The 56,448-nt window shown below is 70.8% G+C and carries 52 protein-coding genes and 2 pseudogenes (2 of these 54 only partly in view); 16 read left to right on the top strand and 38 right to left on the bottom strand.

The genetic code is table 11. The annotated features are described in order from the left end of the window. The 16 genes from ispG to ABT254_RS14645 all read right to left on the bottom strand — a co-directional run. On the bottom strand, positions 1–1,045 hold the 5' portion of the coding sequence (gene ispG, locus ABT254_RS14720; RefSeq protein ID WP_351468713.1) for a flavodoxin-dependent (E)-4-hydroxy-3-methylbut-2-enyl-diphosphate synthase. Its footprint begins 110 nt before the window's first position; the window shows 1,045 of its 1,155 coding nt (coding positions 1–1,045); the start codon lies at positions 1,043–1,045; its stop codon lies off the left edge, out of view. Positions 1,046–1,049: 4 nt separating this feature from the next. Then, a complete protein-coding gene (gene hpnH, locus ABT254_RS14715; RefSeq protein WP_351468710.1) occupies positions 1,050–2,072 on the bottom strand; it encodes an adenosyl-hopene transferase HpnH in 1,023 nt (340 codons plus the stop codon). A gap of 5 nt (positions 2,073–2,077) precedes the next feature. Continuing rightward, positions 2,078–2,719: a 5'-methylthioadenosine/S-adenosylhomocysteine nucleosidase family protein gene (locus ABT254_RS14710; RefSeq protein ID WP_351468707.1), complete on the bottom strand. Its 642-nt coding sequence runs from the start codon at positions 2,717–2,719 to the stop codon at positions 2,078–2,080. After that, positions 2,719–4,725, bottom strand: coding sequence for a squalene--hopene cyclase (gene shc / locus ABT254_RS14705; RefSeq protein ID WP_351468704.1), 2,007 nt, complete (start codon positions 4,723–4,725; stop codon positions 2,719–2,721). Before shc ends, ABT254_RS14710 begins: the two co-directional genes overlap by 1 nt. A 116-nt stretch (positions 4,726–4,841) precedes the next feature. Beyond that, positions 4,842–5,906: a polyprenyl synthetase family protein gene (locus ABT254_RS14700; protein WP_351469142.1), complete on the bottom strand. Its 1,065-nt coding sequence runs from the start codon at positions 5,904–5,906 to the stop codon at positions 4,842–4,844. Between the two features lie 68 nt (positions 5,907–5,974). Continuing rightward, a complete protein-coding gene (gene hpnE / locus ABT254_RS14695; RefSeq protein ID WP_351468701.1) occupies positions 5,975–7,405 on the bottom strand; it encodes a hydroxysqualene dehydroxylase HpnE in 1,431 nt (476 codons plus the stop codon). Beyond that, positions 7,402–7,539, bottom strand: coding sequence for a DUF6380 family protein (locus ABT254_RS14690; RefSeq protein ID WP_351468698.1), 138 nt, complete (start codon positions 7,537–7,539; stop codon positions 7,402–7,404). Before ABT254_RS14690 ends, hpnE begins: the two co-directional genes overlap by 4 nt. Then, positions 7,539–8,489: a presqualene diphosphate synthase HpnD gene (gene hpnD, locus ABT254_RS14685; protein ID WP_351468695.1), complete on the bottom strand. Its 951-nt coding sequence runs from the start codon at positions 8,487–8,489 to the stop codon at positions 7,539–7,541. The genes ABT254_RS14690 and hpnD overlap by 1 nt, the downstream gene beginning before the upstream one ends. Further along, on the bottom strand, positions 8,486–9,373 hold the full coding sequence (hpnC, locus tag ABT254_RS14680; RefSeq protein WP_450749429.1) for a squalene synthase HpnC: 888 nt from the start codon (positions 9,371–9,373) through the stop codon (positions 8,486–8,488). The genes hpnD and hpnC overlap by 4 nt, the downstream gene beginning before the upstream one ends. A 401-nt stretch (positions 9,374–9,774) precedes the next feature. Beyond that, positions 9,775–10,563 (bottom strand): ABC transporter ATP-binding protein, encoded by a 789-nt coding sequence (locus ABT254_RS14675; protein WP_351468689.1) that lies wholly within the window; start codon positions 10,561–10,563, stop codon positions 9,775–9,777. Continuing rightward, on the bottom strand, positions 10,556–11,485 hold the full coding sequence (locus tag ABT254_RS14670; protein WP_351468687.1) for an ABC transporter permease: 930 nt from the start codon (positions 11,483–11,485) through the stop codon (positions 10,556–10,558). The genes ABT254_RS14675 and ABT254_RS14670 overlap by 8 nt, the downstream gene beginning before the upstream one ends. Positions 11,486–11,581: 96 nt before the next feature. After that, a complete protein-coding gene (locus ABT254_RS14665; protein WP_351469140.1) occupies positions 11,582–12,454 on the bottom strand; it encodes a glycosyltransferase family 2 protein in 873 nt (290 codons plus the stop codon). 5 nt (positions 12,455–12,459) lie between these two features. Then, positions 12,460–13,239 (bottom strand): CDP-alcohol phosphatidyltransferase family protein, encoded by a 780-nt coding sequence (locus tag ABT254_RS14660; RefSeq protein ID WP_351468684.1) that lies wholly within the window; start codon positions 13,237–13,239, stop codon positions 12,460–12,462. Further along, a complete protein-coding gene (locus tag ABT254_RS14655; protein WP_351468681.1) occupies positions 13,217–14,278 on the bottom strand; it encodes an iron-containing alcohol dehydrogenase family protein in 1,062 nt (353 codons plus the stop codon). Before ABT254_RS14655 ends, ABT254_RS14660 begins: the two co-directional genes overlap by 23 nt. Continuing rightward, positions 14,266–15,018 (bottom strand): phosphocholine cytidylyltransferase family protein, encoded by a 753-nt coding sequence (locus ABT254_RS14650; RefSeq protein WP_351468678.1) that lies wholly within the window; start codon positions 15,016–15,018, stop codon positions 14,266–14,268. Before ABT254_RS14650 ends, ABT254_RS14655 begins: the two co-directional genes overlap by 13 nt. Further along, entirely contained in the window at positions 15,015–16,802 is a 1,788-nt protein-coding gene (locus ABT254_RS14645; protein WP_351468676.1) for a DUF5941 domain-containing protein, read from the bottom strand. Before ABT254_RS14645 ends, ABT254_RS14650 begins: the two co-directional genes overlap by 4 nt. A gap of 276 nt (positions 16,803–17,078) precedes the next feature. Here ABT254_RS14645 and galE point away from each other — a divergent pair, with 276 nt between their 5' ends. From galE to idi, 3 genes are all read left to right on the top strand, one after another. After that, positions 17,079–18,044: a UDP-glucose 4-epimerase GalE gene (gene galE, locus ABT254_RS14640; RefSeq protein WP_351468673.1), complete on the top strand. Its 966-nt coding sequence runs from the start codon at positions 17,079–17,081 to the stop codon at positions 18,042–18,044. Positions 18,045–18,193: 149 nt separating this feature from the next. Continuing rightward, a complete protein-coding gene (locus ABT254_RS14635; protein ID WP_351468670.1) occupies positions 18,194–19,135 on the top strand; it encodes a cation diffusion facilitator family transporter in 942 nt (313 codons plus the stop codon). A 255-nt stretch (positions 19,136–19,390) separates the two neighbouring features. Beyond that, a complete protein-coding gene (gene idi / locus ABT254_RS14630) occupies positions 19,391–19,984 on the top strand; it encodes an isopentenyl-diphosphate Delta-isomerase (protein ID WP_351468667.1) in 594 nt (197 codons plus the stop codon). 6 nt (positions 19,985–19,990) lie between these two features. On the opposite strand, the gene ABT254_RS14625 is transcribed toward idi, so the two are convergent. Beyond that, positions 19,991–20,503, bottom strand: a complete 513-nt coding sequence (locus ABT254_RS14625; protein WP_351469137.1) for an ATP-binding protein — start codon at positions 20,501–20,503, stop codon at positions 19,991–19,993. A gap of 245 nt (positions 20,504–20,748) precedes the next feature. Between ABT254_RS14625 and ABT254_RS14620 the strand changes: the two genes are divergently transcribed. Then, entirely contained in the window at positions 20,749–21,498 is a 750-nt protein-coding gene (locus ABT254_RS14620) for an enoyl-CoA hydratase/isomerase family protein (protein WP_351468664.1), read from the top strand. Here ABT254_RS14620 and ABT254_RS14615 read toward each other — a convergent pair. Both ABT254_RS14615 and ABT254_RS14610 read right to left on the bottom strand, forming a co-directional pair. Next, positions 21,485–22,120: a DJ-1/PfpI family protein gene (locus ABT254_RS14615; protein ID WP_351468661.1), complete on the bottom strand. Its 636-nt coding sequence runs from the start codon at positions 22,118–22,120 to the stop codon at positions 21,485–21,487. The genes ABT254_RS14620 and ABT254_RS14615 overlap by 14 nt on opposite strands. Before the next feature lie 10 nt (positions 22,121–22,130). After that, the gene (locus tag ABT254_RS14610) at positions 22,131–23,096 is read right to left on the bottom strand and encodes a GlxA family transcriptional regulator (RefSeq protein ID WP_351468658.1); all 966 of its coding nucleotides are present in this window, start codon (positions 23,094–23,096) and stop codon (positions 22,131–22,133) included. Between the two features lie 113 nt (positions 23,097–23,209). On the opposite strand from ABT254_RS14610, the gene ABT254_RS14605 reads away from it, so the two are divergent. From ABT254_RS14605 to ABT254_RS14595, 3 genes are all read left to right on the top strand, one after another. Then, positions 23,210–24,079 (top strand): SCO6745 family protein, encoded by an 870-nt coding sequence (locus ABT254_RS14605; RefSeq protein ID WP_351468655.1) that lies wholly within the window; start codon positions 23,210–23,212, stop codon positions 24,077–24,079. A gap of 500 nt (positions 24,080–24,579) precedes the next feature. Continuing rightward, positions 24,580–24,711, top strand: coding sequence for an LPFR motif small protein (locus tag ABT254_RS14600; protein ID WP_344400315.1), 132 nt, complete (start codon positions 24,580–24,582; stop codon positions 24,709–24,711). A 100-nt stretch (positions 24,712–24,811) separates the two neighbouring features. Next, positions 24,812–27,217: a Tex family protein gene (locus ABT254_RS14595; RefSeq protein WP_351468652.1), complete on the top strand. Its 2,406-nt coding sequence runs from the start codon at positions 24,812–24,814 to the stop codon at positions 27,215–27,217. A 276-nt stretch (positions 27,218–27,493) separates the two neighbouring features. On the opposite strand, the gene ABT254_RS14590 is transcribed toward ABT254_RS14595, so the two are convergent. Next, positions 27,494–28,072 (bottom strand): TIGR03086 family metal-binding protein, encoded by a 579-nt coding sequence (locus tag ABT254_RS14590; RefSeq protein WP_351468650.1) that lies wholly within the window; start codon positions 28,070–28,072, stop codon positions 27,494–27,496. Positions 28,073–28,302: 230 nt separating this feature from the next. On the opposite strand from ABT254_RS14590, the gene ABT254_RS14585 reads away from it, so the two are divergent. Together ABT254_RS14585 and ABT254_RS14580 are read left to right on the top strand one after the other, a co-directional pair. Then, positions 28,303–28,626 carry an ArsR/SmtB family transcription factor gene (locus tag ABT254_RS14585; RefSeq protein ID WP_351468648.1) on the top strand — a complete coding sequence of 108 codons (324 nt, stop codon included), beginning with the start codon at positions 28,303–28,305 and terminating at the stop codon, positions 28,624–28,626. Further along, complete coding sequence (locus ABT254_RS14580) at positions 28,623–29,060, top strand: SRPBCC family protein (RefSeq protein ID WP_351468646.1); 438 nt, start codon at positions 28,623–28,625, stop codon at positions 29,058–29,060. Before ABT254_RS14585 ends, ABT254_RS14580 begins: the two co-directional genes overlap by 4 nt. 10 nt (positions 29,061–29,070) lie before the next feature. On the opposite strand, the gene ABT254_RS14575 is transcribed toward ABT254_RS14580, so the two are convergent. The 3 genes from ABT254_RS14575 to ABT254_RS14565 form a co-directional block, all read right to left on the bottom strand. After that, entirely contained in the window at positions 29,071–29,547 is a 477-nt protein-coding gene (locus ABT254_RS14575; RefSeq protein ID WP_351468645.1) for a DUF1003 domain-containing protein, read from the bottom strand. 93 nt (positions 29,548–29,640) lie between these two features. Continuing rightward, positions 29,641–31,281 carry an ABC-F family ATP-binding cassette domain-containing protein gene (locus ABT254_RS14570; RefSeq protein WP_351468642.1) on the bottom strand — a complete coding sequence of 547 codons (1,641 nt, stop codon included), beginning with the start codon at positions 31,279–31,281 and terminating at the stop codon, positions 29,641–29,643. A 196-nt stretch (positions 31,282–31,477) separates the two neighbouring features. Next, positions 31,478–32,500: an oxidoreductase gene (locus tag ABT254_RS14565; RefSeq protein ID WP_351468640.1), complete on the bottom strand. Its 1,023-nt coding sequence runs from the start codon at positions 32,498–32,500 to the stop codon at positions 31,478–31,480. Between the two features lie 114 nt (positions 32,501–32,614). Between ABT254_RS14565 and ABT254_RS14560 the strand changes: the two genes are divergently transcribed. Then, entirely contained in the window at positions 32,615–33,523 is a 909-nt protein-coding gene (locus ABT254_RS14560; RefSeq protein WP_502971985.1) for an FAD-dependent oxidoreductase, read from the top strand. A gap of 52 nt (positions 33,524–33,575) precedes the next feature. Here ABT254_RS14560 and ABT254_RS14555 read toward each other — a convergent pair whose 3' ends face one another. After that, the gene (locus ABT254_RS14555) at positions 33,576–35,525 is read right to left on the bottom strand and encodes a Xaa-Pro dipeptidyl-peptidase (protein WP_351468634.1); all 1,950 of its coding nucleotides are present in this window, start codon (positions 35,523–35,525) and stop codon (positions 33,576–33,578) included. A gap of 196 nt (positions 35,526–35,721) precedes the next feature. On the opposite strand from ABT254_RS14555, the gene ABT254_RS14550 reads away from it, so the two are divergent. Next, a complete protein-coding gene (locus tag ABT254_RS14550; RefSeq protein ID WP_351468631.1) occupies positions 35,722–37,209 on the top strand; it encodes a M1 family metallopeptidase in 1,488 nt (495 codons plus the stop codon). A 93-nt stretch (positions 37,210–37,302) separates the two neighbouring features. On the opposite strand, the gene ABT254_RS14545 is transcribed toward ABT254_RS14550, so the two are convergent. From ABT254_RS14545 to ABT254_RS14535, 3 genes and pseudogenes are all read right to left on the bottom strand, one after another. After that, the gene (locus tag ABT254_RS14545) at positions 37,303–38,211 is read right to left on the bottom strand and encodes a PfkB family carbohydrate kinase (RefSeq protein ID WP_351468629.1); all 909 of its coding nucleotides are present in this window, start codon (positions 38,209–38,211) and stop codon (positions 37,303–37,305) included. Continuing rightward, positions 38,208–38,291 (bottom strand): annotated as a pseudogene (locus ABT254_RS14540) (Appr-1-p processing protein); the annotation flags it as partial. The gene ABT254_RS14545 and the pseudogene ABT254_RS14540, both read right to left, overlap by 4 nt. 291 nt (positions 38,292–38,582) lie before the next feature. Continuing rightward, complete coding sequence (locus ABT254_RS14535) at positions 38,583–40,049, bottom strand: amino acid permease (RefSeq protein WP_351468626.1); 1,467 nt, start codon at positions 40,047–40,049, stop codon at positions 38,583–38,585. 216 nt (positions 40,050–40,265) lie between these two features. On the opposite strand from ABT254_RS14535, the gene ABT254_RS14530 reads away from it, so the two are divergent. Continuing rightward, positions 40,266–41,039 (top strand): MerR family transcriptional regulator, encoded by a 774-nt coding sequence (locus tag ABT254_RS14530; protein WP_351468624.1) that lies wholly within the window; start codon positions 40,266–40,268, stop codon positions 41,037–41,039. A gap of 267 nt (positions 41,040–41,306) precedes the next feature. Here ABT254_RS14530 and ABT254_RS14525 read toward each other — a convergent pair whose 3' ends face one another. From ABT254_RS14525 to ABT254_RS14505, 5 genes are all read right to left on the bottom strand, one after another. Further along, on the bottom strand, positions 41,307–43,481 hold the full coding sequence (locus ABT254_RS14525) for a 3-hydroxyacyl-CoA dehydrogenase NAD-binding domain-containing protein (RefSeq protein ID WP_351468622.1): 2,175 nt from the start codon (positions 43,479–43,481) through the stop codon (positions 41,307–41,309). Between the two features lie 50 nt (positions 43,482–43,531). Next, positions 43,532–44,746 carry an acetyl-CoA C-acetyltransferase gene (locus ABT254_RS14520; RefSeq protein ID WP_351468619.1) on the bottom strand — a complete coding sequence of 405 codons (1,215 nt, stop codon included), beginning with the start codon at positions 44,744–44,746 and terminating at the stop codon, positions 43,532–43,534. A 41-nt stretch (positions 44,747–44,787) separates the two neighbouring features. Beyond that, the gene (locus tag ABT254_RS14515; RefSeq protein WP_351468616.1) at positions 44,788–45,930 is read right to left on the bottom strand and encodes an acyl-CoA dehydrogenase family protein; all 1,143 of its coding nucleotides are present in this window, start codon (positions 45,928–45,930) and stop codon (positions 44,788–44,790) included. Beyond that, a complete protein-coding gene (locus tag ABT254_RS14510; protein WP_351468613.1) occupies positions 45,927–47,063 on the bottom strand; it encodes a CaiB/BaiF CoA transferase family protein in 1,137 nt (378 codons plus the stop codon). Before ABT254_RS14510 ends, ABT254_RS14515 begins: the two co-directional genes overlap by 4 nt. A 122-nt stretch (positions 47,064–47,185) precedes the next feature. Next, complete coding sequence (locus tag ABT254_RS14505) at positions 47,186–47,566, bottom strand: MmcQ/YjbR family DNA-binding protein (protein WP_351468611.1); 381 nt, start codon at positions 47,564–47,566, stop codon at positions 47,186–47,188. A gap of 90 nt (positions 47,567–47,656) precedes the next feature. Between ABT254_RS14505 and ABT254_RS14500 the strand changes: the two genes are divergently transcribed. Beyond that, positions 47,657–48,835 carry a saccharopine dehydrogenase family protein gene (locus ABT254_RS14500; RefSeq protein ID WP_351468608.1) on the top strand — a complete coding sequence of 393 codons (1,179 nt, stop codon included), beginning with the start codon at positions 47,657–47,659 and terminating at the stop codon, positions 48,833–48,835. A gap of 112 nt (positions 48,836–48,947) precedes the next feature. On the opposite strand, the gene ABT254_RS14495 is transcribed toward ABT254_RS14500, so the two are convergent. Beyond that, the gene (locus ABT254_RS14495) at positions 48,948–49,820 is read right to left on the bottom strand and encodes a YhjD/YihY/BrkB family envelope integrity protein (protein ID WP_351468605.1); all 873 of its coding nucleotides are present in this window, start codon (positions 49,818–49,820) and stop codon (positions 48,948–48,950) included. A 189-nt stretch (positions 49,821–50,009) separates the two neighbouring features. On the opposite strand from ABT254_RS14495, the gene ABT254_RS14490 reads away from it, so the two are divergent. Then, positions 50,010–50,690, top strand: a complete 681-nt coding sequence (locus tag ABT254_RS14490; protein ID WP_351468602.1) for a GAP family protein — start codon at positions 50,010–50,012, stop codon at positions 50,688–50,690. A gap of 83 nt (positions 50,691–50,773) precedes the next feature. On the opposite strand, the gene mmpA is transcribed toward ABT254_RS14490, so the two are convergent. The 4 genes and pseudogenes from mmpA to ABT254_RS14470 form a co-directional block, all read right to left on the bottom strand. After that, complete coding sequence (gene mmpA / locus ABT254_RS14485) at positions 50,774–50,917, bottom strand: morphogenic membrane protein MmpA (RefSeq protein WP_351468599.1); 144 nt, start codon at positions 50,915–50,917, stop codon at positions 50,774–50,776. Between the two features lie 529 nt (positions 50,918–51,446). Further along, a pseudogene (locus tag ABT254_RS14480) lies at positions 51,447–52,130 on the bottom strand (endonuclease V); the annotation flags it as partial. 107 nt (positions 52,131–52,237) lie between these two features. Then, positions 52,238–52,570: a plasmid stabilization protein gene (locus tag ABT254_RS14475; protein ID WP_344400296.1), complete on the bottom strand. Its 333-nt coding sequence runs from the start codon at positions 52,568–52,570 to the stop codon at positions 52,238–52,240. 54 nt (positions 52,571–52,624) lie between these two features. Next, positions 52,625–53,701 (bottom strand): WD40/YVTN/BNR-like repeat-containing protein, encoded by a 1,077-nt coding sequence (locus ABT254_RS14470; RefSeq protein ID WP_351468597.1) that lies wholly within the window; start codon positions 53,699–53,701, stop codon positions 52,625–52,627. A gap of 250 nt (positions 53,702–53,951) precedes the next feature. On the opposite strand from ABT254_RS14470, the gene ssgD reads away from it, so the two are divergent. Next, positions 53,952–54,368 carry a spore wall synthesis regulator SsgD gene (gene ssgD / locus ABT254_RS14465; protein ID WP_351468595.1) on the top strand — a complete coding sequence of 139 codons (417 nt, stop codon included), beginning with the start codon at positions 53,952–53,954 and terminating at the stop codon, positions 54,366–54,368. 117 nt (positions 54,369–54,485) lie between these two features. Here ssgD and ABT254_RS14460 read toward each other — a convergent pair whose 3' ends face one another. After that, complete coding sequence (locus ABT254_RS14460) at positions 54,486–55,157, bottom strand: GOLPH3/VPS74 family protein (protein ID WP_351468592.1); 672 nt, start codon at positions 55,155–55,157, stop codon at positions 54,486–54,488. Between the two features lie 298 nt (positions 55,158–55,455). On the opposite strand from ABT254_RS14460, the gene ABT254_RS14455 reads away from it, so the two are divergent. After that, on the top strand, positions 55,456–56,448 hold the 5' portion of the coding sequence (locus ABT254_RS14455) for an ABC-F family ATP-binding cassette domain-containing protein (protein ID WP_351468590.1). Its footprint extends 621 nt past the window's final position; only the first 993 of its 1,614 coding nucleotides appear in the window; it begins with the start codon at positions 55,456–55,458; the stop codon falls past the right edge of the window.

The following is a 56,448-nucleotide window of genomic DNA, read 5'->3' as shown; positions in this document are numbered from 1 at the left end:
TCTTGATGACCTCGCCCTTGACGAAGATCTGCCCCTTGCCGTTGCCGGAGGCGACCCCGAGGTCCGCCTCCCGCGCCTCACCCGGGCCGTTGACCACACAACCCATCACGGCTACCCGCAACGGGACTTCCATGCCCGTAAGTCCGGCCGTGACTTCGTCGGCCAGTTTGTAGACGTCGACCTGCGCGCGGCCGCAGGACGGACAGGAGACGATCTCCAGCCGGCGCTGCTTGAGGTTCAGCGCCTCCAGGATCTGCAGGCCGACCTTGACCTCCTCGGCGGGCGGGGCGCTGAGCGAGACCCTGATGGTGTCGCCGATGCCCTGCGAGAGCAGCGCCCCGAAGGCGACCGCCGACTTGATCGTGCCCTGGAAGGCGGGGCCGGCTTCCGTCACGCCGAGGTGGAGCGGGTAGTCGCACTGCGCGGCGAGCTGCTTGTACGCCTCGATCATCACGACCGGGTCGTTGTGCTTGACCGAGATCTTGATGTCCCGGAAGCCGTGCTCCTCGAAGAGGGACGCCTCCCACAGCGCACTCTCGACGAGCGCCTCCGGAGTGGCCCTGCCGTACTTCTGCAGCAGCCGCTTGTCCAGCGACCCGGCGTTGACCCCGATCCTGATCGGCGTGCCGTGGTCCTTCGCGGCCCGCGCGATCTCCTTCACCTGGTCGTCGAACTTCTTGATGTTGCCGGGGTTCACCCGCACCGCGGCACACCCGGCCTCGATGGCGGCGAACACGTACTTCGGCTGGAAGTGGATGTCCGCGATCACCGGGATCTGCGACTTGCGGGCGATGGTCGCGAGCGCGTCCGCGTCGTCCTGGGTGGGACAGGCGACACGGACGATCTGGCAGCCGGACGCGGTGAGCTCGGCGATCTGCTGGAGCGTGGCGCCGATGTCCGAGGTACGGGTCGTCGTCATCGACTGCACCGACACCGGGGCCCCGCCCCCGACCGCCACCGGCCCGACATGGATCTGCCGCGACACGCGCCGCTCGGCGATCGGCCGGGCCGGTACCTCGGGGACGCCCAAGGAGATGGCGGTCATCGCGTCACTCCCGGTTTCCGGAGACCGTCTCGCGCATCGCGCGCAGGGACTCCTTCAGGGAGCCCATGGTGGCGAGGACGGCGGTGGGCTCGTAGCCGCAGTGCGCCATGCAGTTGGCGCAGCGCGGGTCCTTGCCGCGGCCGTACTTGTCCCAGTCGGTCTCCTCGATGAGTTCGCGGTACGTCGGCACATACCCGTCGCTCATCAGGTAGCAGGGACGCTGCCAGCCGAAGAGCGAGTAGTTCGGAATCGCCCAGGCGGTGCAGGGGAAGTCGACCTTGCCCTCGAGGAAGTCGAGGAACAGCGGCGAGTGGTTCAGCCGCCACTTCCTGCGGTTGCCGCCCGCGAAGGCCTTCTTGAACAGCTCACGGGTCTGCTCCACGCCCAGGAAGTGCTCCTGGTCGGGCGCCTTCTCGTAGGCGTAGGCGGGCGAGATCATCATCTCGTCGACCTTGAGGTCGTCGTTGAGGAAGTTGAGCACCTCGATGACGGTCTGCGGGGTGTCCGTGTTGAAGAAGGTCGAGTTGGTGGTGACCCGGAAGCCGCGCCGCTTGGCCTCCTTGATCGCCTCCACGGCCTCGTCGAACACACCCTCCTTGGCCACCGACTCGTCGTGCCGCTCGCGCAGCCCGTCGATGTGCACGGCGAAGGCGAAATAGGGAGAGGGCTTGAACTTGTCCATCTTCTTGCGCAGCAGCATCGCGTTGGTGCAGAGGAAGACGTACTTCTTCCTCGCCACCAGCTGCCGCACGATCTCATCGATCTGAGGGTGCATCAGGGGCTCGCCGCCCGCGATCGACACCATGGGGGCACCGGATTCGAGCACCGCCCCGACGGCCTGCGCGACCGGCATGCGCTGCTTGAGCACACCCGCCGGATGCTGGATCTTGCCGCAGCCCTCGCACTTCAGATTGCACGCGAAGAGCGGTTCCAGCTCCACGATCAGCGGAAACTTGTCCCGCTTGCGGAGCTTCTGTTCAGCCAAGTACGTAGCGACCTTGATGGACTGACGCAGCGGCATGGCCATCTGGCTCACCTCCTGGGGAGCAGCAAAGAACGGTGCCATTCGAAGAAAGCTGGAAGTACGGCACGAAGGACACGGAAAGCTGATATTCCACCGCGGACCGTGCCGATTCGAACAAGTTCATGTTCAGGAGCGTCCACGACCACCCGCACGGCCGCAACCGGGCGCGCGCCGGTGCGCACGGCGCTCAGAAGCGTCGCCGCGGACTCCATGTCGACCGCGATCGCGCCGGTCGCGAGCAGATCCGACCGCTCGGGACCGCGTACGACATGATCGGAGCCGGTGACGGGACCGGTGTGGACGGTGCGCCCGGGCACGGCGCGCCCGAGCTCCTTGACGAGCAGGTCGGTCCCCACGCACGGAACGGTTCCGTCCGGGTCCCGGGTCTCCTCGGCGACGACCAGGTCCCCGGGGTGCATGCCGGGGGCGAGCCCCGCGCAGAAACCGGTGGCCAGCACGGCCGCCCCGCTCCAGGCCGGGTCTGCGAGCATCCGGGTGACGGAGCGCTCGGCCGCCTTGGGCCCCATGCCCGTACGGAGCAGGGTGACGGGCCCGCCGGCCCCGCCCCGGTCGCCGGCGCGCAGGGCGAGGTGCTCGATGCCGAGCGCGCAGGCGATCAGCAGCGGGGCCGGGGCGGGCAGGGTGCTCATCAGCCCCCCTCGGCCTCGGCGAGAGGCTTCTTGGAGAAGGGCTCGCCATGGACGTAGCGGCCGAGTGCGGTCAGCGGGAAGACCTGCCGGTAGAGGTGGTAGTTGATCGAGAAGTCCCAGGGGAAGCCGGTCCCGGTGAAGTACGGCTCGTCCCAGGAACCGTCCTCCCGCTGGGTGGCCGCGAGCCATTCGACGCCGCGCTCGACGGCCTTGGAGTCCTTCTCCCCCGCGGCCAGCAGGGCCATCAGCGCCCACGCCGTCTGCGAGGCGGTGGAGGCACCCCTGCCCCTCCACTCCTCGACGTACTTGTAGGAGCGCAGGTCCTCGCCCCAGCCGCCGTCGTCGTTCTGCACCGACTCCAGCCAGGCCACGGCCCGCCGGATCGCCGGGTGCGAGCCGGGGAAGCCCGCCGCGACGAGGGCGGGTACGACCGATCCGGTGCCGTAGACGTAGTTGACGCCCCAGCGCCCGAACCACGAGCCGTCCGGCTCCTGCTCGGCGAGCAGCCACTCGATGCCGCGGCGGGTGCGAGGGTCGTGCGAGAGGCCCTCGACGGCCAGCATCTCCACCACGTGGGCGGTCACGTCGGCGGACGGCGGGTCGATGACCTCGCCGAAGTCGCAGAACGGCAGCCGGTTCGGGAACGGGCTGGTGTTGTCGACGTCGAAGGCGCCCCACGCCCCGTTCTTCGACTGCATCCCGAGGTTCCAGCGCACCCCGCGCCCGATCGCCTTCTCCACCCGCTCCGGGTCGTGGTGCTTGACCCGGCGCAGCGCGAGGACGACCTCGGCGGTGTCGTCGATGTCGGGGTAGTTGTCGTTGTGGAACTCGAACGCCCAGCCGCCGGGCGGCAGTTGGGGTCTCCTGACGGCCCAGTCGCCGGGCCGGACGATCTCCTCGCCGAGCATCCAGTCGGCGGCCTTGACGAGCTGTGGATCGTCGGCGGGCACCCCCGCGTCGACGAGCGCGATGGTGGCCAGGCAGGTGTCCCACACGGGCGACTGACAGGCCTCGATCATCCGGGCGCCGTCCTCGCGCCACACGGCGAAACGGTCCAGCGACGCCAGGCCCTCGCGCAGCACGGGATGTTCGAGGTCGTAGCCCAGCAGATACAGGGCGATCACCGAGTACACGGCCGGCGGCTGGATGCCGCCCCAGCAGCCGTCGTTCTCCTGCCGCTCGATGATCCAGCGGGCCGCGGAGTTCATGGCCGCCTTGCGCAGTCTGCGCGGGATGACCTTGCGCGCCTGGTGCAGCACCTTGTCCAGGCGCTGGAAGGCGCCGTCCCAACTAGCCGCCGGCGCAAGGGGCTTGGGGGGGTTCGGGTTGGCCGGGTCGATGTGCAGCTCGTCGAGCGCAAAGGGCGCGGGCCGCACCGGCCGCTTGGCGGAGACGACCGTCAGCGGGACGATCGTCTGCCGCGCCCAGCACCCGAAGTCGTAGATGTTGAGCGGTACCCACTTGGGGAAGTAGATGAGCTCCGGCGGAAGTTCGGGCAGGTCCTCCCACTTCCACCAGCCGAACAGGGCGAGCCAGATCCGGGTGAAGACCCGGGCCGCGGCGATGCCGCCCTGCTCGCGGATCCAGGCGGAGGCCCGCGCCATGTGCGGAGCGCCGGGCGTGTCGCCCGCCAGACGCAGGGCGACGTATGCCTCGATGGTGGTGGAGAGTTCGCCCGGTCCGCCGTAGAAGGTGGCCCAGGTGCCGTCCTCGCGCTGCTCGCCGCGGATGAACAGGGCGGCGGCGCGCGCGGTGTCCTCGTCCAGGATGCCCAGGAACTGCCGAAGGAGCAGGTCCTCGGCGTCCATGGTCACGTTGGTCTCGAGGTCGCCCTTCCACCAGCCCTCGGGGTCCTGCCGGGACAGCAGGAACTCGGTGGAGCGCTGGACGGCGCGTACGGCGGCATCGCGCACCCCCGCCGCCACGGGGCTCGTGCTGTCGGTTTCGCTGGCCGAGGCTGCCCGGGGCGGCAATGCCCCGGTGCTTCCGTCGGTCGTCGCTGTCATGGCTTCCCCTTCGTGCAGTCGTACACATCGTGCTGCTGTGGGTCCGCCGTCGGCCGGTGCTCGTGTTCCCGCGACACCGGCCGGCGACTACGCGAGGGCTATTCGACCGATAGCGATCATCTCTTTCGTACGACGACGAAGTCGGCGAGCGCCGTGAACCGGTCCCGCACCGGGTCGGGCATGTCGATGGCGTGCAGCGCCTGGATGGCGGTGTTGTGCTGACGGCGGGCCTCTTCGGCGGTCCACTCGCGGCCGCCCGCCTCCTCGATGAGGGCGGCGCGGGAGGCGAACTCCTCCTCGGAGAAGTTCTCGAAGTCGCTGCTCTTGGCGTCGGCCGCGAGGATCTCGCCGAGCCGCTCGGAGGCCGAGCCGCCCGCCGCGAGCGCGGCCACGACCGGCAGCGACTTCTTGCGCTGGCGCAGATCGCTCCAGGTCTGCTTGCCGGTGGAGACAGGGTCGCCCCAGATGCCGAGCAGGTCGTCGACGGCCTGGAAGGCGAGGCCCAGGTGGTAGCCGTACTTCTCCAGGGTGTCGGCGGTGCGGTCGTCCGCGCCGCCGAGCACCGCGCCGATGGAGGAGGCGCAGGCGAGCAGGGCGCCGGTCTTGTTGCCCTCCATCTCCAGGCACTCCTCGACGCTGACGCGGTCGCGGTGCTCGTAGGAGATGTCCTGCGCCTGGCCGTCGATCAGGGCGCGGGTGGCGGTGGTCAGACGTCGGGTGGCGCGACCGGCCTCGACGGTGCCGAGCTCCAGCAGGATCTCGTTGGCGAGGGCGAACAGGGCGTCACCGACGAGGATCGCCTGGGCGGGGCCGTGCACCTTCCAGACGGTGTCGCGGTGGCGGCGCTGCTCGTCGCCGTCCATCAGGTCGTCGTGCAGCAGCGAGAAGTTGTGGACGAGTTCGACGGCCACGGCGCCGGGGATGCCGACCTCGGGTGCGGCGCCGGTGACCTCGGCGGACAGGACCGCGAGGGCGGGGCGCACGGCCTTGCCGCCGTCGCCTTCGGCGGGGTTGCCCTCGGCGTCGATCCAGCCGAAGTGGTAGGCGGAAACGGTGTCCATGGGAGGGGCCAGGCGGTCGACGGCCGCCCGCAGTACCGGTGTGGCAAGGGTCCGGCCGCGCTCCAGGAGCGCGGTCACGTCCACTGCGGTCGCTCGATCGGCCGTCTCGGCCGGGGGCACAGTGGGCACAGTCTCTCCTCTTGTTGCGGTACCGGGGGTGCGGGGGCCTGCCGCGTGCTGATCGAGCATCACGCCGCCTCCTCGACGTCGAAGAGGTGACTCGGGCGGGGCCGGCCCAGGGTGGCGAGGGCGGCGTCCGCCGCACTCACTCCACTGCGGACCGCACTCTCCATGGTCGCGGGCCACCCTGTGGCGGTCCACGCTCCGGCCAGGTAGAGGCCGGGGGCTTTGGTACGGGCGCCGGGCCGCAGCCGTCCGACGCCGGGGGTGGGGGCGAACGTCGCCGTGCGCTCCCTGGTCACGAAGAAGTCCTTCACCTGCGCACCGCGCGCACCCGGAAGCAGCCGTTCCAGCTCGGGCAGGTAGCGCTCGCGCAGCACGGCGACCGGCTCGTCGATCTCGTCCTCGGCGGCCGACTGGGACAGGGCGAGGTACTGGCCCTCGCGCAGCCCGGAGGCCTCGGTGCGGTCGAAGACCCACTGCACGGGGGTGCCCAGGGCCGCGAAGAACGGCTTGTGCAGCACCTTGCGGTCGTAGACGACATGGACGTTGAGGATCGGCGCGGTGCCGATCCGAAGAAGATTTTCCGGGGCGTCCAGCGCGCCCTGAGGCAGCAGGTGGTGGGCCTCGCGCTGGGGTACGGCGAGCACGACGGCGTCGGCGGTGAGGCTCTCGCCGGGAACCTGAACGCTCCAGCGCCCGTTTTCGTCAGTGAGGACGGAGGTGACGCGTGTACGGACCTCGGTACGGACGCCCGCGGAGTCGAGCGCCTTGCGGGCGAGCCGGTCGTGCAGTTCGCCCAGCGGGACGTGCGCCCATCCGATGTCGGCCGCGCCCGGGTCGGACAGCAGACCGGTCTTGAACACCATCGCGGCGAGCCCCAGCGAGGCGTCGCCCGCGACCGCGTTGAGGGTGGCGACCCCGACCAGGTCCCACAGGGCCTCGACGGCACGCGCCGACTGACCGTGCGCGGTCAGCCAGCTGCCGAAGTCCTGTGTGTCCAGGTCCGGATCGGCGAGGTCGAGCCCCTTGAGCGCGAGCGCGGCACGGCCCACCTTGGCCCGCTCGGCGAGCGAGAGATGCGGATACGTGGCGAGGCTGCGCCCCAGATGCAGGGGCACCGGCAGCGCATCGCGCCGCAGTCTGCCCAGTCGCCGTCCCTCGGGCTTGTCGACGTCGAGTACGGGCACGTCGAGACGATCCTGCAGCGGTGCCAGCGCCGTTCCCTCGATGCGGTCGAGGAACCAGCGGTAGGCGGTGCAGCAGCGCAGGTAGACATGCTGTCCGTTGTCGACGGTCAGTTCGCCGCGCTGGAAGGAGAAGGCCAGACCGCCCAGTCTCGGCCTGCCCTCGACCAGGGTGACGCGGACTCCCGCGTCGGCGAGTGCGAGTGCGGCGGTGATGCCGGCCAGCCCGCCGCCGACCACGACGGCGTCCCTCGCGGAACGCCCCGCCGGATCCGCGAGCGGCTCGTCGGCCCGCGTGCCGTCGTCGCTCATCGTGCGCCCTCCCCTGCGCGACCGCCGTGGTTGAACGGTGCACGGCCGACCGCTGCACTCAGGGACGCCGTCCCCAGCCGGAGGGTTGCGTGCCGCTTTTCGTCGGCGACATCACCTTGGCCCTGTTTGTCCATCAGGCGCGCCTCCTGACGGTCCTGCGCGTCACATGCCGGGCATCCAGGCCGGACAGTCCGCGCACGGCGACGTAGGCCTTCTCCCGGCCGGGCAGCGAGACCCGGCCGCGCAGCACTGCCTCGGGGTCGCGCTCGATGCGGTCGAGCAGCCGGCGGTAGATGCCGGCCATGGCGGCCACGCAGGCGCCGCTGCGCCGGTCCAGCATGGGCAGCAGCCGGTAGCCCTCGGCGAAAAGGGCGCGGGCCCGTCGCACTTCGAAGTGCACGAGGCCCGCGAAGTCGGAGCCTTCGGGGGGTGTCGGCCCGTTGAACCCGGCCGAGCACCCGAACTTCGCGAGGTCGTCGGAGGGCAGATAGGTGCGGCCGCCCTCGGCGTCCTCGCGGACGTCTCTGAGGATGTTGGTGAGCTGCAGCGCGAGGCCCAGGGTGTCGGCGTACTCCGGGGCTCGATCGGCGCCGCGCGCCCCGGGTTCCGTGCCGAACACGCCGAGCGAGAGCCGTCCGATGGCGCCCGCGACGCAGCGGCAGTAGACCTTCAGGTCGTCCCAGGTCTCGTAGGTCTCGCCGCGTACGTCCATCAGCACGCCGTCGATCAGCTCGTCCAGGCCGTCGAGCGGGATCGGGAAGGTCTCGGCGGCATGGGCGAGGGCGACGGCGACGGGGTCGATGTCGTCCTCGGCGACCGACCCCTCCCGCACCCGGGTCAGCAGCGCCCGGGTGTCCTCGAGTCTTTCCGCCTTGACCTCGCCGGCCAGTGCGCCGTCGCCGATGTCGTCGACGCGCCGGGAGAACGCGTAGAGCGCCGACATCGCGCGGCGCTTGGGCGTCGGCAGCAGCCTGATGCCGTACGCGAAGTTACGGGCCTGCTGTCCGGTGACGGCCTCGCAGTAGCTGTAGGCGGCGAGTACCGGTGCGGACACGTGTTGTTCCGACTCCACGGTCCGGATCACCCCTCTCCTCGCAGAGTCACGCCCACCTCGCGCAGCAGCTGGACCTTGCCGGGCTTGGGCGGGCCGGGAAGTACGTCGTAGTCAGCGGCGGCGATCGCCTTGACCGCCGCCCTTCCCCCCGCCACGAATCCCGCGAGCAGCAGCTTCAACCTGCCGTGGACGCTACCCACGAGGGGGGCGCCTTCATTCAGGAGATCGCGGGCGCGTTCTGCTTCGTACGCAACCAGTGCGCGCAACGATGCGCCCGCGGTGGGCGTGGCGAGATCCGCCTCTTGGACATGGAAGTGCTTCATGTCCTCGGCGGGCAGGTAGATGCGGTCGCGGCCGAGGTCCTCGGCGACGTCCTGCAGGTGTTCGACGATCTGGAGGGCGGTGCAGATCGCGTCGGAGAGGCGGATGCGTTCGGGAGTCGAGGTGCCGGTGACGGACAGGACCAGGCGGCCGACGGGATTGGCCGACAGTTCGCAGTACGCGAGCAGGTCGTCGTAGGTCTCGTAGCGGCTGACGAGCTGGTCCTGGCGGTTGGCGGCGATCAGGCCGAGGAAGGGCTCGGGGGTGAGCGAGCAGCGGCGGACCGTGTGCTGGAGGCGGCGCATCAGGGGGTGGCGCGGGGTCGAGTCGAAGACCCGGTTCAGATCGGCCTCGAAGGCGTCCAGGAGCAGCAGCCGGTCCTCGGCCTCCTCGGGCGACACGCCGAGCAGACGAGCGTCGGCGCCGCCGGGGGCCAGGTCGCCGTCGCCGATGTCGTCGACCAGACGGGCGAATCCGTACACGGCCATGAGGTCGGCGCGCCAGGCCCTGGGCAGGAAGAAAGGTGCCACGGGGAAGTTCTCGCCCGCGGCCTTGTCGAGCGTGTCGCGCTCCGGATCAACGGCATGCGACATGCCGGTTCCCGTCACCGGTGACTGCCCGGGGCGGGGACGGCACATGCTGCGTTCAGCTGGGGAGTTTCCGTAGCCATTGCCGTCACATCTCCCGTTCTACACTGCCGACCCAATGCATACTATTTCGGACACGCCGCCCGGCCGTCCGCGCGGCTGCCCCGGCTGAGGGTGTCGCGCATTATCGCCCCACTTGCCGCGTTTCGGGACCGGTACAGCTTACGTTGTACAACGCAGCGAGGTTCCCTGGGGTGTCCTGCACATCACAACAACACACCGATTGGCGTCAAGATTCCTAAGGCGAGACCGAGTTGACGTTTCCTTTGCAGACGCGGGGCCCCGCCGCAGAGGTTGCGGCGAGGCCCCGCCATCCGTCCTGGCCGGAACGTCCAGGCCCGGGTGGACTACTTGCCGGTGAACTTCTCGTACTCCTTGAGGACCTCTTCGGTCGGTCCGTCCATGCGCAGCTCGCCGCGTTCCAGCCACAGGACGCGGTCGCAGGTGTCGCGGATCGACTTGTTGTTGTGGCTGACGAGAAACACCGTGCCGGCCTCCTTGCGCAGCTCACGGATGCGTTCCTCGGAGCGCTTCTGGAACTTGCGGTCACCGGTCGCCAGCGCCTCGTCGATCATCAGGACGTCGTGGTCCTTGGCGGCGGCGATGGAGAACCGCAGTCGGGCCGCCATACCGGAGGAGTAGGTGCGCATCGGCAGGGTGATGAAGTCGCCCTTCTCGTTGATGCCCGAGAAGTCGACGATCTCCTGGTAGCGCTCCTTGATCTGCTCGCGGGACATCCCCATGGCGAGCCCGCCCAATATGACGTTCCGCTCACCGGTCAGGTCGTTCATCAGGGCCGCGTTCACGCCCAGCAGCGAGGGCTGCCCATTGGTGTAGACGCGGCCCTTCTCCGCCGGGAGCAGCCCGGCGATGGCGCGCAGCAGGGTCGACTTGCCGGAGCCGTTGGAGCCGATGAGGCCGATGGCCTCGCCGCGGTAGGCGACGAAGGAGACACCCTTGACGGCGTGCACCTTGCGCACCCCGCGCTCCTCGCCGCGCTTGATGATCCGGCTGAGGGCGGCGGTGGCGCTGCCCTTGCCGGTCTTGGCGCCGTGCACGCGGTAGACGATGTGGAGCTCGTCGGCGATGACGGTGGGGATCCGCTCGCCGCTCTGCCGGTCGGTCTGCTCAGCCACGGCCGTACCTCTCCTCCGCCTTCCAGAAGTACACGAACCCGCCGAGGGCGATCAGGGCGGCCCAGCCACCCGCGACCACCCAGACGTGGTCAGGGAGGTTCTCAGAGCCGTAGCCGTCGATGAGCGCGAAGCGCATCAGGTCCATGTAGATCGCGGCCGGGTTCCACTGCAGGACGTTCGCCAGCCACTGCGGCTTGTCGGCCAGCATGATCGGGATGGAGAACATCACGCCGGACGCGTACATCCACGTCCGCATCACGAACGGCATGAGCTGCGCGAGGTCGGGGGTCTTGGCGCCCGCGCGGGCCATGATCAGCGCGAGTCCGGTGTTGAACAGGAACTGCAGGGCCAGCACCGGGACGATCAGCAGCCAGGACAGGTCCGGGAGACTGCCGAAGCCGATCGCCACGGCGAACAGCACGATCATCGAGAACAGCAGCTGCTGGAGCTGCTGGAGCGCGAAGGAGATCGGCAGCGAGGCGCGCGGGAAGTGCAGGGCGCGGACCAGGCCGAGGTTGCCGGAGATCGCGCGGACGCCCGCCATCACCGAGCTCTGCGTGAAGGTGAACACGAACACGCCGGTGACCAGGAATGGGATGTAGACCTCGCGGGGCAGTCCGCGGTTGGCCTTGAGGATCATGCCGAAGATGAAGAAGTAGACGGCCGCGTTCAGCAGCGGCGTGGCCACCTGCCACAGCTGGCCCAACTTGGCCTGGCTGTACTGGGCGGTCAGCTTCGCCCGGGAGAAGGCGAGGATGAAGTGACGCCGGTCCCAGAGCTGGCGGACGTACTCGACAAGGGAGGGCCGGGCGCCGCTCACGGTCAGCCCGTACTTGGCGGCCAGCCGGCTCGCCGGGAGGCCCTCGTCGGGCGGCACGGCCGCGCCCAGGGCGACCGTGCCGTCGTGCGTTGTCTCACTCACTGGTGGAAACTTTCGTCTTCGGGATGCGCAGCCTGTGCGGGCATGGGCAAGAGCCTGGGGCCCGGGCGGGGCCGATTGCTCACTGGAACGAGCTTGTCAGATCACCGGAGGTCGGCCCAGCCGGGTCAGCCGCCACACCGTACGCCACTTCATCGGCCTGCGTGGCCCGCACGGAGTGGTCCAGCCTTCCCGGAACCCGCCGAACCATGCCTTCAGTGCGGGCCGCGAGGGGCGGCGGACGAGGGTGAGCAGCAGCCAGACCCCGAGGTAGACAGGGATCAGCGGGGTCGGAAGGTTGCGGCGGGCCAGCCAGACCCGGTTGCGGGCGACCATGCGGTGGTAGACCGCGTGCCGTGAGGGCGCGGTCGTCGGGTGGTACAGCACCATGTCGGACCGGTAGTCGATCATCCAGCCCGCGTCGAGGGCCCGCCATGCCAGGTCGGTTTCCTCGTGTGCGTAGAAGAATTCGTCCGGGAGCCCGCCGACCTCGGCGAAGACCTTCGTGCGGACGGCGTTGGCGCCGCCGAGGAAGGTGGTGACCCGGGAGGAGCGCATCGGGTCGGCGGCGCGCAGGCGCGGCACGTGGCGGCGCTGGGTGACCCCGCTGTCGGGGTCGGCGATGCGGAAACTGATGATGCCGAGCTCCGGGTCGGCCTCGAAGGCCTGCCGGCACAGCTCGGCGGTGTCGTGCTGGGCGAGGAGCCCGTCGTCGTCGAGGAACATCAATATGTCGACCTCGCGGCCGCTGGGGCCGAAGGCCTCGATGCCGACGTTGCGGCCGCCGGGGATGCCGAGGTTCTCGGGCAGCTCGATCGTACGGACGCCCTCGGGGACGTCCGGGACCGGCGAGCCGTTGCCGACCACGACCACCTCGACCCGGTCGCCGTCCTGCTTGGCGACCGAGTCGAGCAGGGCGCGGAGCTCGTCGGGGCGGTTGCCCATGGTGATGATCACCGCGCCGACCTTCATGCCGCTCACTTCAGCCTGCTGGAAGCGAGGATGGACACCAGGTGCAGCAGGGTCTGCAGCAGCGCGATGCCGGCGAGTACGGCGACTCCGAGGCGGGAGAAGAACAGGTCACCGCGCATCTGGTCGACGATCGCCAGGACCAGGATCAGCAGGGACGCCTCGATGCCGAGGATCAGCCGGTGGAACTTGAACGCGGCGGCGGCCCGGCGAGCCAGCGCCATCCCGGAGGAGCGCATCTCGGCGGCGGACTCCTGGACCGGCGGCTTGCCCGTTTGGTGCCGGGCGACGCCCACCAGGTCGGTCTCCGCCTTGATCAGGATGGCGCCGAGCGCGGCCAGGGTGCCGAGGAAGGCCCACAGCCAGTCGATTCGGCCGCTGCCCCACAGGTCGGCGGAGCGCAGCCCGAAGCCCACGAGAACGGCGGCGTCGGTGAGGTAGGCGCCGACCCGGTCCAGGTAGACGCCGCCCAGTGAGTACTGCTTCTTCCAGCGCGCGATCTCGCCGTCGACGCAGTCCAGCAGCAGGTACATCTGCACGCAGACCACGCCGAGCACGGCGCCCGTGATCCCCGGCACCAGCAGGGCCGGGGCCGCGAGCACGCCGAAGAGGGTCATCAGATACGTGAGCTGGTTGGGCGTGACCCTGGTGTTCACCAGGTAGCGGTCGACCCGCAGGGACACCTCACGCATGTAGAGGCGTCCCATCCAGTGCTCACCGCTGCGCCGGTCCTTGACCCCCGCGGGGTGGACGACCGGGCGGAGTTCAGCTACCGATGGCCTTGACATAGTCGGCGTAAATGTCCTTGATCTGGTCGGTTGTGAGGTCGAGGTGTTCGAGGATCGTGTAGCGGCCGGGCCGGGTCTCCGGGGCGAACTCCACGGCGCGGACGAACTCGTCCACCGTGAAGCCGATCTCCTCCGGAAGCACCGGAAGCCCGTGCCGGCGCAGCACCTCGGCCGTGTACGCCGACTCCTCGTGCGCGCCACGCAGGTACATCGCGAAGGCGGCGCCGAGGCCGCACTGCTCGCCGTGGCTGGCGGCCCGCTTGGGGTAGAGCAGGTCGAAGGCGTGGTTGATCTCGTGGCAGGAGCCGGAGGCGGGGCGCGAGTCACCGGAGATCGACATCGCGATGCCGGTGAGGACCAGCGCCTCGGCGAGCACCTGGAGGAAGTCGTTGTCGCCGATGCCGCCGGGGTGGCGGAGCACCGCCTCGCCCGCCTGGCGGGCCATGGCGGCGGCGAGGCCGTCGATCTTCTCCCCGTTGACGCGGTTGGACAGCTCCCAGTCCGCGATCGAGTTGATGTTGGAGATCGCGTCGCCGATGCCCGCGCGCACGAAGCGCGCCGGCGCCTGGCGGATGACGTCCAGGTCGATGACGGCCGCGATCGGGTTCGGCACGCCGTAGGAGCCGCGGCCCGCGTCGTTGTCGAGGGTGGCGACCGGCGAGCACAGACCGTCGTGCGCGAGGTTCGTCGGCACGGCGACCAGGGGCAGGCCGACCCGCGCCGCGGCGAACTTGGCACAGTCGATGATCTTGCCGCCGCCGAGGCCGACGACGGCGTCGTAGCGGCCGGCCTTTATGTCGCCGGCCAGCCGCACCGCGTCGTCGAGGGTGCCGCCGCCGACCTCGTACCAGGTGGCGCCGGGCAGGGCCGGGGCGATGCGCTCGCGCAGCCGGGCGCCGGAGCCGCCGCTGACGGCGACGGCGAGCCGACCCGAGGTCGAGATGCGCTCGTCGGCCAGCACGCAGGCCAGATCGTCGAGGGCACCCGGGCGGATGTCCACGACGAGCGGCGAGGGGATGAGCCGGGTCAGTACTGGCACGCGATCTCCCGTCCGCGGGCGAGATCGTCGTGGTTGTCGATCTCGACCCACTTGACGTCGCCGATCGGAGCCGCGTCGATGGTGAAGCCGACGTTGATGAGCTCCTGGTACCCGTGCTCGTAGAACTGCTGCGGGTCCCTCTCCCAGACGGTCTTCAGCGCCTCCCCGAGTTCCTCGGCGGCCGAGCCCTCGATCAGCGTGACGCCGATGTACTCACCGGTGGCCTCGGCCGGGTCCATCAGCTTGGTGATCCGCTGGACGCCCAGGTCGGGGTCCACGACGACCTTCATCTCCTCGTCGGCGAGGGGCTTCACGGTGTCCACGGCCAGGATGATCTGCTTGAACTCGTCCCGCGCGGCGAGCAGCGTCTTCTCGACGGAGACCGGGTGGACGGTGTCGCCGTTGGCGAGGATCACACCGTCCTTGAGGGCGTCACGGCCGCACCACAGGGAGTAGGCGTTGTTCCACTCCTCGGCCTTGTCGTTGTCGATGAGGGTGAGCTTCAGACCGTACTTCTGCTCCAGGGCGGCCTTGCGCTCGTACACGGCCTCCTTGCGGTAGCCGACGATGATCGCGACCTCGGTCAGACCGATCTCCGCGAAGTTGGCGAGGGTGAGGTCGAGAACCGTGGGTTCGCCCTCTATGCCCGCGGGGCCCACCGGCACCAGCGCCTTGGGCAGGCTGTCGGTGTAGGGGCGCAGACGGCGTCCGGCGCCGGCCGCCAGCACGAGGCCGATCATGCGGGTTCTCCTTCATCGTGTACGGCGGGCGCCCCTGAGGACACCCAGAAGCGGGCGCTCTCGACGAGCACCACCAAGGCGACGGTCACGGCGAGCACCGCGAGCGCGACCTTGAACTGCGAGGCGGTGAGCGCGGCGGCCAGGACGGTGACCAGCAGCGTCCGTCCTTCATGCCCCCCGATGGCGCGCACCAGCCAGGCCGGGGGCGCTCCGGCGTTGCCGCGGATGCGATACACCGTGTCGTAGTGATGGTAGGCGACGGCCGCCACCAGCCCGAAAGCCGCTGGCAGCGCTTCGTTCACGTCCCCTTTGGCCGCGAGGACCAGGACGGTGCCGTACTCGGCGAACCGGAACAGCGGGGGAACCAGCCAGTCGAGGGCACCCTTGAGGGGGCGGTACAGGGCCTGACCGGCGGTGCTCGTGTACACGACGGCACCGGCGACGGGCGCCCAGGTCACCCCGGAGAAGAGGGCCACGGCGAGGATGGCGGTACCGGCCGCGGCGACCAGCAGCGGGGCGCCGAGGCGAGCCCCTGTGGTACGCGCCACGAGGGAGGCGAGCGGCCCGTTGTCCGCGAGGTCCGCCAGGGCCTGCGCCGCCCGGTCCGTGCGCCGGGCCTTGCGGGTCAGCGAGCGGAGCACCCGGCCCGCGGTCGTGTAAGTCGCCGCGCACGCGCAGCCGATGAGCAGCACGTAGAAGGTGACGCGGGGTGTCGTGACCGCCGTCAGGACCGCGATCATCGCCCAGCGCTCACCGATCGGCAGCACGATCATGCGGCGCACCCACACCGTCCAGCCGACGCTGTCCAGCCTGCCGGAAAGGGCCGCCGTGGGGCTGGTGTTGGCGGTGGTGTCGTGGTTGGCCTCGTTGAAGGAGAAGTCGACGACGTGCCGGCAGGTCTGCAGGAGTATCGCGCCGAGCGCCAGCGCCCATACGTCGTCGCCGCCGCGGGCCGCTCCCAGCGCCAGGCCCGCGTAGTAGGCGTACTCCTTGGCCCGGTCGAAGGTGGCGTCCAGCCAGGCGCCGAGCGTGGAGTACTGCAGGGAGTAGCGGGCCAACTGGCCGTCGGTGCAGTCCAGTACGAAGGACGCGATCAGCAGGACGCCCGCGGCGACGAAGCCCGTCCGGGTGCCGGTGGCCGCGCAGCCCGCCGCGATCAGCGCGGTGAGCAGGGAGGCGGTGGTGACCTGGTTGGGGGTCAGGCCGCGGCGGGCGCACCAGCGGGCGATGTAGCGGGAGTACGGGCTGATGAAGAACGTGGTGAAGAAACCGTCGCGGGCCTTCACCGCCGACTTCAGGCGTACGGCCTCCTCGTCGACGTTCGCGACGGCCTGCCGTGCCTCGTTGCGGGACTGCGGGTCGGCGGGGACGGCGGCGACCAGGCTGCCGAGTTCCGGGCGGTGCACATCGGCGCCGTCGCTGTCGAGGGCGGTGACGATGCGGTCGGCGAGGCTGTCGACGGCGAGTGCCGTGCCGCCGCCTGCCGAGTTCTCGCGGGCCATCGCACGGGTCAGGGTCTGGCGCCCGGCCGGCTGGGCCGTGACGGCGCCCGGGATCGCGACGAGCGGGAAGCGGGGGTCGGTGAGGCCGAGGCGCAGGGCGTGCAGATGGCCCACGAAGCGGGCGTCGACCACGGCGACCCGCTGGCCGCCGGGGACCTGGGCCAGCAGTGTCTCGGCGTCGGCGGTGTCGGCGGCGATCCGTACGTCGAAGCCGAGGGACCGCAGATCGCCCTCGATCGACGATCCGGGGACCGGCTGACCGGTGAGGATGGCGGTCGACAACCGAACTCACTCCCTGGGTGCCGACGCGCCGGCGCCGGTCATGTGCATGGTAGGCGCCCCTTGGCTGCACCAGGCGGGCGGCATGTCCGCAGAGGCTATCGGATGTCGGGAGAGCGGAGTTCACCGCCCGTTCACGGGCCGATCAACGCCGTCTCCTCTGGCCTTTGCCGCGATCATCATCGGTGATCCGGGGTCCCGCCGACAAACCGCGGTGCCCAGATCAGGCATCCGGGACATTGGGAAGCGCCGGGTGGTCTCGGCATAGGGTGGGCGACCATGACATGGCTGATCACAGGCGGAGCGGGATACATCGGGGCCCATGTGGTGCGGGCCATGACCGGCGCCGGGGAGCACGTCGTCGTACTGGACGACCTGTCGGCCGGGTTCCCCGAGCGGCTGCCCGAGGACGTGCCGCTCGTCGAGGGCTCGACGCTCGACGGCGACCTGCTGAAGCGGGTGTTCGCCGAGTACGGGGTGACCGGCGTCGTCCACCTCGCCGCACGCAAGCAGGTCGCCGAGTCCGTGGCGCAGCCCACCCGCTACTACCGGGAGAACGTCGGCGGTCTCGCGACGCTGCTGGAGGCGGTCGCCGAGGCCGGGGTCGGGAAGTTCCTGTTCTCCTCGTCCGCGGCCGTCTACGGAAATCCCGATGTGGACCTCATCACCGAGGACACCGCGTGCGCGCCGGTGAACCCGTACGGCGAGACCAAGCTCACCGGCGAGTGGCTGGTGCGGGCGGCGGGCCGGGCACACGACATCTCCACGGTCTGCCTGCGGTATTTCAACGTGGCGGGCGCCGCCGCACCCGAGCTGGCGGACACGGGCGTCTTCAACATCGTCCCCATGGTCTTCGACCGGCTCACCCGCGACGAGGCCCCGCGGATCTTCGGCGACGACTATCCGACGCCGGACGGCACCTGCATCCGCGACTACATCCACGTCGCCGACCTGGCCGAGGCGCATCTGGCCGCGGCACGGCGGCTCGCCGGCCGCAGCGGTGACCTCACGGTGAACATCGGCCGCGGCGAGGGCGTCTCCGTCCGCGAGCTGATCACCGTCATCGGCGAGGTGACCGGCGACCGCCGCCCGGCCCTGGTCGAGGGCCGCCGCCCCGGGGACGCGCCGCGCGCGGTCGCCTCCGCCGCCCGGGCAGCAGAGGAGCTGGGCTGGACCGCACGGCGCGGGGTGCCCGAGATGGTCGAGTCGGCCTGGCAGGGCTGGCTGCTGCACCACGGCAGGTGACAGCACGGCAAGGAAACTGAGGCTGCCCTGACCTGCATATCGTTTCCGCAGGTCAGGGCACATGACAACGGTGTTCAGTGCCGCGTTGCCCGATACCCCCCGCCCGTAGTTCACTGTCATCCCGGGCGCAACACAGGAAGGCGGCTGCCATGGGGGCAGGGCACGATCACGGGCACGGGCACTCGCATGCCCCGCCCACCGGTACGGCCGCGGCGGCGTACCGCGGGCGGCTGCGCGTCGCCCTGTCGATCACGCTCACCGTCATGGTGGTCGAGATCGTCGGCGGTCTGCTCGCGGACTCGCTCGCGCTGATCGCGGACGCCGCCCACATGGCGACCGACGCCCTCGGGCTGGGCATGGCGCTGCTGGCGATCCAATTCGCCAACCGACCGCCGAGCGGCAACCGCACCTTCGGATACGCCCGCGCCGAGATCCTCGCGGCGCTCGCCAACTGTCTGCTGCTGCTCGGCGTCGGCGGCTACGTCCTGTACGAGGCGATCCAGCGGTTCTTCACCCCGGCCGACACCGCGGGCGGGCTGATGATCGTGTTCGGTGCGATCGGTCTGGTCGCGAACATGATCTCGCTGACGCTGCTGGTGCGCGGCCGGCAGGAGAGCCTGAACGTACGCGGCGCGTTCCTGGAGGTCGCGGCGGACGCGCTCGGCTCCCTCGCCGTGATCATCTCGGCGCTGGTGATCCTGGCGACCGGCTGGCATGCCGCGGACCCGATCGCCTCGCTGGTGATCGGCCTGATGATCGTGCCCCGCACCTGGAAGCTGCTGCGCGAGACCCTGGACGTGCTGCTTGAGGCAGCTCCGCGGGACGTCGACATGGCGGACGTACGCGCCCACATCCTGGACCTGGACGGGGTCGAGGACGTCCACGACCTGCACGCCTGGACGATCACGTCCGGGATGCCGGTGCTCTCCGCGCACGTGGTGGTGCGCTCCGACGTCCTCAGCGCCATCGGCCACGAGAAGATGCTCCACGAGCTCCAGGAGTGCCTCGGCGACCACTTCGACGTGGCGCACTGCACCTTCCAGCTGGAACCGGGCGGGCACGCGGAACACGAGGCGAGGGTGTGCCATTGAGGCAGGTGGGCCGCTGCTTGGCCGGAATGCAGCCGTCCGGCGTGACCTGGCGTCGTTAAGCCTCACAGCGTTGCCCCGGACGGTTCCCCGCCGACCGGCAGGGGCACGATCAACTACCGGGCCCCTCTTCCGGTCTTCAACCGGTGACGGCCGTGCCCGCGCCGCGCGCGGGACATGCGGGCGCGCCGCGAAGTGCCGGGAGTGCCGGATTCGTACGGCAGACTTGGGGCGCGAAGACCGATGTGAAGGATGGGTATGCCGATCACACCTGCTACCGCGACGCACACTTCGTCGAACGGCGCCGCAGACGCGATTTTGCTGGAACTGGTCGACGAGAACGGCGTCACGATCGGCACCGCGGAGAAGCTCGCCGCCCATCAGCCGCCGGGGCAGCTGCACCGCGCCTTCTCCGTCTTCCTCTTCGACGAGCGCGGCAGACTGCTGCTGCAGCAGCGGGCCCTGGGCAAGTACCACTCCCCCGGCGTGTGGTCCAACACCTGCTGCGGCCACCCCTACCCCGGCGAGGCGCCCTTCGCGGCGGCGGCCCGCCGCACGTACGAGGAGCTGGGTGTGTCCCCCTCGCTGCTCGCCGAGGCGGGCACGGTCCGCTACAACCACCCCGACCCCGACTCGGGCCTGGTCGAGCAGGAGTACAACCACCTGTTCGTCGGGATGGTGCAGTCGCCGCTGAGGCCGGACCCGGAGGAGGTCGGCGCGACGGCCTTCGTGACGCCCGACGAACTCGCGGAGCGGCACGCCAAGGACACCTTCTCGTCCTGGTTCATGACCGTGCTGGACGCGGCCCGACCGGCCGTCAGGGAGCTGACCGGCCCGTCGGCCGGCTGGTGACCTCCGTCAGAGCACCCGCAGGGGTTTGAGCGGCAGGGCGGCCCAGATCACCTTGCCGCCGCTCGACGTGTGCTCGACGTCGCACACCCCGCCCGCCTCCCGGGCGACCTCGCTGACCAGGAGCAGCCCCCGGCCGCCCTCGCCGCTGTGGTCGGTCTCCAGGGCGGTCGGGCGGTAGGGGTGGTTGTCCTCCACGGACACCCGCACCCACTCGGCGCCGACGGCGACCTCCACGGCGAGCATCGGCGAGAGCAGTGCCGCGTGCCGGACGGCGTTCGTGACCAGCTCCGAGACGATCAGCAGCAGGCCGTGGACCAGATCGTCGGAGACGGGCACCCCCTGGCGGTACAGCAGGTCCCGCACGGCGTGCCGCGCCTGCGGCACCGAGGCCTCGATGGCGGGGGCGGTGAACCGCCAGACGCCTTCGTACGGCAGCGGGTCCGCGGGCGGCCCCGGGTCGCGGGGCTCGTAAGCGCCGCCTTCTGGGCGTGGGCCGGACCCGCGCCCATGGTTGTCCATCGTCCGGTCGCCACCCTTGCGCTCGATTGTCACCACACGTCGAGTGTTGGGAACGACCCACGGCACTCCGGATGACTGAACACAAGTCAGCAGGTATCGAGCACTTATGACCGTTGGCGTATGACACGGTCAGTTGTGGGACTGGTCCTGTCACGCTTCAGCCGACTTCGCGAACTCTTCGGGTTGTACGGGTTAGGGCGCCCCCTTCCTGATCACGCGTCCGGCGCGGCGGCTAGCATCCGGCCATGGAGCCCCAGCTGCTGCACAGCGTCACCGACTCGGTCGCCACCGTCGTCATCCACCACCCGGCCAAGCGCAACGCCATGACGGCCGCGATGTGGGCCGCCCTGCCGCCGCTGCTGGACACCCTCGCGGCGGATCCGGGCGTACGGGCGCTGGTGCTGACCGGGGAGGGCTCGACGTTCTGCGCGGGCGCCGACATCTCCACGCTGCAGGGGTCGCCGGAGGAGGCACAGGGGCTCGCGGTGCGGGCCGAGGAGGCGCTGGCCGCCTTCCCGAAGCCGACGCTGGCCGCGATCCGCGGGCACTGTGTGGGCGGCGGGTCACAGCTGGCGGCGGCCTGTGATCTGCGCTTCGCCATGGAGGGCGCGCTGTTCGGGGTGACGCCGGCGAAGCTGGGGATCGTGTATCCGGCCTCCTCCACGCGCCGTCTGGTGGCGCTGGTCGGTCCGGCCGCCGCCAAGTACCTGCTGTTCTCCGGCGAGTTGATCGACGCGGAGCGGGCGCTGCGCACCGGTCTGGTGGACGAGGTGCTGCCGCAGGGTGAACTCGCCAAGCGGGTGGCCGAGTTCACCCGGATCCTGGTCTCCCGTTCACAGCTCACGCAGGCCGCGGCGAAGGAGTTCGCGAACGGGCGCACCGACCGGGACGCGTACTGGACGAAGCAGGCGCGCGGCAGCGGCGACACCGTGGAGGGGGTCGCCGCGTTCCTGGAGCGCAGGCAGCCGCGCTTCACCTGGACTACGTCAGGATGAAACGGCTCTTGGAGCGGAACTCCTCGACGAGGTGCACGGGCGCCTTCTCGGGGGAGCCGGCGTCGTAGGGCGGCTGCGGGTCGTACTCGGTCAACAGCTGTACGGCCTGGGCGTGTTCGTCGCCGGCGATCCGGCCGAGGAGGGTCAGGCCCATGTCGATGCCGGAGGAGACACCGGCCGCGGTGACGTACTTGCCGTCGAGGACCACCCGCTCCCCCGTGGGCTCGGCGCCGAACTGCTTCAGGAAGTCCAGGGCCAGCCAGTGGGAGGTGGCACGGCGGCCCCGCAGCAGGCCGGCCGCGGCGAGGAGCAGGGAGCCCGTGCACACCGATGTCGTCCAGGTGCTGGTGGCGTCGGCGGTGCGCAGCCAGTCCAGGAGGGTTTCGTTCTCCATCTGCGGGGTCTGTCCCGGGCCCCCCGGAACGATCACGATGTCGGGGCGCTCCACCTCGGCCAGGGTCTTGTCCGCGACGATCGCGAGGTTTCCGGTGTCGGTGCGGACGGGACCGGTGCGTTCGGCGACGAAGACGGTCTCCGCGTCCGGAAGGCGCCCGAGGGTCTCGTACGGCCCCACGGCGTCGAGGGCGGTGAAGCGGTCGAAGAGCACGATGGCGATCTGCATCGGGGTCCTTTCAGCGGGTGGGTGTGGGACGGAAGCGGCGGCGGTATTCCGCCGGGGCCGTGCCGAGGGTCCTGACGAAGGCGCGGCGCATGGCCTCGGGGGTGCCGTAGCCGCTGGCGCGGGAGATCTCCTCGATGCCGTCGGCCGTGTCCTCCAGGAGACGGCGGGCGTGTTCGAGGCGGACGCGGTCGACGTAGCGGCCCGGTGTCATGCCGGTCTCCGCCTGGAAGGCGCGGGCGAAGTGGCGGGGCGAGAGGGCGGCACGGGCGGCGAGGGACTCGACGTCCAGGTCGCCGGCGGGATGCTCGGTGATCCACTGCTGGACCTCGCGCAGCGGCTCGCGCCGGGCGGTCTGTGCGGCGAGCTGCGCGCTGAACTGGGCCTGGTTGCCGGGCCGGCGCAGAAAGACGACCAGGTGGCGGGCGATGGCCAGCGCGGCCTCCCGGCCCAGGTCCGCCTCCACCAGGGCCAGCGCGAGGTCGATGCCCGAGGTGACACCGGCCGAGGTGAAGACGTGTCCGTCGCGCACATAGATGGGGTCGGGGTCGACCTCGACGGACGGGTGGTCGCGGGCGAGCTTGTCGCAGTACGCCCAGTGGGTCGTGACGCGGCGCCCGTCGAGCAGGCCCGCCTCCGCGAGGAGGATGGCGCCGGTGCAGACGGAGACGAGGCGCTCCGCGCGCGGGCCGTGCGTACGCAGCCAGTCGGTCAGCCGGACGTCGCGCACCGGACGGCGGGTGCCCTGGCCGCCCGGCACGAGAAGGGTGTGCGGGGCGGCCGCGTCCGCGAGGGCGTGGTCCGGTACGAGGGTCAGGCCGCTGGAGGTGCGGACCGGGGCGCCGTCCAGGGAGGCCGTACGGATGCGGTAGGTGCCCGGAGTGTGCAGCTCGGCGCCCGCGAAGACCTCCAGGGGGCCGGTGACGTCGAGGCTCTGGACGCCGTCGAAGAGGACGAGCAGGACGGTTCGCTGCGGCATACCCACGATTCTTGGCAGCCGGACGGATGGCGGCAATGACGAGTTCCCCACCTTTCCTGCCATCCGGCGTACGGCACCGGAGCCCGTACCGACCAGTCGGTAACCTGCGCGTCATGACTACTGCCGCCCCCGATCCGCATGCCGGTCGCCGCTGCCACAACGCGCTCAACTCCCTGCACGCGACGTACTACTTCTCGCCCGACCTGGGCAGGGAGCTCGGCGCTCTCGGCATCACGCACCCGAGGGCCGTCAACCTCGCCGCGCGGGCGGCCGCGCTGGGCCCGGTCGGCCCCGGCACGGTGACGGCGACCTTCTACAACTACAAGTACGAGCTCGTGGCCCGGTATGTGCCCGCCGTGTGGGAGAGCGCCTCGCCCGCGCGGATCCTGGCCGCACGCGCGCGTGCCGTCGATGCGACCCTGCGCCGCCTGCTGGGCGAGGACACCGTGGCGTCCGAGGAGATGGCTCAGGCGGCGCGGCTGGCGCTGCGGGCCGCCGAGGCCTGTTCGCGCGCGGCCCGGCCGCTGTACTCGGCCTACGCCGACCTGCCGGTGCCCGACGAGCCGCATCTGGCGTACTTCCACGCCACCACGCTGCTGCGCGAGCACCGGGGCGACGGGCATCTCGCCGTCCTGATGTCCGCGGAGCTGGACGGTCTGGAGGCCGTGGTGACCCACACCGCGACGGGCAAGGGCATGACACCGAAGTGGGTGTTCGGCAGCCGTGGCTGGAAGCAGGCGGACTGGGACGCGGCCTGCGGGCGGCTGCGGGAGCGCGGGCTGCTGGACGGGGCGGGCGAGCTGACGGAGCGGGGCGTCGAGCTGCGGGCACACATCGAGACGGAGACGGACCGCCTGGACCGGGCGCCGTACGAGCACCTCGGGGCAGAGGACGTCGCCCGACTGACGGAGCTGGGAGCGGGATTCGCCCGGACCGCACTGGCGGCCGGGGCCTACCCCGCGGATCTGATCGGCAAGGGCTGACGAGCCCCAGGCGGAGGGCATCACTGGGCCCACGCAGCACGGGACAGGCCTCGCGGGCCGCACGTGCCGCCGGGGCCCATCCCACGGATCTGATCGGCAAGGGCTGACGAGACACAGGCAGAGAGCGCCAGCCCGTCGGCACAGCACGGGAGAGGCCTCGCCCGGGCCGCACTCGTCGCCGAGGCCCACCCGATCGATCTGATCGGCAAGCGCTGCCGAGACGCAGGCAGAGGACGTCACTCGACCGACACAGCACGGGACAACCCTCGTGCCGGCTGCACCCGCCTCCGGGCCGCCCCGCCGATCTGATCCGCAAGCACTGACGAAAAGCCCAGGCAGAGGCCGTCGCTCAGCCGACGAAGCTCGGGATCGCGTGGGCCGCACTCTTCGCCGGGGCCCACCCCGCGGAACTGATCGGCAAGGGCCGGCGAAACCCGGGTACCCGGATCTCGCCCGGCCGTCTCGGCCGGGCGGAAACCGGGAACGGAAAGGGGAATTTCGTGTTCCGCGCCATTGCAGACGTGCTGCGACAGATCGGCGGCGCGATCGCCACCGTCGTCACACTGCCCTTCCGGGCGGTCGCCCGGCTCTTCGGCGGAGCCTCGAGTTCCGCGCGGGGCCACGGGGCCTGATTCCACCGTCCCGCCTCGCCGGTTGCCGCCCTGATCCCCGACTGTCGGTGCCGCCTGCCACAATTGCGGCGCAACCTCAGTGAGAAGGCGGTACGGGATCGTGACGACACCCGGGTCCAGCGCAGTCGGGACCATCGAAGGCAGGATCGCCGAGGAACTCGGCGTACGGGAGCGGCAGGTCAGGGCTGCCGTGGAGCTGCTCGACGGCGGTTCGACGGTGCCTTTCATCGCCCGCTACCGCAAGGAAGCGACCGAGATGCTCGACGACGCGCAGCTGCGCACGATCGAGGAGCGGCTGCGCTATCTGCGGGAGCTGGAGGAGCGGCGGACCGCGATCCTGGAGTCGGTGCGCGAGCAGGGCAAGCTGACCGCGGAGCTGGAGGCGCAGATCCGCGGCGCCGAGACCAAGGCGCGGCTCGAGGACATCTACCTGCCGTACAAGCCGAAGCGCCGCACCAAGGCGCAGATCGCGCGCGAGGCCGGGCTCGAGCCGCTCGCCGAGGGCCTGCTCGCCGACCCGACGGTCGAGCCGCTCGCCGCGGCAGCCGCGTTCCTCGACCCGGACACGGGCATCGTCGAACCGCAGACCGCCCTGGACGGCGCCCGCGCGATCCTCACCGAGCGGTTCTCCGAGGACGCCGACCTGATCGGCGAGCTGCGCGAGCGCATGTGGGTGCGCGGACGGCTGGCCGCCAAGGTGCGGGAAGGCAAGGAAGAGGCGGGCGCCAAGTTCGCCGACTACTTCGACTTCGCCGAGCCGTTCACCGAACTGCCCTCGCACCGCATTCTCGCCATGCTGCGCGGCGAGAAGGAGGAGGTCCTCGACCTCGTCCTGGAGCCGGAGGAGCCCACCGACGGCCCCTCGTCCTACGAGGGCATCGTGGCCGCGAGGTTCCAGATCGCCGACCGCGGCCGTCCCGCCGACAAGTGGCTGATGGACACGGTCCGTTGGGCCTGGCGCACCCGCATCCTGGTGCACCTCGGCATCGATCTGCGCCTCAGGCTGCGCACGGCCGCCGAGGACGAGGCAGTCCAGGTGTTCGCGGCGAACCTGCGCGACCTGCTGCTCGCCGCCCCGGCCGGCACGCGCGCGACCCTGGGCCTGGACCCCGGGTTCCGCACGGGCGTGAAGGTCGCCGTCATCGACGCCACCGGCAAGGTGGTGGCCACGGACGTCATCTACCCGCACGTCCCGGCGAACAAGTGGGACGAGGCGATCGCCAAGCTGGCCCGCCTCGCGAAGGAACACGCGGTCGAGCTGATCGCGATCGGCAACGGCACGGCGTCCCGCGAGACCGACAAGCTGGCCGGTGAACTCATCACCAAGCACCCCGAGTTGGGCCTCACCAAGGTGATGGTGTCCGAGGCGGGCGCGTCCGTGTACTCGGCCTCCGCGTTCGCCTCGCAGGAGCTGCCCGACATGGACGTGTCGCTGCGCGGCGCCGTCTCCATCGCGCGCCGCCTCCAGGACCCCCTGGCCGAGCTGGTGAAGATCGACCCGAAGTCGATCGGCGTCGGCCAGTACCAGCACGACCTCTCCGAGGTGAAGCTGTCGCGCTCACTGGACGCGGTGGTCGAGGACTGTGTGAACGGCGTCGGCGTGGACGTCAACACGGCCTCGGCCCCGCTGCTCGCCCGGGTCTCCGGCATCACCTCCGGGCTGGCCGAGAACATCGTGGCGCACCGTGACGCCAACGGCCCCTTCAAGTCGCGTACGCAGCTCAAGAGCGTGGCCCGGCTCGGCCCCAAGGCGTACGAGCAGTGCGCGGGCTTCCTGCGGATCCGCGGCGGCGACGACCCGCTGGACGCCTCCAGCGTGCACCCGGAGGCCTACCCGGTCGTCCGGCGCATGGTGAAGACCTCCGGGCAGGAGGTGGCGTCGCTCATCGGCAACACGAGCGTGCTGCGTTCGCTGAGGCCGGATGAGTTCGTGGACGAGACCTTCGGTCTGCCGACCGTCACCGACATCCTCAAGGAGCTGGAGAAGCCCGGGCGCGACCCGCGGCCCGCCTTCAAGACGGCCACCTTCAAGGAGGGCGTCGAGAAGATCTCCGACCTGACCTCCGGGATGGTCCTGGAGGGCGTGGTCACGAATGTGGCGGCCTTCGGTGCCTTCATCGACATCGGTGTCCACCAGGACGGTCTGGCGCATGTCTCCGCGTTGTCCAAGAACTTCGTCAAGGACCCGCGGGATGTGGTGAAGCCGGGGGACATCGTCAAGGTGAAGGTGCTGGACGTCGACATTCCGCGCAAGCGGATCTCGCTGACGCTGCGCCTCGACGACGAGGCCGCGCCGCAGGGAGACGGCGGCGGCGACCGCCGGCAGCGGGGTGCGCGTCCGCCTCAGCAGCGGCAGCAGCAGCGTCAGGGCGGCGGCCGTGGCGGGCAGGGCGGCGGTCGTGGTGGGCAGGGCGGCGGTTCGCGCCAGGCGGCGGCGCCGGCCAACAGTGCGATGGCCGATGCTCTGCGCCGGGCGGGGTTGCTTGACCCGAAGGGCAAGCGCTGAGCCTGAGTCTCCGGCGGGAGGCCGTGGGGAGCTGCGGGCCGGTCGTGGCTCGTCGCGCCCCGCGGCGGAGCCGCTGATGTGACAGCCCCGCGCCCCCGGTGAACGGGCGCTTCGCGCCCTTCGGATCCAGGGTGGCCGAGATGTTCGCCTCGCGCGCCATCACCTGGGAAGCGTCCGAGAGCCGGGGGTACGAGACCGCCTGGGTCCAGCTCGGAGAGAGCCAGTTGCGGGCCCGCGGCCGGGCCGTGGGACCGTTCCGGAGCCGTACGCGCGCTTTCAGCCGTTCCAGCCGGGGTCCCTCCCGCTGATGCCGAGCGCCCGCCGGAACGCCGGGGCATCGGACGGCACCGGCACGGGCGGGCCGTAGCTGCCGTTGGCGCGTGCCTGCTCGGCGAGTTGCTCGACCACGCCGAGCGCTGTCCGCGCGGTCTCCTGGCTGAGAGCGAAGGGGCGGCCGGTGGCTCGCGCCAAGTCCCAGCCGTGCAGGGCGAGTTCGTGCAGGGTGATCGAGGCGGCGAGGGAGGCGGGCATCTCCCCCGGGCCGAACTCGGTGGTGCCGTCGTAGGCCGCCGGGTCGGACCAGGCTGCCGTGGCCCGGCCCGCGGAGTCGGCCAGCGCCTGCGGTGTCATGGCCGGGGCGGTGGCGCCCTCGCCGGGCTGCGCCTCCTTGCGGGCGGCGCGCGCGGCGGACAGGAGGGTTCCGCCCAGGTGGTCGACGAGCTCGGCGACGGTGAACTTCTCGCACGGGGTGCGGTCCTGGAGCTGTTCCTCGCGGATGCCGGAGGCCGTCGCGGCGACGGTTTCGGCGCACTCGCGGATGGCGGGGTGCAGTGTGCTGTGCTGGGTGGTGTTCACGGGTTTCTCTCCCTGCAGGGGTTCTCTGGCGGGCGGCGGGCCGGCTGGGGTGCGGCTGCGATCAGCCGGCGAAGAAGGGCACGGGCTGGCCGGGCTCCGCCTCGGTGACGCGCAGTTCGTTCCTTCTGTACGTGCTCAAGACCTGAGGCCCCGGAGCCGCTCGTTTTAGCGATGACTAAAATGTAGACACGAGGCTCCGGCAAATTCAAGTGGCGACTAAAATGAACTCCATGGATGCGGTACAGGTGGTCGCCGAGCCCCGGCGACGCGAGATCCTCCGCCTGGTGTGGGACGAGGAGCGGTCGGCAGGTGAGATCGCCGACCGGTTCGACGTCACGTTCGGTGCGGTCTCCCAGCACCTGAAGGTGCTCAGGGACGCCGGTCTGGTCACGCTGCGCCATGACGGCAAGAAGCGCTTCTACCGGGCCGACCACGAAGCCCTGGGCCCGCTTGCCGCGTATCTGCAGTCCATGTGGGCGGCCAAGCTGGACACGCTCGCCGAGCTGTCGGAGGCGGCGGAACGCGCGGAGCGCGGTGAAGGGACGGACACGTGAGCGTCGATGCGGTCACCCTGGAGCGGCTGATCGCCGCGCGCCCGGAGACGGTGTTCTCCTTCTTCACCGACCGGGACAAGTGGCTGTCCTGGATGGGAGCGGACGGCACGTTCAGCTTCGAGCCCGGCGGCGCCTACCGGACGCGGGTCAACGGCGACAACGTCGCGGAGGGCCGTTTCATCGAGATCGACCCGCCGAAGCGGGTGGTGTTCAGCTGGGGCTGGGCCGAGGGCGAGATGCCCTTTCCGCCCGGCTCCACGACGGTCGAGATCACCCTGGAACCGGTCGCCGAGGGCACCCTTCTCCGCCTGGTCCACCGCGGCCTGCCGTCCGCCGAGGCATGTGCCGCGCACCAGGTGGGCTGGACGCACTACACCGACCGGCTCGCGACGGTGGCAGCGGGCGGCGACCCAGGGCCCGACGACTGGTTGTGAGCCGGCCCGCTCAGCTCTGCTGCGGAGGCGGCGCGGTGCCGTTCATCCGGGCACGGTTCTCCGCGAGCAGTTCCTGCACGCGCTGCTCGACCTCCACGGGGTCCACACCGAGGGAACGGCCGATGTGCACGGCCCACACCTCCGAGCGCACGTTGGTCTCGAAGTCCAGGTCGGCGCGGACGTTCTCACGCGCGGCCTGCCGGTTCTGGCTCACCATCACGAAGGTGGACAGGAAGATCGCTTCCAGGCTGACGATCATGGTGAGCAGTCCGAAGGGATACGGGTCCCAGACCGCCCCCTTGCCGAAAGCCCCCTCGTTGCACACGATCCACACCGCGAACCACAGCGCGTGCAGATAGACGAAGGTCATGGTCCCGGCGAAGGCGGTGATCGCGTCCGCGATCCGGTCCTGGGTTCCGCGCATCCGTGCGAGGACGTCCTGCTCGTGCACGATCCGCACGGCCGGCCGCTTCGCCTCAGAACCCATGGCCCCTCCTTGTGACGCGATATGCCTCGATCACCTGCGGCACCGTCGTAGCCCCGGCCGCGACCGAGCCGCGGCGGACTCCCTACGGCCTGCTCAGCGCTCCGTGACTTTTCCGTCCGCCACCTCGAGCCGCCGGTTCACATGGACCGCGTCGAGCATGCGGCGGTCGTGGGTGACCAGGAGGAGGGTGCCCTCGTAGGCGTCGAGGGCCGACTCCAGCTGTTCGATGGCCGGCAGGTCGAGGTGGTTGGTCGGCTCGTCGAGGACGAGGAGGTTGACGCCCCGGCCCTGCAGCAACGCCAGGGCGGCGCGCGTGCGTTCTCCCGGGGACAGGGTCGCCGCCGGGCGCAGGACGTGCTCGGACTTCAGGCCGAACTTGGCCAGCAGCGTGCGCACTTCGACCGGCTCGGTGTCCGGTACGGCGGCGCAGAACGCGTCGAGCAGGGCCTCCGTGCCGTGGAACAGCTTGCGGGCCTGGTCGACCTCGCCGACCAGGACGCCGGAGCCCAGGCTCGCGTGACCCGCGTCCAGGGGGATCCGGCCGAGCAGGGCGCCCAGCAGGGTGGACTTGCCGGCGCCGTTCGCCCCGGTCACCGCCACCCGGTCCGCCCAGTCGACCTGCAGGGAGACCGGGCCGAAGGTGAAGTCGCCGCGCCGTACCTCCGCGTCCCGCAGGGTGGCCACGACGGCGCCCGAGCGCGGGGCCGACGCGATCTCCATGCGCAGCTCCCACTCCTTACGGGGCTCCTCGACCACGTCGAGCCGCTCGATCATGCGCTGCGTCTGCCGGGCCTTCGCGGCCTGCTTCTCGCTGGCCTCGCTGCGGAACTTGCGGCCGATCTTGTCGTTGTCGTTGCTCGCCTTGCGGCGGGCGTTCTTGACACCCTTGTCCATCCAGGAGCGCTGCATCTGGGCCCGGTCCTGGAGGGCGGCGCGCTTGTCGGCGTACTCCTCGTAGTCCTCGCGGGCGTGCCGGCGGGCGACGTCCCGCTCCTCCAGGTAGGCCTCGTAGCCGCCGCCGTAGAGGGTGATCTGCTGCTGGGCGAGGTCGAGTTCGAGGACCTTGGTGACCGTGCGGGTGAGGAACTCGCGGTCGTGGCTGACGACGACGGTGCCGGCCCGCAGGCCCTTCACGAACCGCTCCAGGCGCTCCAGGCCGTCCAGGTCGAGGTCGTTGGTCGGCTCGTCGAGCAGGAAGACGTCGTAGCGGGACAGGAGCAGGGACGCGAGCCCGGCGCGTGCCGCCTGGCCGCCGGACAGGGACGTCATCGGCTGGTCCAGGTCCACGGCCAGGCCCAGGGAGTCGGCGACCTCCTCGGACCGCTCGTCCAGGTCGGCGCCGCCCAGGTCGAGCCAGCGCTCCAGACTCGTCGCGTACGCGTCGTCGGCGCCCGGCGCGCCGTCGACCAGGGCCTGCGTCGCCTCGTCCATCACACGCTGGGCCTCGGCGACGCCGGTACGGCGGGCGAGGAACTCCCGGACGGTCTCGCCGGGGCGCCGCTCCGGCTCCTGCGGGAGGTGTCCGACGGTCGCGGTCGGCGGGGAGAGCCTCAGCTCCCCCTCCTCCGGTGTGAGCAGCCCCGCGAGCATCTTCAGCAGCGTGGACTTGCCCGCGCCGTTGGCGCCGACCAGCCCGATCACGTCGCCGGGCGCGACGACGAGGTCGAGCCCGGAGAAGAGGGAGCGGTCGCCGTGGCCGGCGGCTAGGTTCTTGGCGACGAGAGTGGCGGTCACAGGGGGCGATCCTAATGGGCGGGTCACGTCGGACGCGCCCGCGAAGGGAGCGGGCTGTGACGATCTGCGGCTCCGCCACGGTGGGGTCCCCCGCTCGGGCGGAGCCGAGAGCGGGGGAGCGACCAGCCACAACGGGCCCGCAGACGGCTGACGTGAGCTCGCGGCCCTCTCCGCTCGCTGCCTCCGAAGCGGAGCGCTACCGCGCCATCGCCTCCACCAGCACGCTCCCCGCCGTCCGTGCCACCACGAACGACTCGCCCTTCATCGCCTTGGCGTCCAGGGCGATGCGGTGGCTGCCCGGTTCGAGGACGCCGTCGAAGACCTCGTGGGTGTGGGTGCGGTAGAGGCGGTCGAGGCGGTACGCGGTGAGGCGGACCCGGCAGGGTGAGGTGACCTCGACGCCCGCCTCGCCGTCGGCCGCCACCAGGCGGGTCAGACGGCGCTGCTCGGTCGGACTGCGGTCCAGGGCGTGTTCGATCTGGGCCACGAGGAGCGGGACGATCGGGGCGAGGCCCTCGACGTAGACCACGTCGACGCCCGCCCGTTCGAAGGAGCGGCGTACGGCGGTGCGCTCCTCCTGGGAGACGGCGCGGCCGAAGGCGACGGCCCCGTAGGCACGCAGTTCGTCGGCGGGGACGCCGTCGGCGTCATGGGCGATGTCGGCGCCGATGCCGATGGTGCGCAGGGCGGCGGCCAGCTTGGCGAGGACGGCGACCCGCGCGCCGATCAGCAGGACCCGGCGGCGGGCGCCCGGGGACTCGCCGTCGAGGAGGGCGGCCAGCGCCTCGCGGTACTCGGCGCCGTGGAAGCGGAACGGTCCGATGCCGTGGTAGCCGTTGAGTTCGAGGTCGGCGTGTTCGTCGGTCTGCCAGGCGAAGTCCCGCCAGATGTAGTCCTCTCCGTCCTGCTCGATGATCGCGGTGACCGCGCCGCAGGCCAGATCGGCGCATTCGGGGCAGCCGTAGATGACGTAACGGCCGCCCGGAAGCGGTGGGTCCGCCTCCAGGAGGAGGCTGCGGACCTGTTCGGTGAAGATCGCGGGTGGGATGTCGGAGGCGAGCGGGGAGACGGCGTCGAGGTCGGAGAGCTGGAACAGCAGCGGACGTCCGTCGACGATGAAGTCCACGAAGTCCCGGTGCACTTGGTAGTCACCGTTGGCGAGGACTCCACCGGCACGCATCGCCGGTGCCAGGCCGAAGGTCGCGTACTCGGCAGACATGCTGTGAGTATCCCCAGAGTGGGAGCTGTCTGAGCACGGCATGACATATTCCGCTAACGTCCCCGCGTGGAGAGCGTGCGGAACAACGATGTCATCGTGGTGGGCGCCGGGGTCATGGGGCTCACGACGGCCGTCGTCCTCGCGGAGCGCGGTGTACGGGTGCGGGTCTGGACGCGGGATCCCCTGGAGGCGACCACCTCGGCGGCTGCGGGCGCGCTGTGGTGGCCGTACCGGATCGAACCGGTCGCCCGGGCGCGCACCTGGGCACTCCAATCGCTCGATGTGTACGAGGAGTTGGCGACACGGCCCGGGTCGACCGGCGTACGCATGGTCGAAGGAGTACTGGGCGAGGCGGATCTCGACCGGGCCGAGGCATGGGCGGCCGCCCGGGTGCCCGGTCTGCGGGCGTCGACAACCGAGGAGTACACCGGAAGCGGGCTGTGGGCGCGGCTGCCGCTCATCGACATGTCGGCTCATCTGCCGTGGCTGCGGGAGCGGTTGGTGAAGGCGGGTGGGGTGGTCGAGGAGCGCACGGTCGCAGACTTCGCCGAGGTGGACGCGCCGGTGGTCGTCAACTGCACGGGGTTGGGGGCGCGTTCGCTGGTGCCGGATGCGTCCGTGCGGCCCGTGCGCGGGCAGTTGGTGGTGGTGGAGAACCCCGGCATCCGCACCTGGCTCACTTCCACGGACGCGGAGGGGGAGATGACGTACTTCTTTCCTCAGCCCGGGCGGCTGGTGCTGGGCGGTACGGCGGATGAGGACGCCTGGTCGCTGGAGCCAGATCCGGCGGTGGCCTCGGCGATCGTACGGCGGTGTGTCGCTCTGCGGCCGGAGATCGCGGGGGCGCGGGTGCTGGAGCACCGGGTCGGGCTGCGGCCTTCGCGGTTCGCTGCGCGGCTGGAGCGGCAGGTTCTGCCCGGGGGGCGGGTGTTGGTGCACAACTATGGGCATGGTGGGGCGGGTGTGACCGTGGCGTGGGGGTGCGCGGAGGAGGCGGCCGGGTTGGCTTGCCCGGCCGCCTGACGCGCCCCTTAGGAAGCCGCTGCTGAGCCGAAGGGGACTATGCGCACACCGCTCAGCCGATCGGGATGCGATGGGCGGCGCTCGGGTCGCGTACGCCCTTCAGCGTCGTCGCCGCGGGTGCCGTCGCCGTCTTGCCCGAGGTGGCACGCGCGAATGCTGTCGCGCCGCCGACCAGCGGGACGTTGGCCGAGGTGTGGGTCAGGTCCAGGGTGAGGGTCGGTTTGTCGGTCGGGGGGTCGATGAGGTCCTTGTCGGTGCCCGCGATGATCAGGGCGAGGCGGTGGCCGGCCGGGACGACGTGGTCGGTGGCCGCGAGGTCCAGGGTGATGGTGTACGCCTTGCCCGGGGTGAGCGGGACGCCCTTGCGGTCGGAGGCGTAGTTGCCGAGGTCGGCCCAGCCGCGGCTGAACACCGTGTAGTCGACGGCGGTCTTCTTGGCCTCGGTGGCCTTGAAGCAGGCGCTGTCGCCCGCGGTGCTCGCGCCCCAGCAGGTGCGGTCGGTGAGGGTGGTGATGCCCTCTGCCGAGTCGGCGTAGTCACGGATGGTGTCGGGGCCGAGGTCCACGAGGACGGCGGAGAGGTGGGCCGTCTTCGTGGTGGGGGTCGCGGTGACGGTGACCTTGGAGGAGCCCGACAGGCGCAGGTCGTGGGTGAGGGGCTGGGTGACGAAGCCGGCCTTGTCGGGGGTCGACGTGTCGATCTTCGCGGCCCAGTCGGTCTCGCTCAGCTGCGGGTTGTCGGTGAAGGTCTCGGTGCCGGCGCCCTTGGTGAGGCCGAGGGTGCCGACGCCCGCCCGGGTGCCCTGGTCGGGGCGCAGGGTCGTGCTGCGGGTGCCGCTCGGGGGCCAGGACCGCGAGGTCACCCACTGGTCGGGCTGGCGCTCGATGTCGGCCATGGGCTCGCGGTCGATGCCGTTGTCGTAGCCGAGAAGCTCGTGGTCGAACCAGCGGTGCAGGGTGTCGACCCAGGCGCTGCGGCGGAAGTCGAAGGGGTCGACGTGGCCGGTCTGGGAGAGCCAGATCTTGCGCTCGACGCCGTTCTTGGCGAGGGCGTCCCACCACTGGCCGAAGTGCTTGGTGCGGACGTTGAGGTCCTGCATGCCGTGCACGAGGAAGACGCTGGCCCGCACCTTGCTCGCGTTCCTGACGTAGTCGCGCTCGGTCCAGAACGGAGTCCAGTCGCCGGTGCGCGGCGCCCCGTCGACGATCTTCTTCTGGACGGCGGCGCACTTGGCCTGCGCGTCGGGGCTGTCCACGTAGTTCGAGAGCCAGTCGGGGCCGGAGTCGTAGAGCGGGGCGCCCTTGGCGAAGTAGTAGTCGTACCAGGAGGAGATGGCACTGATCGGGACGACGGTCCTGAGGCCCTTGACGCCGGTCGCGGCGACGCCGTTGGCGATCGTGCCGTCCCAGCTCTTGCCGATCATGCCGGTCTTCCCGTTGGTCCAGGTCGCCCTGGCGGTCGTGGTGCCGGTGCGGGTGGTGTACGCCTTGGCCCGGCCGTTCAGCCAGTCGACGACCGCCTTCGCGGACTGGATGTCGCTGCGGCCGCCGACGTCCACGCAGCCGTCGGAGCGGTTGGTGCCGGCGAGGTCGACGCCGACGAAGGCATAGCCGCGGGGCACGAAGTAGTTGTCGTAGAAGAGCGGCATCTGGACGACGTTGCCGTTCGCGTCGTACGTCTTCTTCTGGCTCTCGTTGCCGCGGCCGCAGCAGGAGTAGTAGGGGCTGGCGTCCATGATGACGGGGACCTTGCGGCCCTGCTGGGCGGGTTCGCGGGGGCGGACGATGTCGACGGCGACGCGGTCGGCCTTGCCGTCGCCGTCCCCGTCGAGTCCGGTGTCCACCCATACGGCCTCACGGATGGCGTTGTCGTAGGAGTAGACGGGCTTGCTCTCCCGCGGGGCACTGTGAGCCGCCGCGGGGGTGAGGAACGCTGCCATGAGGGCGGCGACGGCCGCCGCTGCGAGCGGTCTCCAGGTCGTGAAGCGCATGCGTATGGGCATGCGCGGACGGTACAACGGTCAACTCCCGTACAGAAGAGTGCAATCGGACGCCTGTGAGGTCCATGGGGAAGCGGGGGCGATTGCTCATGTCGGCCGAATGGCGATCGTGTGACACGTGGGGCCATGGACATGCCCGGGGACACAGGGACTGAATAGGCTCCGAACAGACCTCGTACTCCTACGACTTGGAGCTTTCGTGCACCGCAGAATCATCACGCCGGGCGCACTCGCTGCCGCGTCCCTGATGCTGGCGATCCCGGCGTCGGCCGCGAGCCACTCCCCCGGCGCACCGGGCATCGGCGACCCCTACTACCCGGCCTACGGCAACGGCGGATACGACGTCTCCCACTACGACCTGCGGCTCCAATACCAGCCCACCACCGACGAGTTGGCGGGCACGGCGACGATTCTGGCGAAGACGACGCAGGACCTTTCCAGCTTCGACCTGGACTTCCTGCTCGACGTCAGCGAGGTGCGGGTCAACGGCGTCAAGGCGTCCTTCGCGACCTCGGGCCAGCACGAGCTGGTGGTGACGCCGAAGACGCCGCTGGCCAAGGGCACGCCGATCACCGTGGTGGTCCGCTACAGCGGAGTGCCGTCCACCAAGAGCGCGTACGGATTCAACACCTGGCACCGCACGCCGGACGGAGCCGTCGCGGCGGACGAGCCCGAGGCGGCCTGGTGGTGGTTCCCGAGCAACGACCATCCGCTCGACAAGGCGACCTACGACGTGTCGGTGGCAGTGCCGGACGGCACCCAGGCCATCTCCAACGGCACGCTGCAGTCGACGAGTTCGAAGCTCGGCTGGACCCGCTACAACTGGCGGGAGAACAAGCCGCAGGCGACCTATCTGGCCACGCTGGCGGTCGGCAAGTTCGACATCACGACCAGCACCTCCGAGGGCGGTGTGCCGGTCGTCAACGCCTACAGCAAGGACCTCGGCGACAACGACGGGGCCGCGCGGGCGAGCGTCGAGCGCACCGGGGAGCTCGTCGACTGGCTGAGCGGCTACTTCGGGCCGTATCCCTTCAGCTCGGCCGGCGGGTACGTGCCCAACACGACCACCGGGTACGCGCTGGAGACGCAGACCCGCGTGTACTACAGCCCGAAGCAGTTCGCGAACGGCGCCAACACCTCGGTGGTCGTGCACGAGCTGGCGCACCAGTGGTACGGCGACAGCGTGTCCCTCAAGGGCTGGAAGGACATCTGGATCAACGAGGGCTTCGCGCGGTACGCGCAGTGGCTGTGGTCGGAGCACGAGGGCGAGGGCACGACGCAGCAGCTCGCCGACTACGTGTACGCCTCGCACCCCGCGGACGACGCGTTCTGGAAGGTCAAGCCGGGCGACCCCGGTCCTGACAACCAGTTCGACATCGCTGTCTACGACCGGGGGGCGCTGGCGGTGCAGACGCTGCGGAACGCGGTCGGCGACGATGCGTTCTTCGCCATTCTGAAGGGGTGGCCGCAGACGCACGCGTACGGCAACGCTTCTGTCGCCGACTTCCAGGCCTACGCCGAGCAGGTGTCGGGGAAGTCGCTGGCGTCGTTGTTCGACACGTGGCTGTTCCAGCCGAGCAAGCCTGCGGCCTCGGCGGCGAAGGGACTCGCTGTTGCCAAGTCGGCGGCTGCTCCGGTGCGGCCGAAGTCCTGGAAGAAGATCGAAGCGACGAACGACGTCCACTGAGGATCTGCCGGGTTCGGTGGTGCGGGGACCTCGGAACGGATGTGGCTGATCGCGCCCCGCGGCGGAGCCGCTGATGTCACAGCCCCCGGCCCCTTATAGGCCCGCTGCACTCACCGCTTCCAGGAGTTCCTCTCGGCTCATTGCCTCCGTCTCCGTCGAAGGGATCGTGCAGGCGTGGGCGCCGGCGATGCTGCCGTACAGGGCGCAGCGCTGTGGGGTTTCGCGGTTCAGCCAGCCGTGGAGGAAGGCCGCGGCGAACGCGTCGCCCGCGCCGTTGGAGTCCACCACCGGGGCGGGCGGTGCGACGGGCGGTACGTGGGTCAGCTCTTCGTCGGCCAGGACGTACGCGCCCTTCGCGCCGGCCGTGGCGACGACCACCTGTGCCCGGCCCCGGTCGGCGATCCGGCGCATCGTGCGCTCGGGGTCGGACAGCGCGGCAGCGGACAGGAAGACGACGTCCGCGGCTTGCGCGAACGGCTCGTGGTACGGGTTCTTCCCGTCCCAGTCGTGCAGGTCGGTGGAGATGGTGGCGCCCGACTCGCGCAGGAGTGGCAGCGCGTCGGCGCAGGGCTGGGTGATGGCGACGTGCGCGTGGCGGCTCGCCGCCGCCAGGGTGCGCACCGTGTCCTGCGGGAAGCGGTCCTCGCCCTGTGTGCGGCTCACGTCGTACAGCGAGAGGCGCCTGCCGTCGGGGCCGACCAGGTTGACCGCGCGCTTGGTGCCTGCGAGGTGGGGGACGGCGGTGAGCGCGATGCCGTGGTCCCGGTGCAGGGCGCGGACGAGCTCGCCCTCGGGGTCGTCACCGAGCATGTCGAGGTGGTGGACGCGCAGGCCGAGGGCTGCGAGCCCCAGGGCCACGAAGTCGCCGGTCTGTCCGGCGCGAGTGCGGATCCCGGACTCGATCATGTAGCTGTCGGCGTACGGCAACGGAAGCTCCGGCACATACACGATGGTGTCCACGCCGGCGCCGCCCAGCACGAGGACGTCGGTTTCACGGCTCACTGGCCCTCCCCATGGTCGTAGACGGTGAGCTCGATGTCCCGCTTCACGAGCCGCTCGGTGATCAGCGGTTCGACCCGGGACATTCACCTCCGGCAGTGCGCGCGGACGCTCTGCCGGGTTGGCAGGCTATATCGCCGTGGGCCCACCGGACGTTCGGACAGCCGCAGGTTGGTGGGTGGGGCTGGTCGCGCCCCGCGGCGGAACCGCTGATGTCACAGCCCCGCGCCCCTTCAGGGCGCATCCCTGACCGTACGCCGGCTCCGGATCCGGCCAGTGGCGCAATCCGGACGAACGGTGGCGTCACCCCGGACATGGATGATCTCCGACATGACGCCACCGTAGGCGATGCCACTGACAGTGGCCCTGGCCTGCTACTTCGTCAGTTCGGTCAGTTCCCGGTCGCCGTTCCGTACGACCCTGCGGCGGACCGCGAACCAGCCGGCGACCAGCATGGCGGCGATCACCGGGATCAGGAGGAGGGTCTTGCGGCCGACCTCGGGGTCGTTCCACATCAGGGCGAGCACGGCGAGCAGGAAGGCGATCGTGGTGATCTCCGTGACCGGGCTGCCGGGCAGGCGGAAGGACGGGCGGGTGACCAGGCCCGCCTTGGCGCGGCGGACGAAGACCAGGTGGCAGATCATGATGATCACCCAGGTCGAGACGATGCCGAGGGAGGCCACGTTCAGCACGATCTCGAAGGCCTGGCTCGGCATGAGGTAGTTGAGGCCGACGCCGAGCACGCACACCGCGCAGGTGAGCAGGATGCCGCCGTAGGGGACCTGGCTGCGGTTCATGCGCGCCGTGAACCTGGGCGCCGAGCCCGCCGTCGCCATCGAGCGCAGAATGCGGCCCGTCGAGTACAGGCCCGAGTTCAGCGAGGACATCGCGGCCGTCAGGACCACCAGGTTCATCACGTCGCCCGCCGCCGGGATGCCGATCTTCGACAGGACCGTGACGAAGGGGCTTTCGTCCGCCGAGTACACCGAACCCGGCAGCAGCAGGGCCAGCAGGACGACCGAGCCGACGTAGAAGAGACCCACCCGCCACATGATGGAGTTCACCGCGCGCGGGACGACCTTCTCCGGCTCGGCGGTCTCGCCCGCGGCGACGCCGACCAGTTCCAGCGCGGCGTACGCGAAGATCACGCCCTGCATGACGAGGACGACCGGCATCACGCCGTGCGGGAAGACGCCGCCGTGGTCGGCGATCACGGACAGGCCCGGGGTCCGGCCGCCGACCTCGTGCCGGGTGGCCAGCAGGAAGATGCCGATCAGCATGAAGCCGACGAGTGTGGCCACCTTGATGATCGCGAACCAGAACTCCATCTCGCCGAAGATCTTCACCGAGATCAGGTTCACGGCGAGAACGACGGCCAGCGCGATCAGGGCGAGCGCCCACTGCGGGATGCTCGTGAACATGCTCCAGTAGTGCGTGTACAGCGCGATCGCCGTGATGTCGGCGATTCCCGTCGTCGACCAGTTCAGGAAGTACATCCAGCCGGCGACGTACGCACCCTTCTCACCGAGGAACTCGCGCGCGTACGACACGAAGGAACCGGAGGACGGGCGGTACAGGACCAGCTCGCCCAGCGCCCGCACCACGAAGAAGGCGAAGATCCCGCACACCAGATAGGCGAGCGCGAGGGCCGGGCCCGCGTTGTGCAGGCGCCCGCCCGCGCCCAGGAAGAGGCCGGTGCCGATGGCGCCGCCGATGGCGATCATGTTGACGTGGCGAGCCTTGAGGTCCTTGCTGTAGCCGGCGTCGCCCGCGTCCGCTGGCGCCTGGGCCGCGTCGGTCCGGGTGACGGCCTGTGCCGTGTCCACGGCGTCCTTGCTCACAGTGGTTCCACTCTCTGGTGCGCACGAGCGGGTCGCGCTCGGGTGTCCGGACGTACTCGGTCGGCGCGTTCGGTGGGGCGCGGACCAACGCGGCACCTTCCCCCAGGGGGCGGCGCGCATGCGATGGCGTAGATCACACAGCGGTACTTCTCACAAGCCTCACGGGCCACTCGTACCGGGTTTCGCAGTACTGGTGTGACAGCGATACTGCTGCACATGACGACCGACACCGACGCCGACAGCGAGACCGCGGAGCCGACGCTCACGATCGACGAACTGGCCGCGCGGGCCGGCGTCACGGTCCGCACGGTCCGCTTCTACGGCACCAAGGGTCTGCTGCCGCCGCCGGTGATCGGTCCGCGCAGGGTCGGCCACTACGGGCAGCAGCACGTGGCCCGGCTGGCGCTCATCGAGGAACTGCAGTACCAGGGCATGACGCTGGCGGCGATCGAGCGCTACATGGCGCAGCTGCCGCCCGGCCTCAGCCACCATGACCTGGCGATCCACCGGGCCGTGGTGGCGTCCTGGGCGCCGGACACCGTGGAGACCGTGAGCGCGGCCGAGCTGCGGCGCCGGGCGGGGCGGCCGCTGACCGAGGACGAGGTCGAGCGGCTGTGCGCCATGAACGTGATACGGCGCGACGGGGACTCGTACCGCGTCGACTCGGGCCTGCTCCGGCTCGCCGTGCAGCTCCTCGACGTACCGCTGTCCGAGGAGGCGATCCTCGCGGCGCGCAGGGTGCTGATCGAGCACTCGCGGGCCGCCGCGCACGAGCTGTCGCAGCTGTTCCGGGGCGAGGTGTCCCAGCGGGCGGAACAGGACGTGAAGTCGCTGTCGGCGCACATGCAGCCCATCGTGGTACAGGCGCTGCTGACGACCTTCCAGCGGTCGCTGAAGGAGGAGGTGCACCAGTGGCTCGACACCTCGCTCGGCCTCTCGGAGGAAGGCGTCTCGGAGCAAGCCGTCTCAGAGGAAGGCCGACCCTCCTGACACGATGAGCGTCTGCCCGGTCGTGGACCCGCTGCCCTCGTCCACCGCGTAGGCAAGGGTGTCCTGGGGGCTGCGCCCCCAGACCCCCGCTTTCGGCCTGAACGGCCTCGTCCTCAAACGCCGGACGGGCTGAAAAGCCAAACCCCGGCCGGCGAAACTCAGCCCCTCCGGCGTTTGAGGAGCGGGGGTCGGGGGGCCGGCCCCCGGGTCGGGACGGGAAGGGGCGGCGGGGGCGAAACACCCTCCGCACGCCCTCCGCCGCGAGGTTCACGCGTCCGTGAACCGCTCCCCCTTCTCCGCCTTCTCCACCAGCAGCGCAGGCGGCGCGAACCGCTCCCCGTACCGGTCCGCCAGCTCACGCGCGCGTGCCACGAAGCCCGGCAGCCCGCCCTCGTAGCCGTTGATGTACTGCAGGACGCCGCCCGTCCAGCCGGGGAACCCGATCCCGAAGATGGAGCCGATGTTCGCGTCGGCCACCGACGTGAGCACCCCCTCCTCGAGCAGCTTCACCGTGTCGAGCGCCTCGGAGAAGAGCATCCGCTCCTGCATGTCCCGGAACGGGATCTCGTGGCCGGGCTTGGTGAAGTGCTCGCGCAGCCCGGGCCACAGCCCCACCCGCTTGCCCGCCTCGTCGTAGTCGTAGAAGCCCGCTCCCCCGCTGCGCCCCGTGCGCCCGAACTCGTCGACCATGCGGTCGATGACCGCCTCGGCCGGGTGCGTCGGCCAGGTGCCGCCCGCCTCCTCCACGGCCCGCTTCGACTCGTTGCGGATCTTCCGCGGGAGTGTGAGCGTCAGCTCGTCCATCAGGGAGAGGACCTTCGCCGGGTAGCCCGCCTGCGCCGCCGCCTGCTCGACGGACGCGGGCTCGATGCCCTCGCCGACCATCGCGACGCCCTCGTTGATGAAGTGGCCGATGACGCGGGAGGTGAAGAAGCCGCGGGAGTCGTTGACGACGATCGGGGTCTTCTTGATCTGGCGGACCAGGTCGAAGGCGCGGGCGAGGGCCTCCTCGCCGGTCCGCTCACCCTTGATGATCTCCACCAGCGGCATCTTGTCCACGGGTGAGAAGAAGTGCAGACCGATGAAGTCCGACTGGCGCTCCACTCCCTCGGCCAGCGCGGTGATCGGCAGGGTCGAGGTGTTGGAGCACAGCAGCGCGTCCGGTTCGACGATGTGCTGGATCTCCTGGAAGACCTTGTGCTTGAGCTCGGGGTTCTCGAACACGGCCTCGATGACCGCGTCGCAGCCCGCCACGTCCTGCGGGTCGGCGGTCGGCGTGATGCGGGCCAGCAGCGCGTCCGCCTTCTCCTGCGTCGTACGGCCCCGGGAGACCGCCTTCGCGCACAGCTTCTCGGAGTAGCCCTTGCCCTTGACGGCCGCCTCGAGCGACACGTCCTTCAGGACCACCTCGATGCCCGCGCGGGCGCACGAGTACGCGATGCCCGCGCCCATCATCCCGGCGCCGAGGACGGCGACCTTGCGGACCGGACGCGGCTCGATGCCCTTGGGGCGGTTGGCGCCGGAGTTGACGGCCTGGAGGTCGAAGAAGAAGGCCTGGATCATGTTCTTGGACGTCTGGCCGGCGGCCAGCTCCACGAAGTAGCGCGCCTCGATGATCTGCGCCGTCTCGAAGTCGACCTGGGAGCCCTCGACGGCCGCGGCGAGGATGTTGCGCGGCGCCGGATAGGGCGCGCCATTGGTCTGCTTGCGCAGGCTGGCCGGGAAGGCGGGCAGGTTGGCCGCGAACTTGGGGTTGGCGGGGGTACCGCCGGGGATGCGGTAGCCGGGCCTGTCCCAGGGCTGCTGCGACTCGGGGTTGGCGTCGATGAAGGCGCGGGCCTTGGCGAGCAGTTCGTCCTGGGTGGCGGCCACGTCGTCGATCAGGCCGTTCTCCAGGGCGCGCTGCGCGTTGTACTGGGTGCCCTGCAACAGCACCTTCAGCAGCGCGTCGGCGATGCCCAGCAGGCGTACGGTGCGCACGACGCCACCGCCGCCGGGCAGCAGGCCGAGGGTGACCTCCGGGCAGCCGATCTTCGTGCCGGAGGTGTCGAGGGCGACCCGGTGGTGGCAGGCGAGCGCGAGCTCGTAACCGCCGCCCAGGGCCGCGCCGTTGATCGCGGCGACGACCGGCTTGCCGAGGGTCTCGATGCGGCGCAGGTTGCGCTTGATCGCCATCCCGCCGTCGAAGAGGTCCTGCGCTGTCTCGGGGGTGACCCGGATGAGGTCGCGCAGGTCGCCGCCGGCGAAGAAGGTCTTCTTGGCGGAGGTGAGGATGATGCCGCGGATGGAGTCCTTCTCGGCCTCCAGGCGGTCGGTGATCACGGCCAGGGAGTCGCGGAACGCCTGGTTCATGGTGTTCGCGGACTGGTTCGGGTCGTCCAGGACGAGGGTGACGACGCCGGTGCGGTCCTGTTCCCAGCGGATGGTGGTGCTCTGCGTCATGACGGGGGTCTCCGTAGAAGTCTCTGAAGTCGCTTGGTTCCGCCGGGGGTTCAGATGCGCTCGACGATGGTGGCGATGCCCATGCCGCCGCCGACGCAGAGGGTCGCGAGGCCGTAGCGCTTGTCCTGGCGCTCCAGTTCGTCGACGAGGCTGCCGAGGATCATCGCGCCGGTCGCGCCGAGCGGGTGGCCGAGGGCGATCGCGCCGCCGTTGACGTTGACCTTGTCCAGGGACAGGCCCATGTCCTTCACGAAGCGCAGGACGACCGCCGCGAACGCCTCGTTGATCTCGACGAGGTCGATGTCGTCGATGGTCAGACCTGCCTTGGCGAGCGCCTTGCGGGTGGCGGGGGCGGGGCCGGTGAGCATGATGGTCGGCTCGGAGCCGGAGACGGCGGCGGAGACGATCCGCGCGCGCGGGCGCAGTCCGTACCGCTCCCCCACCTCCTTCGAACCGATCGCGACCAGCGAGGCGCCGTCGACGATGCCGGAGGAGTTGCCCGCATGGTGGACGTGGTCGATCTTCTCGACCCAGTGGTACTTCTGCAGGGCCACCGCGTCGAAGCCGCCCAGCTCGCCGATGTCCGCGAAGGACGGCTTCAGCTTGGCGAGGGAGTCGGCGGTGGTGCCCGGGCGCAGATGCTCGTCGTGGTCGAGGACCGTCAGACCGCTGCGGTCCTTCACCGGGACGACGGAGCGGTCGAAGCGGCCTTCCTTCCACGCCGTGGCCGCCCGCTCCTGCGAGAGCGCCGCGTACTCGTCGACGTCCCGCCGCGAGAATCCCTCGATGGTGGCGATCAGGTCGGCGCCGATGCCCTGCGGCACGAAGTTGACGGCGAGGTTGGTCATCGGGTCGTTGAACCAGGCGCCGCCGTCGGAGGCCATCGGCACCCGCGACATGGACTCGACACCGCCCGCGAGGACCAGATCCTCCCAGCCGGAACGGACCTTGGCGGCGGCCATGTTGACGGCCTCAAGACCGGACGCACAGAAGCGGTTCTCCTGTACGCCGGCGACCGTGTCCGGGAGGCCCGCGGCGACGGCGGCGATGCGGGCGATGTCGGAGCCCTGGTCGCCTACCGGGCCGACGACGCCCAGCACGATGTCGTCGATGGCCGCCGGGTCGAGGCCCGGGAAGCGGCTCTGGATCTCGTGGATGAGTCCGACGACCAGGTCGATGGGCTTGGTGCCGTGCAAGGAGCCGTTCGCCTTGCCGCGGCCGCGCGGGGTGCGGATCGCGTCGTACACGTACGCTTCGGTGCTCACTGGAAGGCCTTTCGGGGTGAGGGTGGGCCGGGCGATGAGCTTCAGCCCAGCAGGGAACGGCCGATGATCTCCTTCATGATCTCGGTGGTTCCGCCGTAGATGGTCTGGATACGGCCGTCGGTGAAGGCCCGGGCGACCGGGTACTCGGTCATGTAGCCGTAGCCGCCGTGCAGTTGGAGGCAGCGGTCGGCGACGCGCTTCTGCAGCTCGGTCGCCCACCACTTGGCCATGGAGGCGTCCACGGCGTCGAGCCGGCCGTCAGAGTGCTCCTGGACACAGCGGTCGAGGAACGCGCGCGTGACGGCGCACTCGGTGGCCATCTCGGCCATCTCGAAGCGGATGTGCTGCTTGGTGGCGAGCGGCCGGCCGAAGGCCTCGCGCTCCTTGACGTACTCGGTGGTGATCTCCAGCAGGTGCTCGGCGGCCGCGATCGCGGCGACGGCGATGCTGAGGCGCTCCTGGGCGAGGTTGGTCATCAGATGGCCGAAGGCGCCGCCCAGCGTGCCGAGCAGGTTCTCCTTGGGCACGCGCACGTCGGTGAAGAACAGTTCGGCCGTGTCCTGCGCCTTCTGGCCGATCTTGTCGAGGTTGCGGCCGCGCTCGAAGCCCTCCGCGCCGCGTTCGACGACGAGCAGCGACAGTCCGTGCGCGCCGCCCTCCGGGGTGGTCCTCGCGACGACGATCACCAGGTCGGCGAGGATCCCGTTGGAGATGAACGTCTTGGCGCCGTTCAGCAGCCAGTGGTCGCCCCGGTCCTCGGCGTGCGTACGGATGCCCTGGAGGTCGGAGCCCGCGCCCGGCTCGGTCATGGCGATGGCGGTGATGATCGACCCGTCGCAGAAGCCGGGCAGCCAGCGGCGCTTCTGCTCCTCGGTGGCGAGGCCGGTGAGATACGGGCCGATGACGTCGTTGTGCAGGCCGAGGGCGAGCCCGGGAGCACCCGCGCGGGTGAACTCCTCGGCGAGTACGGTCGCGTAGCGGAAGTCGGAGGTGCCGCCGCCTCCGTACTCCTCGGGCACGGCGAGTCCGAGCAGGCCCTGCTTGCCGGCCGCCCGCCAGGCGTCGCGGGAGACGATGCCGTCCTTCTCCCACTGCTCGTAGTACGGCAGCACCTCCCTGGCCAGGAAGGCACGCACGGTCGCGCGGAACGCGTCGTGCTCCGGGGCGAAGATCTGCCGTTTCATTCGGTGCCCTTCAGGAGGTCGGGTACGTCCCAGTCGCGTGCCACGCCGGCGGTGTCGGCGCCGGGCTGCGCGGGGCCGGTGCGTACGGCCGTGGGGGTGGCGGAGAAGCGGGGGGCGGGGGCGGGCTGGGTGATGCCGCCGTGGTCGGTGAAGGTGCCGCGCGCGGCGAGGTGCGGGTGGTGCGGTGCCTCGCGCAGGGACAGCACGGGCGCCACGCACGCGTCGGATCCCTCGAAGGCGGCTGTCCACTCGTCCCGGGTGCGGGATTTGAAGCCGGTCGCGACCGCCTCGCGCAGTTCGCCCCAGCGGGTCCAGTCCTTGCGGGCGTCGGCGTGCTCCGGGATGCCGAGGACGCGCACGAACTCGTCGTAGAACTGCGGTTCCAGGGCGCCGACCGCCATGTACTTGCCGTCGGCCGTCTCGTAGGTGCCGTAGTACGGGCAGCCGCCGTCCAGGAGGTTGGCCCCGCGGCGGTCCTGCCAGCCGCCGGCGGCGAGCATGCCGTGGATCATCGCGGCGAGATGGGAGGTGCCGTCGACGATGGCGGCGTCGACGACCTGGCCGGGGCCGCCCGCGCGCGCGTGGTGGAGGGCGGCGAGGACGCCGACGACCAGGTAGAGGGAGCCGCCCGCGTAGTCGCCGAGGAGGTTGGCGGGGACGGCCGGGGGCTCGTCCGGGCTGCCGATCATCCCGAGGGTGCCGGTGAGGGCGATGTACGCGATGTCGTGACCGGCGCGGTGCGCGAGGGGGCCCTGCTGGCCCCAGCCGGTCATCCGGCCGTAGACGAGTGTCGGGTTGCGGGCGTGGCAGGCCTCGGGGCCGACTCCGAGGCGTTCGGCCACTCCCGGGCGGTAGCCCTCGATGAGGATGTCGGCGCGCGCGGCGAGGTCGAGGACGCGCTCGGGGCCGTCCGCGGACTTCAGGTCGACGATCACCGAGCGCTTGTTGCGGTTGGTGATGTCGTACTCCGTGTTGATCGCGAGCCCGACACCGCCGGGGCGGTCGACACGGACGACGTCGGCGCCCAGGTCGGCGAGGAGCATGGCGGCGAACGGGCCGGGCCCGATACCGGCCAGTTCGACCACGCGCACACCGGAAAGCGGGCCGTGTCCAGGCGCCTTTGCCTCTGCCATGCAGTCCCCAGGGGTTGTGACACAACTGCTGTAACACTAGTGATGTTAGGAACACGTTCCAGCGGACACAAGACCCGGGAGAGCAAGCGCTTAGCCAAGTCGTGCCGCAGGAGGCATGCGGATCAGCGTGCGTCCAGGTCGGCTATCAGCCGTTTCGGTGCGATCACCCGGTAGCTCTCCTCCACCCAGTCGCACAGCAGATCCGCCGCCGGGGCACCCTGCTCCGCAAGCGGGATGCGGACCCAGCCGGCCCTGCCCAGCCCGTACCCGGCGGGTTCCGCGCCCGGCGAGGTCAGGGCATGCGCGTGGGCGGCCTCGTCCCTGAGCTTCACCGTGACGCCCGGCGGATGGCTGCCGTCGTCCACGCCCAGGAACACGAAGACCTTCCTGTTGACCTTCGCCACGGTCTCGCCCCACGGGTGCTCCTCGACGGCGCCCGGCAGCCCGAGGGCGAATTCACGCACCTTCTCCCACTTCTTCAGGGCGCTTTCGGGCACGGTCACCGCTTACCTCCGGGCTCGTCGTCGGGCTCCGCACTCTTCACGCTAGCCTCGGCCACCGACAACGGCGCGTGCTGCAGACCGAGGGGTGTCATGAGCAGGCTGAACAGGACGGACCGTCCGTACGACATCGTGCTCTTCGGAGCCACGGGCTTCGTCGGGACGCTCACCGCGGAGTACCTCGCCGCGCATGCGCCCGACGACCTGCGCTGGGCGATCGCGGGCCGCAGCGAGCAGAAGCTGGAGCGGCTGCGCGAGCGGCTGCCCGGCAACGGGAAGGTCGGGCTGCTGCGGGCGGACGTGGCCGACCCGGTGTCGCTGCGCGCACTCGCGGAGCACGCGCGCGTGGTGGCCACGACGGTGGGACCGTATGTGACGTACGGCGAGGAGCTGGTCGCCGCCTGCGCGGACAGCGGTGCGGACTATCTCGATCTCACCGGTGAGCCCGAGTTCGTGGACCTCATGTACGTCCGCCACGATGCACGCGCGCGTGAGACCGGTGCGCGGCTGGTGCACGCCTGCGGGTTCGACTCGATCCCCCACGACCTGGGCGCGTACTTCACCGTGCGGCAGCTGCCGGAGGGGGTGCCGCTGACGGTGGACGGGTTCGTGACGGCCGACGCCACGTTCTCCGGCGGGACGTTCGCCTCGGCGCTGAACCAGTTCTCGCGGGTGCGGCCGATGCTGGCTGCCGAGCGTGACCGCAGGCGGCACGAGCCGCGCCTGGTGGGACGGCGGGCCGCGGCGCCCACGGGTGCACCGCGGTTCGCGAAGGAGGTCGGCGCGTGGGCGCTGCCGCTGCCGACCATCGACGCGCAGATCGTGGGCCGCTCCGCGAAGGCCCTGGAGCGCTACGGCCCCGACTTCCGCTACCGCCACTACGCGGCGGTACGGCATCTGCCCGTCGCCGTGGGCGGGATCGCGGCCGTCGGCGGTCTCTTCGCGGCCGCCCAACTGCCGCCCGCGCGACGCTGGTTGTCCGGCCGGCTGAGGCCCGGCGAGGGGCCGAGCGCCGAGAAGCGGGCGAAGAGCTGGTTCAAGGTCCGCTTCGTGGGCGAGGGCGGCGGCCGGCAGGTGCTCACGGAGGTGGCGGGCGGAGACCCCGGCTACGACGAGACGGCGAAGATGTTCGCCGAGTCGGCGCTGTCGCTGGCCTTCGACGACCTGCCGCCGACGGCCGGCCAGGTCACCACGGCGGTCGCCATGGGCGACGCGCTCACGGAACGCCTGCGGCGGGCGGGGATCACCTTCAGGGTGGCGTCCAGCCGGTGAATCGGCAGTCCTCGAGGCGCAAGCGCGACCGACGCGCCTGATCGGAGGGTGCCCCCCCTGACGAGGCCATCCCCCTGGGAACACCTGACCGGGCTTTCCCGGCAGGTGTCCGTCAGGGGGGCGGTGTCGGGGTTCCGAGGCGGCGCCGCAGGAACGGCTCCTGGGACAGTACGGCGCCCACGCTGAGCCCTACGGCGACGGCCACGGACACGACGATCAGCCAGGACAGCATGACGAAGACCGAACCGGCGGAACCGTAGTCGGACAGCGCCCTGTTGAGCGCCCTCGGCATGTAGAAATGTGCGGTCACGGACAGACAGCTGATCGCGATCGCCGTGAGGACGGCCCCCGGCAGCAGGGGCGCCCAGCGGAAGGCTCCGCCCAGCAGTAGATGCTGGGTCCACCACCACATGGCCGTCTGCACGGCCAGAACGATCGGAATTCCCAGCCACGCCCCCAGGCCGAACCCGTCGCGCAGCAACCCTTGCGCGACCAGCGCACACAGCCACAGCGCGATCCATGCGAGCCACCTCCACGGAGCGACTTTCGTTACTCCGGGGGGCACCAGCCAGGCCCGTTTGCACAGCCGCTGCACCGCGCGGCTCACCGCGGTGGCGGACAGCAGCACCATCAGCCCGCCCACCACGCCGATCGCCTGGCGCACGTTGTCGGTCGGTGGCTGGAACAACTTCTCCACCTCGGCCTTCGACTGCCCGCTCAGACCGAAGACGGCGCTGACTGATTTGACGACCTGGGTCTGCACCGACTCGGGCGCGTACGCGGACAGCACGAACAGCAACGGGACCGCGGTCAGGAAACACTGCGCCGCGATGCGGGTGGCGGAGTCGAAGATGTTCACCGCCACCATGCGGTCCAGAAGTCCTGTGATGACGGGGAAGCGGATCTCCAGGCGCGCGTGGACGGCTTTCAGCCAGGCCGTCAGCTGCCCGAGACGGCCACGCCACCGTGGCGCGCGCGAGTCCACGCCCGTATCCCCGCGCCGCATCAGCCGCGAGTCTCCATCGTCACCCCTTCCCTCTCCAGAGTGCGCGAGGAAGGGGGGCACGGCACCCTGCCGCGGGCACGGGGCAGGTTCGGCTCAACCGTCACATGAGATGCGGTGGGTCACAGCCGTGCCTAGGCTCGATGCGTACGGCGCCTGACGGGATCACCCATGGTCTTCGACCTCCTGCTCATCGCTTTCGCCATCACGCTCGACCCGCTCCCCCTCATGGCGTTCGTCCTGGTGGTGGCATCCGTCAAGGGCGTTCGGACAGGGCTCGCCTTCATCTCGGGATGGATGACGTGTTTCGTCGCGGTGATCGTCCTGGTCCTGGCCGTGACCGGCGGGAAGCCCCCGGAGCCGAGGTCGCCTCCGTCCACGGCAGGCCTCGCGATCAAGGTCGCCATCGGGGTGTCGCTGGTCGGCTACGGCATCCACAGGCGCCGAAGGGCCGCTCGCCACGATCCGGCCGGCGCCGTCACCTCGCCCAAGAAGGGCAGGTCGGCTTCCTTCCTCACTTCCCGGATGGACCGGGGCGCACTCTGGCCGGCGGCGGGGCTGGCCATCCTTCTCCAGCCGTGGGGCCTCGTCGCGGCCGGCGCCGTGACCGTGCTGGAGGCCGACGGCTCCGACCCCACGACCTGGCTGATACTGGTCGCGTACTGCATCGTCGCGACCGCCACTCTGCTCGCCGCGGAGCTGTATGTGGTCTTCAAGCCGACCTCTGCCCAACAGCGGCTACGGGAACTGCGCTCCTGGATGCAGGGCCATGCGGAACCGGCGATCGTGTACGGCAGTGTCGTGGTCGGCCTGCTGCTGGCGGGAAAGAGTGCCTACGCGCTGGCCCAGTGAGGTCAGGGCCGGCGCGGCTCGGCTTGCCCGTCAACGCGCGGTCCGGGTCGCGAGTCGGCGCTGTCGCAACCGCAAAACGGGAGCTAGGACCACCCCGCAACCGTGTAGAGCATCCCGGCGATCCAGCCGAGCCCCGCCAGCACGGCGAGGACCAGCGCGGCCGTCACGGCACGCTCGACGGGACGGTTGGGATCGGCGAGGGGCTTCGGAGCACGGTGCGTCGTCATGCGGCACAGCCTGCCGACCGGCGCACCGCACCCACATCCGTACGGGTACTCAGTGCGGGTACTCAGATCACCCGCCGAGCGGCTCCGGCGGCCGCTCGCCCAGCGCGTCCGCGATCCGGTCCCGCACGGCGGGGTCGCTGTCGGCGATGGCGAGCTGCCAGGCAAGGGGACCGATCTGCCACCCCGCGTGGTGGTCGAAGAACGGCGGAGGCCCGGCCTCGTTGTGGGCGACCTTGCCGACCAGCTCCGCGAGGCGGAACAGGATCCGCCGCTCCTGCGTGAACTGCTCCTCGTCCGCCCAGCCGCGGCGGACCAGCTCGAACAGCTCGCGTCCACGGCTCCACCGGTCGCGGTCCCCCGCGAACTCCAGGGCCGCCTCGATCTCCGGCGTCCGCCCCTGCCCCAGGGCCGCCGCCCGGAGCACATGGCCCGCCCAGGTCACCGGGTCGGACTGACGCTCGAACAGGGTGCGCCCCCACGACCGGATGGGGTTCGCCGCCGCACGGTCGGCCAGGGGTTTCCTCGGGGCGGCGGCCTCCCGCAACACCTTGCGGCACAACGCGTCCGCCCTGCGGGTCGTCTCCGGCAGGCGGTACTCCGGGGTCAGGGCCAGGGTGTGGGCGCAGGCATTGTCGAGGTTCACCCGGTGGCCCACGGACACGAAGACCGGTTTGACGGCGTCGCGGGTGCGCAGGGCGCGGCCCACCTCCTCGGTGCCGGCGAGGAGGGGTGAGGTGCTGCCGCGCGGGGCGTCCGGGTCGGCGTGGGTGAAGGTGAAGGGGTTCTTCGCGACGCCGATCGTGGGCAGGCCGGTCAGGACGCCGAGGTGGCCGGCGAGGCCGAAGCGGCGCGGGTGGGCCAGGCCGTAGCCGTCGCAGACGACCAGGCCGGGCGGGCACGGCAGGGCCTCCAGGGCGGCGAGGACCGTGGGGATCTCACGGAAGGCGAGCAGACCGGGGACGTACGGGAAGGAGATGCGGCCGACCGCCGTGGCCTCCGCGACGACCTCCAGGGTCGCCGCGTCCAGGACGACCGCCGCGGCCGCGACGAGGTCCCGCTCGTCGTCGTAGGCCACGTCGACACCGGTGACATGGCCGCGGCCCGGCGGCGGTCCCGGCTCGTCGAGCACCACCTGGGTCCGCAGTCGGTCCTGTACGGCACGGGCCTGTTCCTCGGTCGCGGGCCAGCCCGCGGGGATGGGTACGGTCGTCATGATGGGCACGAGCGTACGGCCCCTGAGCGGGCGTCGGACGTGTGGCGCCGGGCGCCCGAACCCCCGCGACGGCGGAACGGCCCCCGCTGCCGCGGGGGGCGAGGAGCTCAGCCCTTCTTCGCGTTCAGCGCGCGCTGCAGCTGGTCCTTGTTCATGTTCGAACGGCCCTCGATACCGCGCTGCTTGGCCTCGTTGTACAGCTGGTCGCGGGTGGGGCCCTGGGAGCCCTGGCCGGACCGCTGGCCACCGCGCTTGCCGGATGACATGTCCTTGGTGGAGCTGCGGCTGGCGGACTTGGACTCGCCGGACCGGGCACGCTCCTTGTTCACCGTCCGCGCCGCGATCTCCTTGGCCCGTCCGGTGCTCTCACCCCGGTCCTGCGCGCTCTTCTTGATGTGCTCGTACTGGCGCTCACGCTTGGAGCTGGAACCTGCGGGCATGCTCGCTCACTCCTTTCGCAGTCCGCGACCGAGTACCCGCATTCGCCCCGTGCGTCACCGCTCCAGACGTGCCACCCTCCCTTGCTCCCCCGCCGCCCAGCAGCCCAGGTCCGCCGTGCAGTCCACGGTGTCGTACGAGCCCGTGTCGACGGTCCGCCAGGTGCGGCCGCCGTCGGTGGTCAGGTCGGTGCCCGTGGGGCCGACCGCGAGGGCCGCGGTGCGGCTGTGCGGGAGCCAGGCGACGCCGGAGCGGTAGGCGGGCGGCGGGGTGGCGGCGGGCTGCCAGGTGCGGCCGCCGTCGGGGGTGTGGGCCGCGGCCTGCGGGGAGGCCTGGTCGGGGCGGTAGTCGCCGCCGACCGCGAGTCCGTGGGTGCGGTCGCGGAAGGCGAGCGCGAAGACGCCCTTCGCCGGGTCGCCGGCCGGGACCGGTGTGTCGGTGGCGGTCCAGGTGAGCCCGCGGTCGGCGGAGTGCAGCACGCGCGCGCGTGCACCGCCGCCGGTGGCCAGCCAGACGTCGGAGGGACCGGAAGCCACCAGGCACTGCCCGCTGGCCGCGAAGCCCGCCTCGCCGTCCAGCGCGGCCGGCATGCCCTCGCTCGGAAGCACCTTCCAGGAGCGGCCCCCGTCGCCGGTCGACAGGATGCGGAATGTGCCGTCCACCGGGTCGCTCATGGCGAGGCCGTGGCGGCGGTCGAAGAAGGTGAGGCAGTCGTAGAAGGCCAAGGGGTCGGTGTTGCGGAAGGACTCGGTCCAGGTCTCGCCGCCGTCGTCGGTGCGGTACACGCGGGAGGCCTCGCCCTCGCCGATGGCCAGCACCACGGCGCGGTGCGCGTCGAACGCCTCGATGTCCCGGAACTGCAGCTCGCCTGCGCCCGGCGGCGAGACGTTCCGCCAGCTGGCCCCGCCGTCGGTGGTGCGCAGCACGGTGCCGCCTGTTCCGGCCACCCAGGCGGTGTCCCGGCTGACGGCCGACAGCCCCCGGAAGCGCACGCCGGTCGCGCCGGTGTCCTTGAGTTCCCAGTGCGGTTCCCGGGGCCCGGGCTGCTGTGCCTGTGCGGGTACGGCGGTCAGTGCGGCCAGCGCCGCCGAGCACACCGCCCCTGCGGCGACTGTCCGAAAAGTGCGCCTCATGCGTCGCGTGTTCCCCATACGCCTCATGGCGGGCGAAGCTAGCCGACGCCCGGTATCGCGTCCAGATGGCGCTCCTCGCCACAACTGCCCGTCGGTGCACGGGAAATGGACTGCGTCACTCCTGTGCATGAATGCGGTGACGCAGGTCACTCGAATTCGGTGTGCACGGATTGGCTGATTCCAGCGTCTCTAGCAGTGCCCGGCCCAATCCGCCCGGAAGCCCGTCCAGACGTCACAAGGGAGCAAGGCGTTGTCCACCGTCATCGAACAACCCGTGGAGGCCCGCCTCGTCGCCGCCGCGCCGCGCATGCCGAGCATCCCGGCGAAGCTGCACTACGACCGCAGCGACCCGTTCGCGGTCCGTATGACCTTCCCGGCGCCGGCCACGCTGGAGGGCGTGGAGGTCTGCTGGACGTTCGCCCGCGAACTCCTCGCGGCCGGTCTGCACGAGCCCGAGGGCCACGGCGACGTGCGCGTACGGCCGTACGGCTACGACCGCACCGTCCTGGAGTTCCACGCCCCCGAGGGCACCGCCGTGGTGCACGTCCGGTCGCACGAGATACGCCGGTTCCTCGACGCCACGAGTGCGCTGGTGCCGGTGGGGCTGGAGCATCTGCAGATGGATCTGGACCATGACCTGGCGGAGCTGATCCGGGACGCTTGCTGAGCGCTCAGCGTTGGGGGCGCGTCGGGCCGCCCTCCGGCGCCCCGCACGGTCCCCGCCCCCAGCAGCTCCCGCGAGGCGCGGTGGACCAGGCGTGACCTGCCCGCGCCGGGGGCCGGCTCAGTCGCCCGTCGCCGTCGCGACCGCCGTCAGGGACGCGGTCAGGGCCGTGTGCACCTGGGTGACGACTTTCCGCAGCGCGGGTGCCGCCGCCCCGCTGCGCTCGGCCAGCTCCGCCACGCGCGCGTGGAGGCGGCTGCGGTCCTTGCCCCGCACCAGCGTGGGCAGCTCCGCGGCGGCGGCGAGGGCGGCGACGGCAGCGTCCCGCTCGGAGACCTCCGCAACCAGCACCGGGCCCTCCAGAACCTGCCGCACCTCCTCACGCAGCGCGTCCACGACGTCCGCCCGCGCCAGCACGTGCTCCACGCTCGGGAAGACCCCGAGCACCCGCTTGCGCTCCGCCCGCAGACAGCCCTCCGCCGTCAGTTGCTCCCGTACGGCATCGAGCGTCACGCGCGCGTGCAGCGTCACCCAGCTCTGCCAGCGGTGCGGCCGGGACTCGCGGACCAGTTCCAGGAGCCCGTCGAGGGCGGTGTCCCCGGTGAGGGAGTCCATGTCGGCCGGGGTGGCGATGCCGTCCTCGTCGACGAGCAGATCACGCTGGGCCAGTTCGGTGAGGGCGCCGGCCCGCACCAGGTGGTGGAGGCGGGCGGCGGCGGTGACCTCGCCGGTGTCGGTGTCCCAGGCCAGCAGGTAGAGCCGGGCGGGCAGTGAGAGCGGGCCGTTGGGCACGGGGACTCCTTCGTGCGGTGAGGGCGGGATCACGTTAATCCGTTGACAGCCCGCCGACCGCCTCCTACGGTGTACAGCGGTTCTGTTGCCGTCGATTGGAGAAGGACGTTGCTCGTCTGAGGTCCTGAGACACCGTGTCACACACGTGAGGTGTGTGCGCTGCGTGCGACCTCGGCGTTCGAGCCGTCCTGACGGAGCAGGCCTTTTTTCGTGCCTCCGGGCTCTCCTCTCCCGCCGTGGTCTGCGGTGTCTCTCTACGCGTTTGCCCCTGACCGCACCAAGCAACCGCGAGGCCCGTATGTCTACTTCTCTCACTTGTACGTCCCTGTCCTTCACCTGGCCCGACGGCACCCCCGTCTTCGAGGGCCTCGATGTCTCCTTCGGTCCCGGCAGGACGGGTCTCGTCGGCGTCAACGGATCCGGGAAATCGACCCTGTTGAAGCTGATCGCCGGTCAACTCGCCCCGGCCGACGGCGCCGTGCGCGTCGCGGGCGAGGTCGGCTACCTGCCGCAGAACGTCACCCTCGACACCCAGCTGCGCGTCGACACGGCGCTCGGCATCGCCGAGCAGCGGGCCGCGCTGCACGCCATCGAGTCGGGCGACGTGGCCGAGCAGCACTTCGAAACGGTCGGCGACGACTGGGACGTGGAGGAGCGCGCACTCGCCACGCTCGGCGAACTCGGCCTCGGGCACATCGAGTTGGACCGCACCATCGGCGAGGTGTCGGGCGGCGAGTCGGTACTGCTGCGGCTGGCCGCTCTGCTGCTGCGCCGCCCGGACGTCCTGCTCCTGGACGAGCCGACCAACAACCTCGACCTGTACGCGCGCAGGCGGCTGTACGCGGCCGTGGAGTCCTGGCCGGGAGTGATGATCGTGGTCAGCCACGACCGCGAACTCCTCGAACTGGTCGACCAGATCGCCGATCTGCGCTCCGGGGAGGTCACCTGGTTCGGCGGCAACTACTCCGCGTACGAGGAGGCTCTCGCCACCGAGCAGGAGGCGGCCGAACGGATGGTGCGCGTCGCGGAGGCCGACTTCAGGAAGCAGAAGCGCGAACTGGTCGACGCCCAGGTCAAGTTGGCCCGCCGCAAACGGTACGGGCAGAAGATGTGGGACCAGAAGCGCGAGCCGAAGATCGTCATGGGGGCACGCAAGCGCGCGGCCCAGGAGTCCGCGGGCAAGCACCGCATCATGCACGAGGAGCGGCTCACCGAGGCGAAGGAACGGCTCGACGAGGCGGTGGACGCCGTACGGGACGACGACGAGATCCGCGTCGACCTGCCGTACACG

This window comes from Streptomyces sp. NPDC001137 (assembly GCF_040298885.1).
Taxonomy (GTDB): Bacteria; Actinomycetota; Actinomycetes; order Streptomycetales; family Streptomycetaceae; genus Streptomyces.
Note: the sequence above shows the minus strand (reverse complement) of the source record. Positions and strands in the feature narration are given on the sequence as shown.

Coding starts and splice junctions, on each gene's coding strand:
- hpnC (WP_450749429.1), bottom strand. CDS start 9,373: ATGTCGCATGCCGTTGATCCGGAGCGCGACACGCTCGACAAGGCCGCG.
- ABT254_RS14515 (WP_351468616.1), bottom strand. CDS start 45,930: ATGAAACGGCAGATCTTCGCCCCGGAGCACGACGCGTTCCGCGCGACC.
- ABT254_RS14605 (WP_351468655.1), top strand. CDS start 23,210: ATGACTACTGCCGCCCCCGATCCGCATGCCGGTCGCCGCTGCCACAAC.
- ABT254_RS14625 (WP_351469137.1), bottom strand. CDS start 20,503: ATGGACAACCATGGGCGCGGGTCCGGCCCACGCCCAGAAGGCGGCGCT.
- ABT254_RS14665 (WP_351469140.1), bottom strand. CDS start 12,454: ATGAAGGTCGGCGCGGTGATCATCACCATGGGCAACCGCCCCGACGAG.
- ABT254_RS14585 (WP_351468648.1), top strand. CDS start 28,303: ATGGATGCGGTACAGGTGGTCGCCGAGCCCCGGCGACGCGAGATCCTC.
- shc (WP_351468704.1), bottom strand. CDS start 4,725: ATGACAGCGACGACCGACGGAAGCACCGGGGCATTGCCGCCCCGGGCA.
- ABT254_RS14555 (WP_351468634.1), bottom strand. CDS start 35,525: ATGCCCATACGCATGCGCTTCACGACCTGGAGACCGCTCGCAGCGGCG.
- ABT254_RS14510 (WP_351468613.1), bottom strand. CDS start 47,063: ATGGCAGAGGCAAAGGCGCCTGGACACGGCCCGCTTTCCGGTGTGCGC.
- galE (WP_351468673.1), top strand. CDS start 17,079: ATGACATGGCTGATCACAGGCGGAGCGGGATACATCGGGGCCCATGTG.
- ABT254_RS14615 (WP_351468661.1), bottom strand. CDS start 22,120: ATGCAGATCGCCATCGTGCTCTTCGACCGCTTCACCGCCCTCGACGCC.
- idi (WP_351468667.1), top strand. CDS start 19,391: ATGCCGATCACACCTGCTACCGCGACGCACACTTCGTCGAACGGCGCC.
- ABT254_RS14530 (WP_351468624.1), top strand. CDS start 40,266: ATGACGACCGACACCGACGCCGACAGCGAGACCGCGGAGCCGACGCTC.
- ABT254_RS14620 (WP_351468664.1), top strand. CDS start 20,749: ATGGAGCCCCAGCTGCTGCACAGCGTCACCGACTCGGTCGCCACCGTC.
- ABT254_RS14710 (WP_351468707.1), bottom strand. CDS start 2,719: ATGAGCACCCTGCCCGCCCCGGCCCCGCTGCTGATCGCCTGCGCGCTC.
- ABT254_RS14690 (WP_351468698.1), bottom strand. CDS start 7,539: ATGGACAAACAGGGCCAAGGTGATGTCGCCGACGAAAAGCGGCACGCA.
- mmpA (WP_351468599.1), bottom strand. CDS start 50,917: ATGACGACGCACCGTGCTCCGAAGCCCCTCGCCGATCCCAACCGTCCC.
- ABT254_RS14635 (WP_351468670.1), top strand. CDS start 18,194: ATGGGGGCAGGGCACGATCACGGGCACGGGCACTCGCATGCCCCGCCC.
- ABT254_RS14565 (WP_351468640.1), bottom strand. CDS start 32,500: ATGTCTGCCGAGTACGCGACCTTCGGCCTGGCACCGGCGATGCGTGCC.
- hpnH (WP_351468710.1), bottom strand. CDS start 2,072: ATGGCCATGCCGCTGCGTCAGTCCATCAAGGTCGCTACGTACTTGGCT.
- ABT254_RS14490 (WP_351468602.1), top strand. CDS start 50,010: ATGGTCTTCGACCTCCTGCTCATCGCTTTCGCCATCACGCTCGACCCG.
- ABT254_RS14525 (WP_351468622.1), bottom strand. CDS start 43,481: ATGACGCAGAGCACCACCATCCGCTGGGAACAGGACCGCACCGGCGTC.
- ABT254_RS14650 (WP_351468678.1), bottom strand. CDS start 15,018: ATGATCGGCCTCGTGCTGGCGGCCGGCGCCGGACGCCGTCTGCGCCCC.
- ABT254_RS14560 (WP_502971985.1), top strand. CDS start 32,615: ATGGGGCTCACGACGGCCGTCGTCCTCGCGGAGCGCGGTGTACGGGTG.
- ABT254_RS14475 (WP_344400296.1), bottom strand. CDS start 52,570: ATGCCCGCAGGTTCCAGCTCCAAGCGTGAGCGCCAGTACGAGCACATC.
- ABT254_RS14610 (WP_351468658.1), bottom strand. CDS start 23,096: ATGCCGCAGCGAACCGTCCTGCTCGTCCTCTTCGACGGCGTCCAGAGC.
- ABT254_RS14575 (WP_351468645.1), bottom strand. CDS start 29,547: ATGGGTTCTGAGGCGAAGCGGCCGGCCGTGCGGATCGTGCACGAGCAG.
- ABT254_RS14470 (WP_351468597.1), bottom strand. CDS start 53,701: ATGAGGCGCACTTTTCGGACAGTCGCCGCAGGGGCGGTGTGCTCGGCG.
- ABT254_RS14500 (WP_351468608.1), top strand. CDS start 47,657: ATGAGCAGGCTGAACAGGACGGACCGTCCGTACGACATCGTGCTCTTC.
- ABT254_RS14660 (WP_351468684.1), bottom strand. CDS start 13,239: ATGTCAAGGCCATCGGTAGCTGAACTCCGCCCGGTCGTCCACCCCGCG.
- hpnE (WP_351468701.1), bottom strand. CDS start 7,405: ATGAGCGACGACGGCACGCGGGCCGACGAGCCGCTCGCGGATCCGGCG.